The following is a 57,671-nucleotide window of genomic DNA, read 5'->3' on the forward strand; positions in this document are numbered from 1 at the left end:
TACTTCTACCTCTCCTTCTTCATAGTTTTCCTTTAACATATTAACAAAAGAAAAACGATTTTGTCCTTGACAAAATCGTTTTTCAACAGTCTGAAAAGAAGGTGCCCATTTGGACACCTTCTTTTTAACGTAATAATCTCCCGCCTCAAAGAATGTGAAGAGCAGCAACCTAGAGATGATTGTGAGAGAAAAAAGACAGGTTCGTACTTTGGTATAATCAGGATTCTGTCGAATGTGTTCATTGACAGAATATATTTTGTTGAATATAATAAAAATACAGGTGTGGGGTGCTTTAGTTACCCATGATTGGTCTTTTGCCACCATTAAAGATTGCGCGACAAAAGACTGGACAAGTGATTTGAAAACTTGTCGCCCATCCGCAGGCGACTCATAAGTGGCGGACTCGAAAACTTGTCGCCCATCCGCAGGCGACTCATAAGTGGCGGACTCGAAAACTTGTCAAAAAAGAAGCGGGGTATCCGCTTCTTTTTTTAGATTGGGGTATTACGATATGTCTGAACATTTTAAAATTTATTTTATCAAGGAAGAATTTTTTTCAATCACCGACTGGACACAATATAAAGTACCTATAAAAGAGAGAAGACCTGCGTTAATTTTAGTCATTGAAAAAGAACAATTCCCTAATGGGCTTTTTTGTATCCCCATCACAAAAGATAATGATAAAAATGGAAAGATTAAAGCATTATCGATAAAAAGACCAGATTTTATACACCCCATTAAAATCAACCGTTATGATAGTTATTTATTGATACAAAATATGTATATTATTCATAAACAATTCATTGGACAACCATATACTTTAAATGATGTTCCTTTTGAAATTAAAAATACAAAGATTCAGAGAGAAATAATGAAAAAAGTAAAAAAAGTGGACGCACTTTTGAAACAAGGAGTCATTCATTACGTACCAAGAGAAAAAGTATTTGAAATCCAATTAAAATATCTAGAAGAGAAACAAAAAAACTTCAAAAATTTCACAAATAAATAGCTATGAAAGAAGCCAGCAATATACTCTATCTTTTTTTAAGAAGGTGCCCGTTTGGACACCTTCTTTTCTTATCCCCCAACGACTTCGCTTTCAAAGCGATCGATGTCTTGATCGGCACCGATGACAATTAAAATGTCACCTTCGTAAATCATTTCTGATGCAAGCGGTGAGACGATAATGTCGTTGTTTCGTTTAATCGCGACAATGTTAATGCCGTATTTCGCGCGAATGTCTAACTCAAGAAGCGAATGACCGTGCAGTCGTTCGTTTGCGACAATTTCAACGATGCTATGGCGGTCGGATAGCTCTAAATAGTCGAGCACGTTGTTTGAAATCATATTGTTAGCAATTCGTTCACCCATATCTCGTTCTGGATGAACGATATGATCCGCTCCAATTTTTTTCAGCACTTTTTCGTGATAATCGTTCGTTGCTTTCACTGTAATTTTTTCAACACCAAGCTCTTTTAAAATCAGCGTTGTTAAAATGCTCGCTTGAATGTTATCACCGATGGCGACGATGACGTGGTCGAAGTTACGAATGCCTAAGCTTTTTAAGACGTTTTCGTCTGTTGAGTCAGCAACGACCGCTTGCGAAGCAATGGATGCGTATTCGTTCACTTTATCTTCGTTTATATCAATCGCAAGCACTTCCATGCCTTGTTCGCTTAACGTGCGACATACGCTACCGCCAAAGCGTCCAAGACCAATCACGGCAAACTCCTTCTTTTTCATTCAATATCCCCTCTTGTTCGATTTTCTTCAAGCACACGCAAAATCCGTTTTTCTAGCATATTCACACCGCCACTACCTGCTTGGTAATGACGAAGCTTACCATCTGCATCAAATATATAATACGTTGGCACGCAGCGATTATCAAACGCCTCTTTTAACCGATGGTCGTTGTCAATGAAAATCGGATGGGTCATGCCGTATTGCTCAGCTAGCTGTTTGACGACTTCTACGTTTTCATCGCCATCGCGCCGTGGCATATGAATCGAAATGACGTGTAATTCATCTTTATAGCGATCGCGAAAAGCGTTGACTTGTTTCATTCCGTCTTTACAAAGATGGCAACTCACCGCCCAAAAATGAACGAGCGTCGGTTTACCGACGAGCTGTTCGCGAGTGACGTTTCCGTTTAGTACGACTGTTGCTCCGTCTAATGATGGCATTTGTTCTCGTAATTTCATTGTTCTTCTTCCTTTACATGATGATTTCCTTTCCAAGTGACGTAACGGGTGAGAAGTTGGATGGCGACATCGATGGCTTGTTCGTTCGGATTTAATTGCGCATGATGCAAACCGAACGGCGATTGCACGCCGAGCCAAAACATAAAGCCCGGGATGCGCGCAAGCATGTAGCCGAAATCTTCACCTGTCATTGCCTCTTGACAACGAACGAGGCGGACGTTTGTCTCTTTTTCAACAAATTGCATAAATTCATTCGTTAATGTTTCGTCGTTGTACACTTGATAATACATCGAGCCGTAATCGATATGCGCTTCGCAGTCGTAAGCGACTTCGATGCCGCGCACAATTGCTTCGATGCGCCCTTTCACTTTTTCCATCGCTTCAGGTGAAAGCGTACGAATCGTCCCTTCTAACCGTGCGCGTTCTGCGATGACGTTTTGTACCGTACCGCTTGTCAGTTTGCCAACCGTAATAACGGCGCTATCAAGCGGATTGACGTTGCGCGAGACGATCGTTTGCAGTTGCATAATTAAGGCGCTAGCTGCAACGACCATATCTTTCGTTTCATGTGGAAATGCGGCATGCCCACCTTTGCCGATTAAATCGATAAAAAGCTCAGACGTGTTCGCAAACAACAACCCTTCTTTCGTCGCAATCGTTCCGACCGGATATTGTGGAGCGATATGCAAAGCGAGAATCATATCGGGCATCCATTGTTTCATCTCGTCGCTCTCAAGCATCGGAAGCGCTCCGCCCGGCCCTTCTTCTGCTGGTTGAAAAATAAACAGCATGTCATCACGAATCGGATGATGGACGACGTGAGTGAGCACACCGAGGGCGATTGCCATATGCATATCGTGTCCACATGCATGCATGCGTCCTTCATGTGTTGAACGAAACGGGACGTCTGTTTGTTCGTCAATCGGCAATCCGTCCATATCGGCGCGATAACCGATCGTTTTCGTTGGCGCTGTGCCGAGAACACGAACGAAAATCCCTGTTCTCCACGTTTTGATTTGCATTCGTTCTTGCGGAAGCGTTGCAATATAGTTCAATATGTATTGTTGTGTTTTAAACTCTTGAAAGCCGAGTTCGGGAATTTGATGCAAATCGCGGCGAATATGAATAAAATCGCTCATGTTAACCTCTCCTTTTGAAAAAAGCGTGGAATCGATCCACGCTTTATAGTTGGCGAAGTTCTTGTTTAATTTCTACTTTTGCTTTCGTTTTTTCATCGATTTGTTTAATGACGCGCGCTGGCACGCCTGCGACAACGGTATATGGCGGCACATCTTCTGTGACAATTGCCCCAGCGGCAACGACTGCGCCTTTTCCAACCGTTACACCTTCTAAAATGACCGCGTTTGCTCCGATCATGACGTCGTCTTCGACGATGACCGGTTTCGCCGATGGTGGCTCGATGACACCGGCGAGAACTGCTCCTGCACCGACGTGGCAGTTTTTCCCTACTGTCGCACGTCCACCGAGCACAGCGTTCATATCAATCATCGTACCTTCACCAACAACGGCACCGATGTTAATGACGGCACCCATCATAATGACCGCGTTGTCGCCAATTTGTACTTGATCGCGAATGATCGCTCCCGGCTCGATGCGCGCTTTTATATGTTTTAAATCAAGAAGCGGGATGGCTGAATTGCGACGATCGTTTTCGACGACGTAATCTTCAATTTTATGTTTATTTGCTTCAATAGCTGCTTCAATGTCCGCCCATTCGCCAAATACGACGCCTGTATGACCGGTAATAAACGTTTTCGCGCTCGGACCGAAGTCGATGTCGGCGATATCTCCTTTTATGTATACTTTCACAGGGGTTTTCTTTTTACTGTTTTGAATAAATGAAATAATTTCATTGGCATCCATCATCATCGTGAGTTCCTCCTTATCGCTTTATTTTTTTACTTTAACAAATGAAACAAGCAGTGACAAGCTTATTGTCGCTTTTCGTACATCGAGCGGTTAAACCGTTTTAATATTTCGCGACGGGTAATAATTCCCGCAAAGTAGCCGGCATCGTTTTCAACGCAAACGAACGGATGATCAATGAGCAACTTCAACGCTTTTAAAAATGAATCGTTCACATGTAAGCGCGGAATGTTGCGCTGCATCACTTGTTCAACTTTCATCGTCTCTAGTCGCTCAAATTCGATGCGCTCAATACCTAAAATCGCATCCATAATCATCGTCATACTAATGAGCCCTTGTAGTTTATACGTCATATCTAACACAGGGACAGCCGAATATCCTGTGCGCGTTAGTACTAATAATGCGTGTTCTAAATGATTCCCCACTTGCACGTGCGCCACTTTATCGGACGGAATCATCAAGTCAATGAGCGGTGGTTGTTGCATCGTCATTCCGCCTTTCCCAATATAATCCCCATTTGTCATTGTACCATGTTCATTTCGATAAGGAAAAGCGAGAAGTAAAATAAAAAGCCTTCACACATGTGAAGACTTAATTCAACAAATCAAAAATTTCAATGGCGATCATATCGATGTTGTCAAATTGATACGATTTCGGCTTTTCGCCTTTTTCGTACACTTCTAATACGAACGTATTTGTTTTTTCGTAATATGTGACGCTACATTTTTTTTCACCGTTTACTTCAAAGTTGCGTTGTGGCGCTTCGTTCGTTCCTGTTTTTTGTTCTTGCAAGCTAATTAAACGTTGAATAATGCCTAATAATTGCGACATGACGTTCATTCCTTTCCGATACGTATTTCAACGACTATTCACTACTGTACCAAGAATCGCGAAAAAAGTAAACAAAAACGAAAGCCCACAAAAGCGGGCTTACATTTGAAGCGCGACGTATGCAATATAACCGAGTAAAAGGGCAACAAACACGATGTATGCAATAAAGACTGGATTGCGCACATACGGATGAGCAGCCACTTTTTCGCCAACGCTCGTATCGTATTCGCCTTGCGTTTTTTGCCGCTTACCAACTTGATACGTATATACAAGCCCTCCGACTAATACCCCGCTTGCGATTAACAAAAGCATCCAAGAAAATGTATCCATCATCACTCACCTCATGTTTACTTTTCCACCGCAAGCGACGTTTTATTACAAATGAGCATTATGTTCAAATAAATATTCATACGTTAAATCAATAAATAAATAATGATGCTCGTCAATCGGATACGAGTATGTGCGAATCATTTCTCCTGTTTCAATATCGCTGTATAAATCAGATAAAATGCCGCGTTTGCGTGAACGCATACGAATGATGTTTTCGAGAAAATATGGGCGCCAGCTCCAGTTTTTCATTTCATATTGTGGCTGTAATTCCCACGTATCTCCTTTTTTAAACATGTTCGCAGACTGTTGAAAACCGTCTTCATCGCATACGTAAATGCGAAAACTACAATCGCTTAACTGTTTCGCCAAGGCGGAAATGAGCTCATTGAACGATGATACTTTTTTATGTTTAGCAACAAGATCTGATACGCGCGCTTGAAATTGTTCGGAAATATCGTATAACGTTTGCAGTTTCTTTTTTTCGTGTTGAATAAACGTATGAAATTGATCGCGCAATCGATCTTTTAATAAATCGTTCGGAAGAAATGATGGCGAAGGTTCGTGCAAATAATAACCTTGATAATACCTTCCGCCGTTTCGCCATGCATATTGTAGCTGAAAGGCGTTTTCGATATCTTCATACAAAAGTGTCGCACCAATTTTGCGTGCTAAAAGCGAAATGGAATACAGTACATCATCGTACGATACGGTTGACGTGCGCAACGAATGTAAATCAATTTTTAATAAATCTGGTGCTAACAAACGAATGCGATCTAAATTGCTACTTTCTTTTCCGATGTTATCGACCGCAATTTGAATGCCGTATGTACGCAAATATGTGAGCACGTGTCCGAGCTGTTGAATGTCGCCTTTAAAATGATGTTCCGTAATTTCAAGCACGATTTGATTGAGCGACAACCCTTTTTCCTTGTATTGAAAAAGCAGTTGTAAAAATGACTCACCGCGGTCAATCATTAACACATTGGCGTCGCGGTTAATAAAAATAAGTGACGCGGGCTGTTCATTTACGAACTGTTCGAGCGCTTTCGTCGTCACCGCATAATCGACTTCCATGCGAAATTCTTCTGGAATCGTTTCGTCGTGAAAAAATGGGCCGAGGCTGATGACTTCGTTGCCTTGTTGAAAGCGACCAAGCACTTCATAACCAACAATGCATTGCTCATCGGCGCTAAAAATCGGTTGATAATACGGAACGACTTGATCGATATGTGTTAAAATGTCTAGCGCATCCAAAACGACGCCTCCTCCCCCGTTTTTTCACTCATTATATCATAAGAAATGCGCATCATCGTACCATCAAATAAAAAAAGCGACGTCAAGAAACGTCGCATTAAAACGGATGTTGATTGAGCCATTGCCCGCCGTCAACGGTAATGCATTCGCCGTTAATATAGGCAGCGGCATCGGAAAGTAAAAATGAGGCGACACCAGCGATTTCCTCTGGCGTTCCGAAGCGGCCGAGCGGTACGCTATCTTTTACGCGCTTTTCCATTTCTTCTGATAAAATGAGCTTTTCTGCCCCGCCTGTTCGCTCAATTGGTCCTGGGGCGATAGCGTTTACGCGAAAACCGTATTTTTTTCCCCATTCGACCGCTAACGTGCGCGTCATCGTTAATACGCCCGCTTTGGCGCACGCAGAATGAATGACGCCCGCTCCCGCTCCCCATGCGTATGTAGCGACAATGTTAATGATTGACCCTTTTTGCCCTTTTTCAATCCAATAGTTTCCGACTTCTCGACTACAATAAAACGTGCCGTTTAAGACGATGTCAATGACGCTATTCCATCCGTTAATAGATAGTTTTTCCGCTGGACAAATAAAATTGCCGGCAGCGTTGTTAATTAACGCATCAATTTTCCCGAAACGTTCATCCGTTTCTTTCACCATCGCAGCGACTAATTCTGGCTTGCGCACGTCCATAACGATCGGCAACACGCTCCCGCCAATTTCGTTCGCTGCTTCTTCAAGCGCTTCTTTTCGTCTTCCTGTAATGACGACATGCGCCCCTTGTTCCGCGAATTGTTTCGCCATATATTTCCCCATACCGCTTGAACCGCCTGTCACAATAATGACTTTTCCGTTCATTTTCTCATCCCCTTTATGAATGGTTATTCATTCATTTTTATTGTACTATATATTTAGAAAATTTTTAACATTGTTTTTACTGTTTTTATCAACTTTTTTCTTTTATAATGAGTGAAGAACATTTTACGTATAAGGTTTGAAGCGAATGAAACGACGAGATTTTTTGGAAACGTTTTTTTCTTTGTTCGTCAAAGGAGCATTGCTTTCAACGGCAGGATATATGTATGCGAAATATATTGAACCGCGACGGCTGACGGTACGGCGTTATGAGATCGTGCATCCGCTTATTCCAAAAAGCTTTGATGGCTGTCGGCTGCTTCAATTTAGCGATGTGCATATCGGATATCATTATACGGTTCGTCATTTTCAACAAGTCGTCGAACGAATGAATGACTTGAAGCCACATCTCATTTGTTTTACAGGCGATTTGCTTGATGAGCCGAACAAATATGCACATGTCGATGCGATTACATCGCTGCTCTCCCAACTTCACGCTCCACTAGGCAAATTTTGTATTTATGGCAATCACGATCATGGTGGATACGGCACAGACATATATAAACGAATGATGCACACGAGTGGATTTCGTTTACTTGTAAACGAATGGGTATCTGTCAAACGAGGTAGCGAACAAATTGTCATTGCTGGGTTGGATGATTTTATGCTCGGTAAGCCCAATTTCGCAAAAACGGTGCAACAGTTGCCAAAAGAAACGTATACGATCGCTTTAATTCATGAACCTGATCTTGTGACGCAAGCAAGCGTCTATCCGTTTCATCTTCAGCTGTCTGGTCATAGCCACGGTGGACAAATTCAATTGCCGTGGATCGGTCCGCTCGTTACTCCACCGTTAGCGAAACAATACGTTGAAGGATTTTACGACGTCGAGCAGCTTACATTGTATGTTAATCGTGGGCTTGGTACGACGCGCATGCCATTTCGCTTTTTAACGCCGCCAGAACTCACGTTATTTACGTTAAAAGCCGGGTTATAACATAAACCCGGCTTGGAACAACAATATGCTCCCAACGATTGACGCACCGATATAAATTAGCGCCTCTTTATGTTGTTTATGCAATACAAGTTGAAGTGCTTCCACGCTAAATGTTGAAAACGTCGTAAACGCCCCGAAAAACCCGACTGTCACCCCAATCGATTGAACACCGGACGAAAGAGCGAAACCGAGCCCGAATGAACCGAGCCAGTTGATGAGCAAAATGGATAGCGGAACAGGTGATTGTTTTGTCCAACGTAGTAGCCATATGCCAAGCTTGTACCGACACCACGCACCTAATGCCCCACCAAGTGCTACATACATCATGACACTTCACCTACTTGTTTTCCGACTGCTCGTTCACCGACATATACGCCCGCATAACAACAAAGCAAGCCGCCAATAAAAGATATAAGTACATATCCGTTCGCTAATGTAGCATGTGTATGCCATAACATCACCGTTTCTTTACTAAACGTCGACATCGTCGTCAATCCGCCGCAAAATCCCGTACCGATCGCAAGTCGCAACCATTCAGCTATTTTCCGTTTTCCGACATAAGACGTCAGCGCACCGAGCAAAAATGAACCGATATAATTAACGAGCAACGTTCCCCACGGAAATGTGAGAAACGGAAAGATAAGCGCCACACCGTATCGACATAACGCCCCTAACGCTCCGCCTATGGCGACTGCTCCGCTTTCTTTCATCATATCACCTCATTCTTCATCATCTGCAACATCGTAAGCCATTTGAAACAATATCATTTGGCTGTCGATTTCTTCTTCTCCATCTTTTCGTTTCACATAATGATATTCCCCATGTTCATCTTGTTCACGCGCTTTGACGTTATCAGAAAGCAAAATGTGTAGCACCTCAATGAGTCGCTCTTTTAATTGTTGACGGAAAATCGGGAACAAAATTTCAATGCGCCGATCCATATTGCGCGTCATCCAGTCGGCAGACGATAAAAAGACGCGCGCTTGTCCGTGATGGTGAAAATAATAGACACGACTATGTTCTAAAAAGCGCCCGACGATGCTGCGAACGCGAATGTTTTCACTTACTCCTTCAATTTGTGGACGTAAACAACAAATACCGCGCACAATTAAATCAATTTGTACCCCCGCTTGCGACGCTTCATATAGCTTCATGATGAGCTGTTTATCTGTCAGCGAGTTCATTTTCGCGATGATGCGTCCATCACCGTATTGTTTATGGTAACGAATTTCTTCATCAATGAGTTGTAAAAATTGTTGTCGTAAATCAAACGGAGCGACGGATAAATGATGAAACGGTGGTTTTTCCATATAACCGCTTAAATAATTGAAAAAGTTTGTCGCATCTTCCCCAAATTGCTCGTTTGCTGTAATAAAGCCGAAGTCCGTATACACTTTCGCAGTCGCATCGTTATAGTTGCCTGTTCCTAAATGAACAAAACGTTCAATTTTTCCTTGTTTTTGCCGAACAATTAACGTAATTTTACTATGCGTTTTTAAATGCGTCATGCCATAAATGACGTGGCAACCTGCTTTTTCAAGCTCTTTTGCCCATTGCACGTTATTTTCTTCATCAAATCGCGCCTTCAATTCGACGAGAACGGTCACTTGTTTCCCGTTTTCCGCCGCACGCTTTAACGCTTCAATAATCGGTGAATCACCACTCACACGATATAGCGTCTGTTTAATGGCTAACACATCCGGGTCATCTGCCGCATCAGAAATGAAATCGATGACAGGTTCAAACGACTCATACGGATGATGAAATAATAAATCGTGCTCTTTCGCTTTTTCAAATATGTCTTCGTCATCATCTAAATCCTTTGGCGGTTGTGGAATGAGCGTTTCAAAAATTAAATGTTCTTTGTATCGCGCCACTTCATGATAAAACGAAAATAAAAACGTTAAATCAATTGGTCCATCAATTTTGTACACATCTTTTTCATGAATTTCTAGCTCATCTAATAAATAGTCGAGCACCCATTCGTCAAATCCTTTTTTACTCATTTCAAGTCGAATGGCCGCGCCCCACTTTCGCTTTTTTAACTCTTTTTCAATTTCTTTTAATAAGTCGCGTGCCCCTTCTTCATGAATCGTTAAATCTGCGTTGCGTGTAATGCGAAATTGTGTGACGGATGAGACGGTGTATCCTTTAAATAACGTATAAATAAATGTCGTAATGACATCTTCTAATAGCGCATAAGCGTGCGTGTCGCTATGTGTAGGCAAAGGAATGAAACGACGTAACACAGCAGGCACTTGTACAATCGCTAATTTTTTTCGATCGTCATCATCTTCTTCATCATCTTCAAGGACGATTGCTAAATTTAAGCTTTTGTTTAACAACATCGGAAACGGACGATACGCATCAACAGCCATCGGCGTTAACACAGGAAAAATATTTTTCATAAAATACGTTTGCAAGTATGTTCGTTGCTCATCGTTCCATTCGTGTGGCGCAAGCAAATGTACCCCTTCCTCATGCAACATCGGCAATAACGTCCGATTGTACATGTCGTACTGCAACCGAACGAGCTCATGCGTTTTTTTCGCAATTTTTTTCAACTGTTCTTTCGGCGTTAGTCCTGCTTTATTTTCTGGCTTATTAAAACCGGCCTTCACTTGATCTTTTAAGCCAGCGACGCGCACCATAAAAAACTCATCTAAATTCGAGCTGAAAATCGCTAAAAATTTTAATCGTTCTAATAACGGATTGCGTTCGTCCATCGCCTCTTGCAAGACGCGCTCGTTGAACGCTAGCCAACTTAATTCGCGGTTGTTGTAATACATCGGGTGACTAAAATCCATCCTCATCCCTCCAAATGAAACTGTAATTGAATCGGGCGTTTTAACATTTTTTCCATATGTTTTTTATGTTTTTCCGCTTGATACTCCTCCGCCTTAAACGATTGACTGCAAAAAATGTGTATGACGATCGTTTCTTGTTGAAGTTCGAGTTGCAGGCGGTTGACGATATTTCGCTTCGTGTCGTTTAAGCTATAAGCAAATTTTAACAAGGCACCAAGAAAACGAAGCTTTTTTTGTTCAGCACGTGTAAACCATGTGTGAAACGGCTGGACGTATTGTTTAAACAACGTTTTATTTTTAAATGAAGCAACAAGTGCTAATTGCACACGATCGCGATGGCTTAATCCGTCAATCGTTCGATTAGCTAAAAGGTAAAACGTATGTTGGCTACTCGCTTCTTCATCGACATATTGTCCTAAATAAAACACGTGGGTAGCGCGTTTTAATAAAACGAGATCTTCGCCTGTCAATGGGAAAAGGGAGAGCGAACGCATTTGTTCAAACAGTTGAATAACTAGTTTTAATACGTGCTGCACATGATTTGTATTCACTTCGTAGTCTTGGGCTAATTCAAAAAAACTCTCATCTAATACGCTGGGAAAAATAATCGGTCCAAACTGTTCGTAAAAAATGCCGTCGCGCAATCCTTTTCGACTTAAAATAAACATCGTCGCATCGACCGTTTCGTATAACGTTTGGAACACTTCGACAGCTGGAATAATTAAATCAGCCCGATCTTTCGATAACGCCTCCACTTTTTGAAGTTGTTCAAATGTAAGAGCGCGCAAATATTTTTTTACTTGCACGATATGCTCACGATTCATTTCATATTGATGAATGCCGGCAATCGGGTAGTTTTGCAACATTTGATGTACTTGGACGACGTTGCGGGCGCTTCCGCCAATCGCAATGATCGGCAAGCGACGTTGTTTGAGCCACGGAAGCGATTGAAATTGCTTTTCGACGTATGCCCGTAACGTTTGTAGTTCTTCATCCGTTGGCACGTTTCCAGCGACAAATTCACGCTTTAGCGATAGCGCGCCAAACGGAAAGCTATGATAGTCGACAAGTTCGCGATTGTAAAAATACGTTACTTCCGTACTTCCACCGCCAATATCAATCGTAATTCCTTCATGAAACGATGTCGATTGAATGACCGCTAAAAAACCGTAGTATGCTTCTTCATATTCGGATAAAATACGAATACGAAAATCGGTTCGTTCCGCAACGATACGAACGATGTCGTCGCGATTGCGCGCTTGACGAATCGTTGCCGTTGCGACACATTTCACATCGTGCAACCGATGGAAGCGCGTCACATCTTGAAACGTAAGAAGCCCGTCTAAAAGAACGCGCAATCCTTCCTCCGTGAACCAACCGTCTTCAGTTAAATAGTTGCGCAAGCGAGCGGCAATTTTTACGTTTTCTCTTTCGCGTAAACGCCCGCTTTTACTTTGTTCGTAAATGACAAGACGCATCGTATTTGAGCCAATATCAATAATACCGTACTTCAACGTTCAACCTCCCTAAAAAAATAAATTGAAAATTTTCCAAAAACATAAACGATCGTGTATAATATAAATGTACCAAAATGAAAAGGAGTTGAGTAAATATGGAAACAGTCGAATGCACCGTTGAAAATTTGTCGGTCGCGCTGTTTACTGTCAACCGTCATGCGAAAACAGCTTTAAACCCTTCTTACTTGTATTTATTAAAGAAAAAAACGATTGAAAAAATGCTCGAAGAAGGAAAAGCGAAAAAAGTTGGGCTTCATTTTTCCCGAAATCCGAAGTACAGCCAACAAAAATCGGATGTGCTTGTGGCGATCGGTGCGTATTACTTCCACATACCTCCAACAAAAGAAGACTTCAAGCATTTGCCTCATCTCGGTACGTTGGACGATTCATATCGCAACCCTGTTGTTAAAATGCCGTTGTCTCAAGCGAAGCGATTATTACAAGCGTATACAGGCATTTCACCAGAAGATGCCGAGCCGAAAGCGAAAAGGTACGATTGGGCACGTCCGCATCGGTTCGGGAAAACGTTTCGATAAGGACAAGCCTCCTTCGAAAAGTAACAAGCATATTTATACACTCTATTATATTACACAAAAGGGCGGCCTCTTAATGAGATCGCCCTTTTCTTATTGGACTAATTGTTCAAATTGTTCAGCGGAGAGCGGTTTGCTGAAGTAATAGCCTTGGGCACGGTCACATCCTTCGTTTCGTAAAATAGCGAGCTGTTGTTCCGTTTCAACCCCTTCAGCAACGACTTTCATCTGCAAGCTGTGTGCCACCTGAATGACAGCTCGAACGATCGATAAATCGTATGAATGTTTCACCATATCTTGTACAAATGAACGGTCAATTTTAATAATATCAACCGGCAATTTTTTTAAATAGTTTAACGAAGAATAGCCTGTCCCAAAATCATCGACAGCCAGTTGCAATCCTAAACTTTTTAATGACTGCAACTGGGCGAGCACATAGTCGACGTGATGCATCGCCATACTTTCAGTAATTTCTAATTTCAAGCAAAACGGGTCTAAATCGTACGTGTGCAACACATGTTCAATATGTTTGACTAAATCTGCTTGCAAAAATTGTTTAATCGATACGTTTACGCCAATTTGAACGTGAGGAAGTCCTTTTCTCCTCCATGCTTTACTTTGTTCACATACTTGACGCAATACCCAATCGCCAAGCGGTTGAATTAAATTCGTTTCTTCAGCAATCGGAATAAACGTTGCCGGTGAAATCCAACCGCGCTTCGGATGAAACCAGCGAAGCAGCGCTTCAACTGCCACAATATCGCCTGTTTGAATGTCGACAATTGGTTGATAGTGAAGCGTAAATTCATTTTGTTTTAACGCTTTGCGAATGCTATGTTGAATGTACAGTTTTTCTTCGTTCGTCTTTTTTAATTCGTTCGTATAAAAACAGTACGTATTTCCACCGTTTTCCTTTGCGATTTCAAGCGCTAAATCGGCAGATGAAATGAGCGTCGTCCAATCGGTCGCATCATGAGGAAAGACGCTTACCCCAATGCTTGGCGTCACGGTTAACTCTTGTTCAGTCAGCTGAAATGGAGTCGTAAATAGTTGAATGACGTCGCCAATGATACGACGCAATTCATTTCGATCAGTCGTATAAAAAGCGAGAAAAAATTGGTCGCGCGCTTGTCTTGCGACGATGCCACCTTCATAGCGACGCAGTCGCTCTGCCACTTGCTTCAACAACTCATTTCCGCACTCATATCCAATTAAATCGTTAATAAATTTAAAACGATCTAAATTGAGCGACAATAATGCAAACGGCTCACGTTTATTCATACGCTCGCGAAGCATTTGGCTAAACGAATCGTATGATAACACACCTGTTAATATGTCCGAACCGTCATGATCTAACAAAAAGCATCCTGTCCAAATGAGATGCGAATGAAACGAATATACGTGCATGTATGCCGGGCGATGATCAACGATCGTTTTTCCGCGCCACGTATCATTCGTATGTAATGCGACAACAGCTTCATGGGCACGGTCAACCAATTGTTGGACGGCTCCATAACGGCGTGACAACTGTTTCATAAACGAGTCGTCCATATATACGATCGTTCCATCCTCATTCGTAACAAAAAAAATCGCATACTGTTCAAACTGTTGTCCAACGGCCTCCCATTTCATAAATGGAGGGTGTTGGTACAGAAACTGCTGTTCATTCATGTTGTAATCCTCGCTTTTTGTTTTCTTCCCTCCCCCTTTATTAAAACATATGGTTCGACAATTGAAAATAGCTTTTCATGAAGAAATACAAATTAGTCAATTGTTCCTGTTCGTAAAATCGATACGTTCACATCGACATCGATTTGTGTATCTTGATACAACTTGTCCCATTGCTTTGGCGTCAATTGCAATTTGCGCACCGAATGGTCATATATTTGCCCAAATCCGATCGGATCGGTTTTGTATGCTTTTAATTTCGCTAATAACTGCTCGATTTCTTTTTTCATTTGTTTTTCGATTGCTCGTTCTAAAACATGAATATTGGCTTGCATAATCGGTTTCATTTTTTCAGACATCTCTAAAATTTCTGTTTGCATTTTTACTGTCACACGAAAATGCGGCGTTGGTTTTTGACTGACGAATGTAATTTTTCGTTTCGTGCGAATTTCGTTCATAACGATATTCACTTTTTTCCCCTTTTTCTTGATTAACAATGGGGCTACTTCATCTCGAGACACCGTAATATTTTTTAGTCCTGTGTTATATTCCGACGCAAGCATTTTAATATAAAAACTTTCATCAAGTCGCACCGTTCCAACAAATTTGTCTCCGCGAAATAACGCCACTTTTTCAATAATCGGTTTATCATCACGCAATGATAAACAAGGTAATACAGGGTCTTTGCCGACGTCGTAATAGCTATGAATAAACTCATGTAACGTCGCAGCAAGCAACGACTCGCTCCGCAAGTTTTTTTCGATTAATCGGTATAAGTATGTTCCTATATCTGGCGTATCTTCGTGTTTTTTACTTTTTACTACTTGCTTCGCGCTCGGTTCGGCAACCGCCAAGTAGACGAGCGATCCGATATTCGCATCGCGTTGCAACGTATCGGTTAATGAAAAAATGCCATCTTTCTCCGCTAATTCTTTTCCATATAGGACAACGCGAATTTGTCCCGAGCCTAAATCGTGGCTCGTTTGTGCTTCTAAATCTTGACGAGCGCCTTTACTCGTTTTATTTGTCGCTTCAATCACTTCCGACATCGACGAGCCTGCCGTTTGAAACGAAAGCATAACCGAACCGACTTCGTATAAATTTCCTTTTTTATCAAATCCTGCTGTCGTAATAATACCTTGTCTTTCTAACACGCGTGGCGAGACGCAACCACTTAGTAACAACATACAAGCAATGAGCCATTTCATTTGTTGCTCCCCTTTATCCACATTTTCATGCGCACAAATACATATAAAAAAAACGGATAAATAAAGCTAAATCCGAATCCGTAATACCCCACTTTGTCGATAAATTCATTAATGGTCGCTCGTTTTTCAAAAAATAAAGCGAGCGCATAAGCAACACACGCAAAAATGAATAACAAATATTTTTGTTTGACGTGAAAAAGCGCTTTTCCGCCGCGCGTCATCGCCCACATAAACATAAGTAAATTCGGTAAAATGACGAGCAACCAAAGCGGAATAACGACATATTCAAATCGTTCAATAAACGGAAATTTAATGATTGTAAACATCGATAACGATGCCCAAATGGTGACATCGAGTTGCATTGGGCTAAAAAAAACAATCGCAATGACCGTCACGGAAGCTACGAGAAATGTTGTGAGTAACACGCCAAGTTGGGCGTAACGATGCGCGCGTTGTTTTTCTTTTACGAACGGATAAACGATGTATAATACTTCAAACCCGAGCATCGTATACGCTGTTTTTAATACGCCGTTTGTCATTTGTTTTGGTGTCGCTTCCCAAATAGGAAGTAAATGGATCCATTCCGCGTATTTAAGCGGTTGAAAGACAACGATGACAATCCAAATCGTCATAAAAAATGTTAAAAAACTGACACCTGCTACGAGGCGAAATCCGCCACCGTATAGCGCATATACCGTTAAAACGACTAAAATCAGTGTCCCGCCCCAAAGGGGAAAATCAGGATACATCCACGTTAATGCCATTTCCACATAACCTAATAAAATGGACGTATACGCCATTAAAAAATAAACGACAACCGCTGCGTTAACGACCCAACCGAGCACTCGTCCGTAAACGAACGTATGAAGCGAAAAAATGTTATCATATTCTGTTTGTTTTAACGTTTGATAAATGACGAAAACGACGAGATGAATCCATAGACCGCTTAGCAACACTGCAATCCACGCATCTTGACGCGCTTCGACGAAAATGACGCGCTGCACACCGACAATTCCAAGTCCAATTTGCGCAGTATGAACGAGAAAAAAAACGAGGTATGCGTTAATCGATAGCCGTTCGTGTGGCGTTTTCATCATTCATCCAAATCCTTTCGTTTCATCGCTTCTCGCCATGAAAAGCGGCGAGAGTTTTTTGGACGGTTCGTTTTCGGACGCTCGCTATAAAACTTAATTGGCAAACGCATAAATGCATATTTCATATCTGCCAAACGAAATGGATAAATAGGTGATAAATACGGGCGTCCGAGCGATGTCAGTTTCAATAAATGAATAAGCAAAAGGCTCACGCCAATAAAAATACCAACAAGTCCCCAAAGTGCCGCAAGTAAAATGATCGGAAAGCGTAAAATGCGAATCGTTGCGCCCATTTCATAACTTGGCGCCGTAAATGAACCGAGCGCACTTAATGCGACGATAATAATGAGCACGTTGCTCGTAAATCCCGCATCGACCGCTGCTTGTCCGAGGACGATACCGCCGACGATACCCATCGTTTGACCGACTTTTGTCGGCAAGCGCGCCCCTGCTTCGCGCAACAACTCAATCATAAATTCAAGAAATAACGCTTCAATGACAGGAGGAAATGGCACGCGTGAACGCGATTCGCCAATCGTCAACAGCAACGCAGAAGGAATGACTTCGTAATGATACGTAATGACAGCGACATAAAGCGGCGACAAGAAGATGGAAGCAAAAATACCAAGCATACGAACAGCGCGTAAAATCGTGCTCATCGTCCAACGTAAATAAATGTCTTCCGTCGTTTCAAAAAAGCTAAAAAACGTCGTCGGACAAATAATAACCGTCGGGCTACGATCAACAAAAATGCCGATGCGCCCTTTCATTAAGCTATACGCCAAGCGGTCAGGAAGTTCGGTTAATAAATATTGCGGAAAAATCGTATATGCATGATCGTCTAACAGTTGAGCTAATACCGAGCTATCAATTACCTCATCAATATGTAGCTCCGATAGTCGTTGTTTTACAGTTTGAACGTTCGTTTCGTCCGCAACGTCTTGAATATAGACGACGCGCACTTCAAGTTTGTTGCGTTCCCCGATCGTTATTTTTTCCGTTACTAAATGTTCATCTGTAATGTTTTGACGTAAAATGCGAATGTTCGTATCAATCGACTCGGTAAATGACATTTTCGGACCGAGAACGAGTGATTCCGTCTCTGCCTTTTCAAGCGACCGTTCGACTTTTTCGGCAATATTGACGGCAAGGGCGCGCTTTTCTTTTTCAATGGAGATGACCGCCCAGCCGTCACGTATAACGGATGCCATCTCTTCCTCTGTTTCACATATACGTATTGCTCCAATCGGCAAGCAACGGGCAAGTTGGTCAATGGAGACGTCTTCTTGTTCATGAATAAACGCCAAAACGTTTTGTTGTAAGTGGTCATGATTAATTAAATTACTTAAAAACAGGACGTCAACTATTTTCCCTCGACATCGCATGCGCCGACACATGAAATCTGGCGAATGGGCGAGCCGTTTTGCGACATCATCGACTCGATTTTTTTTCGTAAACCACATCATGTTGTCCCCTTTTTCTTCCGCCTCGTTTTTTACTAGTTTGCAATAACTGCCCGTTTTTATACAAAAAAGAGGAAACCTTATTCGGCTTCCTCTTTCGGCATTGGAATAAAAATTTCTCCTTGTCGTTCTTTGTTTAACAACATTTGTAAAATCATTTTCGACAGTTGGCTCGGTTGATATGGCTTGACTAAATAGCTCGTCGCCCCGAGCGCCATCCCTTTTTCCCGTTCTTCTAAGGCGGAAGAAATAATAATTGGAATATTGGAAAGCTGGTCGTTTTGTTTTAACGCTTTTAACACGTCCCATCCAGATGCGTCGTGTTCTTCTAACATAATATCTAAAACGACCGCATCTGGCTTTTCTTTTTCAATGAGGGCAATCGCTTCTTTTCCTTCTTTCACGTGCTTCACGCGAAAACCGCTATCTTTTAATTCGGCTTCTAGTAACGCCGCTAAATGTTCGTCATCTTCGACAATAATCACGTGCGCATGTGCGTACTTTTCGTTATTGTCGCGCTCCTCTTCTTCCGTACTCGCGAGGGCAACGAGCGGAAGCGATACGGTAAACGTACTTCCTTTTTTCAATTCGGACGTGACGCTTACTTCCCCTTCGTGTGCTTTTACAATTTCTTTCACGATCGCAAGTCCAAGCCCTGTTCCACCAATACGGCGGCGATCCGAGTTATCGACGCGATAAAATTTCGTAAACAAGTTTGGCAACGCTTCTTCTGGGATACCTAATCCTTCATCTTGCACGTCAACACACAAGCGATTGCCTCGTTCGTAAATTCGCACCGTAATGTTGCCACCTTCTGGTGAATATTTGATCGCATTGCTAATTAAATTCGTAAACACTTGGGCAAGCTTATCGCGATCGCCTAACACCGTCGTTTTGTCCGTTTCTTTTTGTAAATGAAACTGATGGATTTTCGTATTTACTTTTTGCGTTTCAATGACACTTTCAATAATGGAGACGATATCTTCGTATTTTTTATCGTACGTTTGTTTTCCTGACTCCATCCGTTGCACATCTAAAAAGTCGTTAATGAGCGCGGTTAATCGCTTCGCTTCTTGGTAAATGGTCGTTAAATATTTTTTCTGCCGTTCAGGTTTTAGTTCTTTCGTCAACATGAGCTCAGTAAAGCCAAGCACGCTTGAAAGTGGCGTGCGCAATTCGTGGCTGACGGTGCTGACAAATTCCGATTTCATTTGGTCGACTTCAAATTGTTTCGTAATATCGCGATGGACAAATACCGTTCCTTGCCGTTCACCGTTACGATATAACGGTTTAGCGTACACTTGCATCACTTTTCGTTTTTGCGGTAAATGATATACAAACGGTTCATGTTCTTCATCGCCGTTAAAAATAATGGCTTGTAAATAGTCGCATAACTTTTTGCCCGCATCGGACTGTTCAACTAAGCCGCGCGCCCATTGTTCGTAACTTGCTCCTTCAAGCTCAGCAATCGTTTCTTTTTGAAGCAAGGCGACCATTTGTTTATTCACCATGACGCTATGACCGTCACGATCAACGAAATGAATACCCTCTTGCACCGTATTTAAAATATGTTGCACCGTCTCTCGCGCTTGCTCGGACTGTTCATATAGCGCAATTTTTTGCAATGAAATCGATATTTGTTTTGTTAAACCGACATATTCTTGAATTTCCTCATCGGAAAACGGTCCACTAAAACGGCTAAACACTAAGATCGCCTGCACGTCGTTTGTATTGGATAACACAGGTAAAAAGACGTCATGTACGAACATCGTTTCTTGATGATATCCTTTTTCAGACGGTGTCAGCTCCCGCTTCAACATAAACGGCTTTTTTTGTTCGAACAATCGCTGATGCAGCCCATTGTATATATACGTCAAAAATTGCTCGACGCCACTTTCTGATAAACCAAATGACGCATGCGTCTGTTCGTCGTTCATGAGTACGATCATGCCTCGATCCGCTTCCATGACACGTGCCATATTGAACACGATACTTTTTAACACTTCCTGTTTATCGAGCGAACTCGATAATCCGTGGATGAAATCGTTATGCCGTTTTAACTCTTTTTCGCGCGCTTGCATCATCTCAAGCGCTTGTTCAAGCTCCGCTTGTTGTACTTCTAGTTCGTCTTGTTGAGCAAGCAATTCTTCGTTGTGCGCCATTAAACTTTCTTCTTTTTCTTGAATGCTCGTTAACATTTTTTTAAACGCGCTAGCCAGTTTCCCAATTTCGTCTTCGCGATTTGTCGCTTCGAGCTCGTCATAAACGACTTGTTGATCGTTTGCAATTTTTTCAGCGACTTTCGCAAGTTCGTTGAGTGGTCTTCCGATTTTTGTCATCATGATGCGCGCGATCGTAATTAAAATAGCTAAAATCACAGCAATGAATAAAATAAACGCCGTTTGAGCAGTTGTTTGCGCATCACGCAACTGTTGAAATTCAAGATCAAGCTGTTCGCTTAATTTATTTTTATACGTTTTCATTTGAAATTGAAATTGTTCAATGGACGCTGTACCACCATTTTCTGATAAGCTCAACACTTTCTGGATATTTCCGTTTTCAAACGCTTCGATTGCTTGTGGAACGAGATCTCCAAAATAGTAACTAGCAAACTGACGCGCCTTTGCTACAAATTGCATATCGTCTTTTGTTGTTGCAACAAGTTCAAGCGCATCAATGGCTGCTTGCGCATTTTCTTGCTGGCGGAAAATGCTTAATTTAAATTCTTTTCGGTTGAACGCCAAATAGCCACGCGCATCGGAAAACGCTTGATTAAACGCCCGTTCCATTTCTTGCGCGTATTTCATTTTCGTTTCGATTTGATTCTTTTTTTGTTCAAACGATGTCGTTAACGACGATTGATAGACGAACAACGACGTTGCCCCAATAACAAAGACAACTAAAAAGCTTGCGACAAGAACGACAAATTGCCTCGCTAAACTTTTCCGAAAATACTTACGCATCTTCTCCATGTAAAATCGCCTCGATTCGTTGCACAAGTTCTAGTGGGCTATACGGCTTCGCCATAAAGTAATCCGCGCCCGCCTCTAGTACGCGCTGCTGGTCGGCTTGTTGGCTTTTTGCCGATAGCATCATAATCTTTACATGTTTTTTATCGGGCATATTTCGTACTTGTTGAATGACTTCTAATCCGGTATATATTGGCATCATATAATCAAGCAAAATTAAGTCATAATCGTTTTGTTTAATCATTTCAAGCGCTTCTTCGCCGTCGCACGCTTCATCAATGTCATGTCCTTCATCTTCTAACGTATCAACGACAAGCATGCGCAATACTTCTTCATCTTCCGCTAATAAAATTTTTGCCATTATTTCCTCTCTCCTTCAAACTTCTTATATGTTTGTTTCACGATTGCGTATGAACGTTTTAACCGTTCGTGATACGTCGGCTCTTCCCAACCGTCCCATGTGTACGTATAAAATTGTTTTGCATCTAAATGGGCCGGGAACGAAAATCCTTTTTCATACACGCCGACGCGAATGCCGTCAATTGTTTCGCTACTTTGTAGTCCCTTCTGCCACATATCCCCCATCGCTTCATGCATGCTCGGGTCTTTCATATTTAACAGCGCCCATGGAATGCGAATTTCATATCCGTCTTTTTGTTTGCTGACGCTCACGTCCGTTAATGAATTGTATGCTTCATCGTGCGGATTGGCTGTGCCGAACGTCATGACGCCTGTTTCATAAAAATCGAATGGATATGTTTTCCCTTTAATTTGCAATTTTTTATTCAGTGTGAGGCGAATCGGATGATACACGCCGTTATTTTTTTTGTTTGCATACGGCAGACGATCGATCATATTTAAAACGTGTCCGTAATGATAATAAAACGAATCGTAATAACTATCAATCCATAATCGTCCTTCTTTTTCACCGCGTAAATGGAGGACGAAGTCAACTCCTTCTGTTTTGACATTTGGCACGTCGAGAATCGTTGATTGTCCTTGATTTTTGATCGTGTCAAATAATATATATACGTCTTTGTCTTGTTTTATCGTTGTGTCGTAGCGAATGTATACGTATCGTTCGTCGCTCGTCATATATAGCGCACGACCGTTTTGTTGAAACGCTGGGGCGATTTGTTGGAATGCCCAATCTTCTTTTCGTCCGTCAACTTTGATCATTTTCGTTTCGTCTGGCGCAGGATCAAAACTTAATAAACCAAATTGTTGTTCGTTCGTTTGCGCGTTTGACCAAAATGGACGACGATCGGGATTGTCGTAATCCATCGTGTTCCACGTTCGTTTAAACCATTCATCTTGCCATGTGAAAATAAATCCGCCTGCCATGTTTTCATGGACGATGTCTTCGAATAGTTTTTTGTTAATCAAACCTTGCTCTTGTTCGGAATGAAATCCTTGATTCATCCCGTATACGTTACGGTGCGTCATGCCGCGCGATGACGGAACGCCAAATTCCGCGACAACGATCGGCATGCGATGTGCTTGCTTCATATCGTGCAAATAACCAGCATAGTTGTTTTTCTTGCCGCGATGGTCAATGTAATTGACATATTTCGGCTCATAGTTTAAAAAGTCTGGGTAATACGGATAAATGTGATATGACGCAAATAAGCCGCTATGCATAGCGTTTGTCGTATAGATGACGTTCGGATTCACCGATACGAAATCTTCTTTTTCTAACGGCTCGCTCGGGTGTGTCAACAAATCAGTCGTCACCCAGTTTGTAAAGCTCACCGGACGTTGCCAACCATACGTTTTCGTTTCATAAGCAATCGCTTCATCGATCATGCGCGCAAGCCAAATTTCAAACGGTGAGGCACCTTTGGTGTACACGTACGCCCCTTTATAATCTGACAAGCCCATATGTTTCGTGTTTGTCGCATGGACAACGGTGGGCTCCCACTCAACCCCAAAAATCCAACCGAGCACATATGGTGAAATGTCATGTTTGTATATGCCGCTTGCATGACCCGGACGAGGTGGGATCGCTGCCCGTCCATGCACAATGTCAATCGTTCGTTTCATTTCCGCAACAAATTCATCTGTATTGTCTTTTGCAAACGCATCGTTTGTACGTAAAAATGTTTCTTCATTGACCCAAACGCCATGAAATAAATATAAAGGCTGTTTTGCGATTTTGTTATATTCATAAAATGCTTCATAAAATGCGGGCGGATGAATCGTATACACCCGAACAGCGTTGGCATGCATCGCGCCAATTTGTTTAAACCATCGGAAATATTCTTCTTTCGTGATCGCTGTTTCACCCGGGAAATGACCCGGTTTCGCGATACCCATATTGACTCCGCTTAACAACACATTTTCCCATTTGCCATTTTTATAAATTTGGATATACTGTTCACCCACACGACCGGCAAGTTGAATGCCGTCGTCTGTTTTCACAATGACGCGCTCGTTTATTTGTTTTCTATCGTCATGCACATGTTTTAAAATCGTTTTCATCATCGGAACATACGCTTTCCAATAAAACGATACAGTGCTGTTTGGATCGTGACGTGTCGTCCATTTCCGCCATATATCGATGCCGACCGTTTGATATATGTTTGGTACATCCGGTTGGTCGGCGTAGTCGCCGCAAAAATAATACGCATCGTATTGCTTGTTACGATGATGGACGATTGCTGGAAACGTCGTCGGAAGCCCAACGGCGCGCAGTTTTTCTTTTCCTCGTTCCGATAACGAAAGCGTATATGTCGCTAACACTTCATCGTCATATAGTGGCTTAACGATGTCGAACCAATACGAATATGGAATCGAACCGCTAATACCAAGCTCTTTTTCTCCTGTTTTCGTCGGTGCAAAAAGAACTCCTTGTTTTCCGATTTCTTTTTTATTTAAAATGACGAGCCGATCATACTCATCAACAAATACATAGCCCGGTCCTGTAAATGTATATCGTTTATCGTATTGTTTTTCATAGTTTTCTTTCACCCAAACAGGCACTTCGTCATCTTCAAGCTTCGGGAAATAGCGACCAATCCAGCCCGTCCATTCGACGTTTAATAACGCGTAAAATTTGTTACGAACAGCTCGATCAGTTGGGCTCGCAAACGAATTAAACTCCGCAATGAGCGTTTTGTTTCCTTCAAACATCGCATCGTGCAAACGATTGACTTCTTGTTCCGTCAACCCGCCATACACTTTTTTCGAGCGCTTCCCCTTCTTTTTTTCTGCCGTAAAATCTTGTTCATATACACCGTACGTATCTGCCACATAAATGACATCGTACGGTTGTAACGATTTTGGCCACGGTCGTTCTTTTTTTGTCGTTGGCATAAAACCGACGTAATCGTTGTTCAGCTCGTAGCGCTCTCCATTTAGTTTGACGTATTTTTGCTGGTTTAATAGCCAAACGAGCCCTTCATGTTCACGATACGTGTCGTCTGGTACCGTTTTATTCACAATAAGCACATTCAACATCGTTTCAGGTTTTATTTTCCACAACCAATACGGTGAAGAAATGGCAAGAAAAATACATACTACATATCCAATGAGCCATCGTTGTCGTTTCATCACTTCGACACACCTTTTCTTTTCATTTCTCCCCATCCTTTTCTTTTTAAAAGCGCATCAACAATTCCTTCACAGCGCCATAATACAGTAAGCGGACGGTACCATAACGTCTCTGTCAATGAATAAAAAAAGAGGCGCGCAACATCGGAAACGGTTGAAAACTTTCGCACCGTCCATTCTTCTAACAACACGGCAGCCATGGAAAACATCGAACCGTATAAAACGGAAACGAGGAATAGTAAAATCGCAAATTCGATATATATGTCGCCTAAGATGAGTGAGATAATAATGAGGATGTAACCAAACAGTTCGACGACAGGTCCAAAAAATTCAATTAATAAAAAATACGGCATGGAAATGAGCCCAATCGACCCATAGCGCGGATTAAACCACATGCGACGATGAAGCCAAAGGCTTTCAAATAATCCGCGATGCCAACGCCGACGTTGTTTGCGTAAGTCAGTCATCGACTCTGGCGCTTCCGTCCAACAAACCGGATCAGGTACGTACACAATTTTTTTATCGGCATCTGTTTCTTTTATAAGGCGGTGAAGACGGACGACAAGTTCCATATCTTCTCCGACGGTATGCGCATATCCGCCCGCCCGAATGACCCATTGTTTTGAAAAAACACCGAAAGCTCCTGAAACAATGAGCAATAAATTGTGGCGACTTAGCCCGATGCGCCCCATTAAAAAGGCGCGCAAATATTCGATCACTTGCATGACAACGAGCGGTTGACGAGAAAGAGCAATGCGAATGACTTCCCCTTTTTCAATGTCACAGCCGTTGGCGATGCGCACACTGCCACCTGAAGCAATCACTTCTTCATCCGAATCAATAATCGGCTTCATTACTTTTAAAAAGGCGCGACGTTCAATGACGGAGTCGCCGTCAATGGAACAAACGTATGGATAAGAGGAAAAATTAATGCCAGCATTTAACGCATCAGCTTTGCCGCCATTTTCTTTGTCGATGACAAACAAGTGGGAAAACTTACGTGAGCGGTATACCGCGCGCACGCGTTTCGTTTTTAACTGCTGACGAATGACGCGCTTCATTTCAACAAGATCGAAATCTCGTTTCAACCGCTCTAACGTATCATCTGTTGAACCGTCGTTAATGACGACAATTTCATATTGCGGATATTCGATGCTCAAAAGAGAGCGCACCGTCGCAAAAATGCCAGCTTCTTCATTGTAAGCAGGCACTAAAATGGAAACTGGTTTTGTATAACTGACATCGAGCATTTCTTCATACGGTTCCCATTCGTCTAACTCGTACATGCGGCGCAATTGCACAAGCGAGACGATAAGCAAAAACGTATAAAAAGCAATGACTGCCATCATAAAGAAAAAAACGAACATCGCTGCGAATTTAATCATCTTCTCGCCCTCTTTCTAACCATTCGAGCGCCATATCGCGCGCATACGGATCGTCTGACGTTTGGGCGATTTGCTCGAGCATCGCCAATCCATTTGGCATGCGCAACAACGCTTCTGCCGCTTGCGACCGCACGGAAAATACCCGATCTTTCATTAACTGTTTAATGGTGTCGAGCAGCGTATGTTGACGCATGCGCGCACATAAACGAAGCGCCATAAGCCGCTCTTGCCAAACTTGTGAATGTAAATGAATGCGAAGTTGATCATCTTCAAGCGGAAACGCCATTTCAGCTAACGCTTTCAGTGCTCGAATGCGATACTCGCTTTGCTCGTGTTGAAGTAATGTACGCAAAAATGAAATGTGGGCAAATTTTTGCATAATGCCAATCATATCAATTAATGCATATTGCATTTTTTCGTTCCAATCGAAAAAATAGTCAACCATTTTCGTAAACGTATGATCGTCCATGCGCGACAAAATGAGGCGATAGTCGAATTGCGTAAACGATTCGTCTACATGTTTCATATATTCATACACGTGAGGATGGCGAAAAAGCGCAAACATTTTTAACAGTTGGCGCTTTTCCATCGTCGTCACATCTTTCTGTTCATACATCTTTTCTAACTCATGCAAAAGAGAACGAGTGCCAAAATCTTCAATGTAAAAAAGAGCGTTCATTCTTCTACCGAGCCGACGATGATGCAATTGCATACGTAAATAATCAACAAAATATGTTTCAGCTAACTTTGTCGTACGTTCTTTTATATCCCCATTTACGAGCACACGTATGAAATGATCTAATAGTTCCATCATCGCTACATATTGTGCGGACGATGATGGAGGGATAATTTGTTCGTCACCGTAAGCTAAATAACGAAATAACATCGGCTCGTACAGTTGTTTGTATGTTTCCACTTCTTTTTTCCATTTATAATCTTTTCTTTTTCTTACAATTAAATAAAGAAAAATCGTAAGCAATATCGTCAGTAAAGTGACCACAATCCAAGCAAACAAAACAAGTGAATCGGACACAACTAATTCATCCTTTTTAACATATGTCGTATTCTTGCTTCAAGCTCAAGCAGTTTAAACGGTTTGGTCATATAGTCGTCTGCCCCAAGCTCGAGGGCGCGGGCAATATCGTTTTCGCTTTTTCGTGCCGTTAACATAATGACTTTATATCGTGATGAATCTTGTTGATTTCTTAGTTGCTGCAACACTTCAAGTCCATCCATTTTCGGCATGACGCCGTCTAAAATGACGAGGCACAATTCTTTCCCACGATGCCACTCTGACGTGATAAACTGTTCACCGTCTTTAAACGCCCGCAAATCAAGCGCCACTTTTTCTTTCGCAAACATTTTTTGAACGACGTCGGTCACAATGGCGCGCACAATCGCATCATCGTCAACAATCGCTACTTTCACTACGCGACGATACGATGTTTCTTGTTTTTTGGCAAGCACGACACAGTTTCTTCCTGTATTTTTCGCTTTATACAATGCAGAGTCTGCGAGCTCAATCCAATGACCGATCGGGTTATTTGGATCGGTCACTTCGACAATACCTGTTGAAAACGTGCACGAAAACGTTGTTTCTCCAGATTGAAACGGAATGCGTTCAAATTGCTCACGCAGGCGGTCAAACACGAGAAACGCTTCACTCGCTTCGGTCGCCGGCAATAAAACGACAAATTCTTCACCGCCAAAACGAATAACGATATCGCGTGCACGAACGTTCGTTTTTAAAAATTGGGCGAATTGCTTTAAGACGACATCACCAATTAAATGTCCGTATTGGTCGTTTACTCGTTTAAAATGGTCAATATCGAGCACCGCTAAGCAAAACGGTTCATGCGTACGATGCCAATCGCTTTTCAATTGTTCATACGCTTGTTTTAAATATTTTCGGTTATACACATGCGTCAACTCATCTAACAAAAGCAACTCATCAATTAATTGTTTTCGCTCGAGTTGCCTGCGAATGCGCACGATAAACTCATCGATCGCAAACGGCTTCGGAATAAAGTCATCCGCGCCCATTTCATAGCTTTTCATACGCGTCTCTTTTCGGTCATCGATGCTAACCATAACCATCGGAACGAATTGTTGTTTTAATTTTTCTTTTAAAAACGTTAATACTTCAAATCCTGTTTTCGTTTGCATATGAATATCGATGACGACGCAATCTGGACGGACGTCGTAAAACGACGCGACTGCTTTTACCGGATCGGCAATCGCTACAACGTACCATCCGTTTTGCTCCAGATGTTCTTTCACATACATTAAAAACGACGGATCATCATCAATAAGCAAAACGGTCGGTTCATCGCCTTGTTTCGCCCCTTGTTCACCTTGTGACACGTCTCCAATTTGTTGTTCGTAACAAAGTTGAAAAAGCGGGGCGAGCCGCTCTTTCACTTCTGTTGTTTTCCATTTTTTCTCTTCATTTTCTCCCCACTGTTCCATTAACTTGCGCGCATAGTTTCCGATGTCGTTCATGCCGATCATCGCAGCTGTGCCCGCAATGGAGTGAAGAAGGCGATAGACGTCTTGATGAGCGATTTCATCAACCGCTTCCCATTCTTCTAGCCGTTTGCGAATATTTTTTAAAAAATGCTGGCGATATTTTTCATAACGATCCATAGCGATCCCCTACTACTTATAAAATGTATTGATCAATCATTTGGACAAGCTCGGCAATTTCAGGCTTACTCACTTGCGCTGTCGCTCCGACGCGCTCCCCTTTATGACGAAGATCGTCTGTAATTAAAGAGGAGAAAATGATGACAGGTAAATGTTTTAATTTTTCATCTTCACGAATGCGTTTCGTCAAATGATGGCCATCCATTTGTGGCATTTCAATATCAGTAATGACTAACTGCACTTCGCTTTCAACGGGTTTTCCTTTTTGAACGATCGCTTGTAAATAGTTGAACGCATCTTCGCCGTTTTCAAAAAACTCGACGTATACATATCCTGCTTCAGCGAGCGTATCGTGAAGCAGTTTACGTAATAGCGGTGAATCTTCGGCAACGATCAATTTTTTATTTGACCGCTCACGCTTACCTAGCTTTTTCACACGTTCAACGTTAATGCCTGATTGTGGGTTAATGTCTACAACGATTTTTTCAAAGTCGAGAAGTAAAATCATATTCCCATTTAACTTAACAACACCGATAATTTGACTTTCTAATCCTTGATACATTTGCGACGGTTTTTCAATTTGTTTCCATGATATGCGATGAATTTGCGTGACGTTATGGACGTGAAACACAACTTTTTGTTGATTGAACTGTGCGACAATGTATTTATCTTGCGCTGGATTGTTCGATGGCCCAAAGCCAAGCGCCTTTGCTAAGTCGATGAGCGGAAGCACTTCGCCGCGCAATTCAATAATCCCTTCAATGTACGGATGAGCGTGTGGCACTTTCGTCGGTGCAATCGGTTGAATAATTTCTTTCACTTTAATGACGTTAATGGCAAATCGGTTGTCCCCAATTAAAAATTCGACAATTTCTAGTTCATTCGTCCCACTTTCTAATAAAATTCCGTTTTTATTTTCCATAAAGCAGCCTCCATTACGACATCATTTACCGTTATTTTATCATACTTCCTTCATATGACGAAAAAAAATTTTAATATAAAAACTCGCTCACTTTTCGATTGGCGACGTTTGTGTCGATTGCGCAACGGTCCGCATCGCGTCCGTACTGCCATATCCATACATTCGCGCGGCAGTTTGGTACGTTCGGGCGAAACGTTGGCGCTTTTGTTGCTGGTGTCGTTCCAGGACGCGGATAAGAGCTCCATATGATCGTTTGTTGCGACACACGCTCGTCGTTTTTTACTGCCTCACAATATGCTTCACCGAATGCACCTTTCGTTGGATTCGCATAAATGCCTGGACGATATCCGCTCGGATAAAACGTATCGACCCAGGCGCGAATCCATGCGGCATCGACTTGAAATTCATCTTCAATGTTCGCGAAAATGACTTTATTTTTCGGAATGCCAAGTCTGCGTGCATGAAAAATCGCATTTCGTGCAGCTGTTCTTCCTTTTTCGTATTGTGTCGCTTCACGAAACGCATTGTAAATCGGTGCAATTTGTATCCCGTTTCTACGAAGGAAAGCCATTTCTTCTTTCGTCAACCCGTCCGATACGTTCGGCACTGTCGTTACATATCTTCCCCAAAATTTCGGAAAACCATATTCCTGTCTCACACATGCAAGCAACGCTTCCGTCACTTTCGCAGCTGAATCAACGCCCCACATGTACCATTCCCCCTTTTTATGTGTCTTTCCATATATATGCGAATGATACATGTCTAAACAAAACTTTCAGCTTATGAAAATAATACTTTATTCCTAGGTAAATTTCACTATAATAAGAGTAGATGATCATCACGGAGGATGTATGATGAAACGAGAGAGACAAAAAAAGCAAACGAGACTATTGCTGCAGCAAACGGCACTTCAATTATTTCAAACACAAGGGTACGATGAAACGACTGTTTTGCAAATTACGAACGAAGCAGGCGTAGCAAAAGGGACATTTTTTAATTATTTCCGTACGAAAGAAGAAGTGCTACAAAGTGTGTTTTTTTCGCATATGGAACGGGTCTATGAAAAAATGAAAAAAAGTGAACATGAGCATTGGCGCGCTCAAATCATACGGCTGTTTCATGAACTGACCGCGATGCACGAGCAATTAGGAAAAGAAGTAACAAAATCGATGGTACATATTTATACGACGAAACAAAAGCAATCGCTTCCGCTCACTTTATTTATTGATATGTTAACGCATTTGTTTGAAGAAGGAAAACGATGCGGAGACATTCGAACGAGGCGACCTTCTACGGCGCTTGCTTTAATAGCTATTCAATTATATTTCGGGGCGTTAAAATTATGGATGTTTTCGCACTTACCTGAATCGCTGTCGACTTTTACGATCGGTACAATCACGATGTTTGTCGACTATATGCAAAAAGAAGGGGACTAATCCCCTTCATACAATGGCAACGTGATGGTGACAGTCGTTCCGACGTTCAGTCGACTTTCGTATGCAATCGTTCCTCCCATTTGGCGAATAAGTCGGGCGGTAATCATACTGCCAAGCCCTGTCCCCTTCGATTTTGTCGTATAGTACGGTAAACCGATGTTTTTTAACTGCTCTTTTGTCATTCCTTTTCCTGTATCATGAATCGTAATGATCACTTGCTTTTCTTTTTCATCGACCGTTTTATGAATCGTTACAAGCCCGCCGTATTCGATCGCTTCCATTCCGTTTTTTATGACGTTTAATAGCGCTTGTTTTAAATAATGTTCATCCCCGTATACGTCGCTTTCTCCTTCTGTATATAGCTGCAACGACACGTTTGTCATCGTACCGAGCGGACTTAACAAATGAACGGATGTATGTAAAACGTCATCGATGTTCACTTTTTGTCGTTGGAATGACGTTGGTTTGGCTAATGTTAAATATTCCGTAATAATTTGATTCGTTCGATCTAATTCTTCTAAAATGATCGGGGCAAATTTTTTCACGTTTTCATCGACTGTGTCTTGACTTAAAAATTGGACAAACCCGCGCACCGTTGTGAGCGGATTGCGAATTTCATGGGCGAAAGATGCCGCCATTTCACTGACCGTTGCGAGTTTATCGATGTAAATCATATCGTCAAACTGTTCGTTAAATCGAATAAGCCGTTCAATCACGTAAATAAGCGCGACAAACATGGCGATAAAAAACGAAAAATATACAACATAAAACCGCCAAGAGAGCGGTGGAACAGCATATACGATCGTTGCAACATACAAAATAAGATAAATAAAAACGATCATCAGCCCATATAATATTTTTCTTTTTACGTTAAAAAAAGACGAACGAAACAATATGCCGACGATATATGAAAAGACAGATACGGTGATGCCAGCGGAAGCAAATGGACCGCCGATGATGAAACGACCGATCACGACCGTGAGCGTACATACTAACCCAGCTGTTTTTCCAATGTATAATGTTGTCACTAAAATGACGAGCATGCGAAAGTCGAAGTTTGTTTTGGCAAGCGGCTGAATCGGATACATCATACATAATATAGCGGTGAATGAGGAAACAACACCGTATATCATCTTTTGTTTCCATGTGAGCATCATTTTTCTTCGAAACGGAAAAAATAAGTTCGCATTAAAAACGAGTGAAAATAAAATGGTGATGTTGACAACGAGTGGTTTAATAATCGCAACAAACATGTAATGCCTCCATGACGGTTGTTCCACATGTATTGTAACACAAGAAGCGTGACGACTACATCCGTTTTTATTTTTCAGAAAAAACAAAAACATTGACATCTTTATGAACACAATAGACGTGGACAAATATGAAGCGTTACAATGATTGTGAAAAAAAACACGAAAGGTAGTGTCAAAATGAAAGGGTTAGCCATTCTTTTTGAAGAAGATCATACAGTAACGATTGTAGAAGATGTAGAAAAAGAACAGCTAGAAGAAGTGGCAGATGAACAAACAGAAGCTGTTCTTTGGCATGATGAAGAAATCGACTGGGACTACGGTTATTAATATAAGAAAAGCGAAAAGCGCCTGCCTATCGGCGAAGAGCGCACAAGTCCCACCGAGGAGAGCTCGAACCAAGCGGTCGCTTGGTTCTGCGTGGGTATATCACTGAAGTATCTCAATGTGTCGCCGTCGCAGTGTGGGACGGAGCGCATCACACCGATGGCGCTTGAAGCTAGACATGAATCTGAAATTTTATACATCCTTATGTTTAAAAAGCTGGCGTTCGTCAGCTTTTATTTTTTTGTTTTAATTTTTCAAAATTTTATTTACAATTTACAAAAAACTCTTTATAATGTAGAAAAGGGGGAAGAGTATTCTTCTCGCTAAGGGGGAATGAAACATGTTTGAAAAGTACAATGACATGGCACTCGTATCGCAACCACACGATCTCGCTAACGGTTATAAGGAAATCGCACAATTAGTAATCGAACAGGCGTTATTCCGGTTTGAAAGAGAGCGTCTCATGCGCGATATTGACAAGGCGCTTGAAGAACGGAATGAACCGTTGTTTCTAACCCTCGCGCAACAATATAATGAGCTTCTCGCTCGCTATCGTCATTTGGAGGATGTACACGCATGATCGACTGTGACATGACAGAACAGCACATAAGGTGAACGTTTTCAGCAAAACACATTGCGAAACGTTCACCTTTTATTGTTTAATAGAAAAAAACGAAGAAAGGTGAAAAAAGATGACGCTTCCGATGAATGAACGTGTGCAACATATTCAACTCTCTGGCATTCGTCAGTTTTTTAATCTCGTTGCCCAAGAAAAAGATATGATTTCATTAACAATTGGACAACCGGATTTTCCGACACCCAATCATATTAAAGAAGCGACAAAACGGGCGCTCGATGAACAGTTCACTTCTTATACGCATAACGCGGGATTGTTGTCGTTACGTGAAGCGGCTTGTCGCTTTGTTGAAACGAAATACGGTTTACGTTATACCGCTGATGAGGTCATCGTTACCGTTGGGGCGAGCCAAGCGCTTGATATTGCCTTTCGTACGATTTTAACAGAAGGGTCCGAAGTCATTCTCCCCGCCCCTGTGTATCCGGGATATGAGCCGCTCATTCGGTTATGCGGGGCAACGCCTATATATGTCGATACGCGGCATACAGGCTTTAAACTATTAGCCGAGCAAATCGAACCACTTATTACTGAGCGAACGCGGTGCATCGTGTTGCCGTATCCGTCTAATCCGACAGGAATGACGCTATCGCGCGATGAACTGCAACAAATTGCTACACTTGTAAAAGACAAACCGATTTGGGTCATTTCTGATGAAATTTATAGCGAACTTGTGTTTACAGGGAAACATGAGTCGATTGCAACATGGCTTCCTGACCAAACGATCGTCATTAACGGCGTCAGTAAATCGCATGCGATGACTGGGTTTCGTATCGGGTTTTTATTTGCGCGAAAATGGATTATTGAGCATATGTTGAAAGTGCATCAATATAACGTCTCATGCGCGACATCCATTTCGCAAAAAGCTGCACTTGAAGCGCTCACGGCCGGAATAAACGATGCGCACGACATGAAAAAGCAATATGCTGAGCGAATGGTATATGTGTACGATCGCCTTCGCGCCATGGGCTTTGACGTTCAAAAGCCGAACGGGGCGTTTTACATTTTTCCTTCCATTGCAACGTTTCATCATTCGTCATTTGATTTTGCGTTACAGTTAGCGAAAGAAGCAAAAGTCGCTGTCGTGCCCGGAAGTGCGTTTTCGACATACGGCGAAGGATATATTCGCATCTCATACGCTTGTGCGATGGAGGAGCTAGAAAAAGGGCTCGACCGCATCGAATCGTACATAAGAAAAGGTGCTCGCTAAAAGCACCTTTTTTACCATTCTTTATACCATTTATATAACGCTTGCGTCCCGCTTTGTTCTTCTCCACGCTCGGCAAGCGCTTCATACAATTGTTTCGCAAGCGTTAAGCCGGGAAGCGATAAGCCGAGCGTTTCCGCTTCCGCCAGCGCGATGCCCATATCTTTAATAAAATGTTTCACGTAAAAACCCGGGGCGAAATCGCCAGCAAGCATGCGCGGTGCAAGATAAGAAAGCGACCAGCTCGATGCGGCACCTTGCGAAATGCTTTGCAAGACGCGTTCAGGGTCTAACCCTGCTTTTTCAGCATAAACAAGCGCTTCACATACGCCTATCATATTTGTCGCAATCGCGATTTGGTTGCACATTTTCGTATGTTGCCCTGCTCCTGCTTTCCCTTGCCAAACGATATTTTTTCCGATATGCGAAAAAAGTGGCATGCACGCGGAAAACGCTTCTTTATCCCCGCCAACCATAATCGACAACGTGCCTTCGCGCGCGCCAATGTCACCGCCTGATACAGGCGCATCAAGGGCGAATATTCCTTTTTCTTTTGCCGCTTCATAAATGCGTACCGCAAGCGATGGTTTAGACGTCGTAAAGTCAATGACGTACGCACCGCGTTTGACATGTTTTAAAATGCCGCCATCGCCAAAGTACACGTGCTCCACATCTTGCGGCTCACCAACCATCGTCATGACGACGTCAGCTACTTCAGCGACGTCTTTCACCGTCTCTTTCCACACAGCACCTTCCGCTAATAAATCTTCCGCTTTTTCCTTTGTGCGCGTATATACGACGAGCGAATAGCCTGCCCGAAGCAAGTTGCGCGCCATACTTTTTCCCATGACACCAAGTCCAATAAAACCGAGCGTTTTCATGTTTCTCTCCCCATTCTAAATCGCTTTGACCATGCCACCATCGACTAAAAGCGATTGTCCTGTCATATACGTGTTTTCATCGGATAATAAAAAGGCAACGACGTTCGCAAATTCTTCCGGTGTGCCGTAACGACCGAGCGGAATCGTCGCTTTCATGCGCGCTTCTAGTTCTTCTTTGCGAATGCCGAGCTTTTTCGCATTTTGTTCGTCTAAATAGGCGACTCGTTCCGTTGCGATGCGCCCCGGAGCAACCGTATTAATTAAAATGCCGTACGGAGCGAATTCTTGCGCCAGCGTTTTTGTCAACCCGACGATGCCGAGACGAAACGTGTTCGACAAAAGCAAGCCCGGAATCGGTTCTTTGATGGAAGATGATGCAATGTTGACGATTTTTCCTTTCGTCTTTTTCAAATGTGGCAATGTTGCGCGAATGAGACGCACGTAGCTGAGCAAATTTAACTCAAACGCTTGTTTCCAGTCTTCATCTGTTAACGTCGCAAACGTCCCGGTCGACGGACCGCCAGCGTTATTCACTAGCACATGGATGTCGCCAAATGTGGCTACTGTTTTTTCTACTAAATGTTCAATCATTGCGTTGTTCGTCACGTCTGTGACAACATAGGCCGCTTTTCCTTTTCCGAGCGCATTGAGCTGTTCGGCGACAGCATGCAATTTTTGTTCATCGCGACTAGCAAGCATGACGTTCATGCCTTGTGAAACGAGTTTTGCTGCAATCGCTTTGCCGAGCCCTTGGCTTGATGCGGCTACAATCGCTGTTTTCATTTCCCATCCTCCCCTCAACATATACATTCGCTAACGACGACGCGATTCCTTCCTGTTCGCTTCGCTTCATATAACGCTTCATCCGCTCGTTTAACCATTTGCTCTTTCGTCATTCCTTGTTCGTATTCGCAAACGCCAAAGCTACACGTAATATGTCCAACTTTCGGAAAATGAACAGTTGCTATTAAATGACGAAGCGCCTCCGCTAAACGATACGCTCCCGCCTGCGATGTCGCAGGGGCTAAAATAATAAATTCTTCCCCGCCCCAGCGCGCCAATATGTCGCAGTCGCGCAATCGATTCGAAATCGTTTCACACATGCGCACTAATACGGCATCACCGACGTCGTGTCCGTACGTATCATTGACTTTTTTAAAATGGTCGATATCAAATAAAATAATGGAAAACGTATGTTTATATCGTTTCGCACGATGAATTTCACGCGTAAAAAACTCGTCAAATTTTAAGCGATTAAACGTTTTTGTAAGCGGATCTTTTGTCGCTAAAAATTCGTTTCGCTTACTTTCTTCTTCAAGCGCGGTAATGTCGGTGAATACGACTAAATACGACTCGGGCTCATCAGGAAACGATGTCGCCTTCACTAAAAATACGTGCTCTTTTGCTTGTTTGCACATCATTTTTACTTTTAAAAATGGAATCGTGCGGTCAATGAGCGGGCGAAGCCATCGCCTTTCTCCTTTTATATAAAAATAGCCCGGTTCGTGAACAAAATAATCGCATACGTGCGTTTGACCAGCGCGTAGGTTTTCCATTTGTTCTCGTCCGAAAAACCGTTGAAACGATAAATTACAATCGAGCAATCGTTCATCATTTAAAATGCATATTAAGTTTTCTTGAAAATCAATAATCGTGCGTGTATATTGTTTTTGTTTTTCTAGTTCCCGCTCGAGCTGACGTTGGTAAATGGAATGTTGCAACGATTGCAAAAATTTTTCATGGTCAATCGGCTTTAAAATAAAATGGTTCACCCCATATTCAATCGCCCGAATGAAAAAGTCGTTATCGTCATAGGCGGTCGTAATAATAATTTGCACATGTTTATCCATCTCACGAATACGGCGAATAAGCTCTAATCCATTTAATATAGGCATTTTTATATCTGTAATGACGATGTCCGGGTGAAACGTCGTAAATAGTTCGAGCGCTTCTTGACCGTTTTTTGCTATTTTCACATCACGAATGCGCCGTTTTAATAAGCGCGTCAACATCTCCCTTGCCCCCGGCTCATCTTCGACATATAATACTTTGACATCTGTTTGCACCGCAATCATAAACCCCTTCCCCCTTTATTTATTCGCGGCATGCGAATCGTAAACGTCGCTCCTTTTTTTGATGATGAAACGAGCAAATCTCCACCCATTTTTGTGACAATCATTTTAGACATATATAGTCCGAGACCTGTGCCGTCTTTTTTCGTCGTCACGTACGGCTCGAACATGCGCGGAACAATGGCTTCATCAATGCCCCCTGCGTTGTCTTTTACTTGAATGTAAATGAATGTGTCATCCGCATACGTACGAAGGCAAATGATTCGTCGCTCCACATCCCGTTCAACAAATTGTTCACACGCATTCGTCAACAAGTTAATGAGCACTTGGCTCATTTCATTCGGGAAGCCATACATGTGCGCACGCGTCCGATTTTGAACGTGCAAATGAACTTCATAATGGTCTAAACTTGCTGAAATAATTTTTAACGCTTGGCGAATGGCTTGAATGGGACGAAAAAATGATGCTTCTTTATGCGGTTTAAAAAAGTTGCGAAAATCGTTAATCGTTCGGGACATATGTTGAATTTGAGCAAGACATTTTTGAATGGATGTGCGCAAATATGGTTCGTTTAGTTCTCCGTACGTATATGCTTCTTGTATATCTTGTAAAAGCAAGCCGAGGACGTTTAACGGCTGCCGCCATTGATGCGCGATGTTTCTTAACATTTCTCCCATCGTTGCATAGCGTGATTGCTCGATCAGCATAAAATCTTTTTCGCGATTTTTTCGCACTTCTTCTTCAATTTTTTGCTGGAGTGTTGCATTCATTTGTTCCATTTCTTGTTTGAGTTGTTGAAGTTCCTTTAACGTTTGTTCCCGTCTGATCGACTCGCCTATTGTACGGGCGAGCGCAAAAAAAATGGCGCGTTCATGAGCAGAAAATACCCGCTTTTGTTCGCAATCGACGACGCTTAAAAACCCCCATCGTTCTTCATGAATAAAAATAGGAGCGATCATAAACGATTGAATGGCCTGTTCCTCAAAAATAGTGCGTACATTCCCATCTAATTCATTTGTATGCCCAACAAATACATTTCCGTCATATAAATGAGCGAAACAATGGGCATCTTCTGTTGGAAGCACAATATCATCGTGCGACGGAACACGTGCAGATGGTGTTTGTATATCATAAATGCGTCGCAATATATATGTTCGGTCAGTTGTATGTAAGCGAAAAATGGCAACGCGCGTCACATGAAGAGCAATACGTAAGCTTTCTAACGCCGCCATAAGCGAGCGATCCATAACTTTCTCCTCCAAAAACGAACAAATATAGGTCTTTTATACTAAATTTATCGTAATTCTCATGTAAAAAAAAATCAAGGAAAAAAATTGTTACAAACATGTAAAAAAGCTAGGCATCATGCCTAGCTTTATACATGGAAGCGATGGATCAATTGTTGCAATGAGCGGCTCATATCGTTTAGTCGTTCTGCCGCTTCTGTTACGGTGCTTAACGCTTTTAATTGTTCTTCTGATGATGCGGATACTTCTTCTGCCGATGCAGCCGATTGTTCTGAAATGGCTGCTAAGTTTTGTAATGCCGCGACGATTTGTTCTTTGTTTTCGTTCACGTCATGAATTTGTGTAAAAATATGTTCAATCGCTGACGTTAGTTGTTCCATCATCGTCGCAATGTGCATAAACGATTCTGCCGTTTCGTTTACCGCTTGTTGTTGCTGGTCGTTCATTTGTTTCGTATGATCAACCGCGTCAGTCGCAAGGGCAGCTTGTTGTTGAATCGACGTAATCGTTTGACGAATTTGTTCTGTCGCTTGTGCCGATTGTTCGGCAAGTTTACGTACTTCTTCGGCAACGACCGCAAATCCTTTGCCATGCTCTCCTGCACGTGCTGCTTCAATCGAAGCGTTAAGTGCTAAAAGGTTCGTTTGCGCTGAAATGTCGGTAATCGTTTGAATAATCGCACCGATTTGCTTCATCTTCTCGCCTAAATCCGTAATAACCCTTTCCACTGAGCGCAATTCGTTTTGCGCTTCCGTCGATTTTGTTTGAAGCACATTTAATTTTTCAATGCCCATATAGCTTGCATCTTTCGTTTCATCGGAAAGTTGTTTCACACGCTCGGCTGATTGCGTCACCGTACCCATTTTTTCAGACAAGTCGTTCATGCGGTCGTTCATCGCATCTAAATTGCTCGCTTGTTCTGATACCCCTTTGGCAATATCGGTGACCGCTGTCGTCACTTGTTCGCTTGTCGCCATCGTTTCTTCAGACACTGCGCTTAAATGGTCAGCAGCGCTACCGAGTTCAGCGACAGAACGATCGACTTCGCCAATAAGTGAGCGCATATGTGACACCATCTCGTTAAAGTGGCTAGTCAGCTGCGCAATTTCGTCTTTTCCTTTCGGTTCGACATGCACCGTTAAATCGCCTGTCGCCACTTGTTGCACGCGCTCATTCAGTTGAACGATCGGTTTGACAATCGAACGCGACACTGCATAAATGAGAAGCGAAGCAAGCACTGTCGCCATAACGACAATCGTCCATGACGTTTTTCCAATCGCTGTTAACGTCGCTAATAAATCTTTTTCTTTGTACACTGCACCGACTTTCCAATTTAACTTTGGAATGGTCGCGAAATATAATAACCGTTTTTCGCCATCTTGTTCGTATTCATAAGCGCCTTTGTCTTCAGAAAACATCGTTTTGACAACCGGATGGTCAGACATATCTTTTCCCTTATATTGTGGGTGAACAATGGCCAATTTGTTTTGGTCAAACAATATCGGATAGCCGTTATAGCCAACGCGGAATTGTTCGACCGTTTCAGCGAGCGTATTTAACGATACGTCTAAACCGATGACGCCGATTACTTGACCGTTTTCGACAATCGCTTTGGCAATCGTAACAATGTAATCGTTTGTGACCGCATCGACGTACGATTCCGTCCAAATGACTTTGTCTGGCGCTGCCACTGCTTCTTTATACCACGGGCGTGTCGTCGGATCAAAATCCGGTGGCAAATCGACGGATGGCGTCGTATACATGTTGCCATTTGCTGTACCGATGTAAGCTAATTGTACTTTTTTGTGAATGTTTAAAAACGTGGCGAACTGCTCATCAATTTGTGGCCAAAGTTGTGCATCTTCCGTTTTTGTAAATGTTTGAAATGATTTTGTTTCACTAAATTGCTTTAGCGCATCTTCTTGACTGTCAAAGCTATGTTCAATATCGTCAACAAGCTCTAGCACAAGTGATTCCGCACGCACTTTTGCATCATCTTTCATAACCGATGCCATTTGAACATAGTTGACCGTTTGTGAAGCAACGAGTGCAATGATTAATAATAATGCCATTAAACTCGTTAATTTCATCGTTAATGAGCGAAACAAAGTGGCTCCCCCCTAGCTGTGTCGAATGTTGTCGAAAAATTAATAAAGTTGTAGTTTCATTATAAAAGGTTTACATCATCATGTCTATGACCGTTTTTTACTGTTTTTTTTCCATAAAAAAAGAACCGGAGGCGTCCGGTTCTTATCGTTGGAACGTTTCTTTTACGAAACGAACAACTTCTTCGGCTGTCGCAAGCGATAAAATGTGATCTTTCACTCGTTCTGCTTCTTGTTTGGACAGTTTCTTCAGTTGCGAGCGAACGCGTAAAATCGAAGTTGCGCTCATGCTAAATTCGTCTAAACCAAACGCTAATAAAATTGGTACAGCTAGCTCTTCGCCTGCCATTTCACCGCACATGCCGACCCATTTTCCTTCTTTATGCGCCGCTTCAATGACGTTATAAATGAGACGTAAAATGGCTGGGTTGTACGGCTGGTATAAATACGATACGCGTTCGTTCATTCGGTCAGACGCCATCGTATATTGAATTAAATCGTTTGTACCGATGCTAAAGAAATCGACTTCTTTCGCAAATTGATCCGCTAATACAGCAGCAGCCGGAATTTCGACCATCATGCCGACTTCGATGTCGTCTGATACTGCCACACCTTCAGCAACAAGCTTTTCTTTTTCTTCTAAAAGAATCGCTTTTGCTTGACGGAATTCGTCTAACGTTGCAATCATCGGGAACATGATTTTTAAGTTGCCGTAAACACTTGCGCGCAACAACGCGCGAAGTTGTGTACGGAACATATCTTGCATATCTAAGCAAAGACGAACAGCACGGAAACCTAAAAACGGGTTCATTTCTTTTGGAAGGTCTAAGTATGGCAATTCTTTATCTCCACCGATGTCAAGCGTGCGAACGACAACCGGCTTTCCTTCCATTTTTTCTAATACCGTCTTATATGCTTCAAACTGTTCTTCTTCTGTCGGCAATTCGTTGCGGCCCATGTATAAAAACTCGGTACGATATAAGCCGATACCTTCTGCACCGTTTGCTAGTACACCTTCGACATCGTTTGGCGTTCCGATGTTTGCGGCAAGTTCTACATGATGTCCGTCGCTTGTTGTTGTTTTTTCATGGACGAGCTTTGCCCATTCTGCTTTTTGTGCAGCAAAAGCGGCACGTTTTTGTTCGTATTCGGCAATCGTTTCTTCCGTTGGGTTAACGATCACTTCTCCGTCAAGTCCGTCAATAATGACGATGTCACCGTTTTGAATCGTCGCTGTTGCTTCTTTCGTTCCAACGACAGCTGGAATTTCCATCGAGCGCGCCATAATAGCGGAATGAGATGTCCGTCCGCCAATGTCAGTTGTAAAACCTTTCACATACTTTCGATTTAGTTGAGCTGTATCAGACGGCGTTAAGTCTTCAGCGATAATGACGACTTCTTCCGTAATCATGCTCGGGTTTGAAATCGTAACCCCTAATAAATGAGCAAGAACACGTTTGGTCACATCGCGAATGTCTGCCGCACGTTCTTTCATATATTCGTTATCCATCGCTTCAAACATCGCAATAAACATCGATGCCACTTCATGAAGCGCAAATTCTGCATTGATGCGTTCTTGTTCAATTTTTTGTTCAACGGCTTGGACGAGTTCTGGATCGCTTAGTACAAGCAAATGGGCGGAGAAAATGGCTGCTTTATCTTCGCCAAGCTCTTTTAATGCGTGCGCTTGAATGACTTCAAGTTCTTCTTTTGATTTGGCGAGCGCTTGTTGAAAGCGGTGAATTTGTTCAGCTGGGTTGTCAATCGTTTGTTTTTCAACTGTTAAATCGGGATGTTCTAAACGGTACGCTTTCGCAATGGCAATGCCATTCGATGCAGCAATCCCTTGTAATCGTTTCATTACTCCGCTAATCCTTCTTTTGATAACGTTTCTGTTAATGCATTAATTGCGTCTGCTGCATCGCTACCTTCAGCTGAAATTGTAATTTGCGCACCTTGTGGAATGCCTAAAGACATGACACCCATAATCGATTTTAAGTTGACTTTTTTGCCGTTATACTCTAATTGAATGTCGCTATCGAATTTGCTCGCTGTTTGTACTAACATCGTTGCTGGACGGGCATGAATACCAGATTCTGCAGTTACTTTAAACGTTTTTTGCATATTGCTCATCTCCTCACTTTTTATTTTGAAAACATAGAGGGCGAAAACCCTCTATGTTTTTTTACCGAAAAATGATGTGTTTTGCAAGTAAATTATTTTTGAACGACGACGACATCTTCGCCTTTTGTTACTGTTCCTTGTTTCGTGATGTTTACTGTTTCTCCTGCTTGTAAGTTTGTAAAAATAATCGGTGTGACGACAGAAGGTGCATGTTGTTTTACATATGCAAGATCTACTTTTAAAATCGGTTGTCCTTTTTTCACTTCTGTTCCTTCTGATACGAGCGCTTCAAATCCTTGACCGTTTAATTTCACTGTATCAATGCCGAAGTGAATAAGCACTTCACGACCTGTTTTTGATTGAATGCCGATCGCATGTTTTGTTGGGAAAACGTTGACGATCGTGCCGTCTACTGGCGATACGACTGTGCCGTCTGTTGGCTCAACCGCAAAACCGTCACCCATCATTTTTGTTGAAAATACTTGATCTGGCACTTCAGAAAGTGGAACGATTTTTCCTGTTAACGGTGATGCCACCCGCTCTGTTTCGCCTGTCGCTTGTACAGTTGGTTTTGCTTTTTCTACTGCTTTTGTCGGTACGCGACCTTCCATAATGTCTTTAATTTGTGTTTTTAAGATGTCTGATTTTGGTCCGAAAATCGCTTGAATGTTGTTGCCAACTTCTAATACCCCTGCTGCGCCGAGCGCTTTTAAACGATCTTTGTCGACATGTTGAATATCGTTGACGGATACACGTAAACGTGTAATGCACGCATCTAAATGAGCGATATTTTCTTTTCCACCAAGTGCCGCTAAAATTTCGTGCGGAAGTTCGCCTGCGTCTGCTGAAGCTGTTGTTTCAACTGTTTCTTTTTCACGTCCTGGTGTTGCTAAATCCCATTTACGAATCGCAAAGCGGAATCCGAAATAGTAAATGACCGCAAACACAAGACCGACCGGAATGACGAGCCACCAAGCTGTACGGTTTGGTAATACACCGAATAGTAAGTAGTCGATGACACCGCCAGAGAACGTCATACCGATTTTGACGTTTAAGATGTGCATAAGCATAAACGATAATCCAGCGAAAATCGTATGAATCGCAAACAATGCTGGTGCAACGAACAAGAATGAAAACTCAATTGGTTCTGTAATTCCTGTTAAAAACGATGTTAACGCGGCAGATGCCATAATACCGGCAACAACTTTTTTGTTTTCTGGGCGCGCTTCGTGATAAATCGCAAGCGCTGCTGCTGGTAACCCGAACATCATGAACGGGAATTTACCTGTCATAAATGTACCTGCTGTTAATTCAGCACCGTCTTTAATTTGCTCGAAGAAAATACGTTGGTCACCGCGTACAATTTCGCCTGCTTTGTTCACGTATTGACCGAACTCAAACCAGAACGGTGAGTAGAAAATGTGGTGTAAGCCGAACGGAATTAACGCGCGTTCGATGACACCGAAAATGAATGCTGCTAACGTACGGTTTGCATCAATCATGTTGTGTGAGAATGCGTTTAAGCCATGTTGAACAGGTGGCCATAACCACGTCATCGCAATACCAAGAATTAATGCCGATGCTGCTGTCACAATCGGAACGAAACGTTTTCCTGCAAAGAACCCTAAATAAGATGGCAATTCGATATTAAAGTATTTGTTGTACATATACGCTGCTAAAATACCGACGATAATCCCGCCGAATACCCCTGTTTGCAACGTCGGAATACCTAATACGTTCGCAAACGATGGGTCTGTTCCGATTTGATCGGATGTTACACCTAAAATAACGCTCATCGTTACGTTCATAACTAAGTAACCGATGATCGCTGCTAAACCAGCAACTCCTTCACCGCCAGCTAATCCGACGGCAACCCCTACCGCAAATAAAAGCGGTAAGTTCGCAAACACAATCCCACCAGATTGCTCCATCACTTTTGCAACCATTTCGACCCAGCCTGTTTCTAACGCCGGAATTTTTTCAATTAATGCTGGGTTTTGCAATGCGTTACCGAACGCGAGCAAAATACCTGCTGCCGGTAAAATCGCAACCGGAAGCATAAGCGCTTTACCGACTTTTTGTAACGTACCAAACGCTTTCTTCATATAAAACCCTCCTTCATCATGTTAACGTTTGCAACAAACGGCATTTTCATGTATGGAAAGTAGATGAAGCAAAACATTAGACGTCTGACAAATGTAAGCATTTGCAAACAAGAGAAAACAAAAAGGCATAAGCAAAGAAAGACATAAAAAGGGTATTATGTAACAACTTCTGTCGTTACACCACTTTTTTGCCTTCTTTACTCATGCCTGATCGAATCAGTAACACGTAAAGATAAGTGCCCATTTATTCATTTTTTCCAGTTAGCCGTTGCAAGTGCAACGTTAAATATACGGCTTCAGCTTCATCTACCGGAAGCTGCAACGTTTGTTGCATAATTTTTATGAGCTTCCACGACAAATTATAACATAGTGGATACGTCTCTTTCAATATGTTCGACAATTTTTTTGGTTCTTCAATTTTTTCTCCTTTTTTCACACGCTCGATCGCATAGCGCAAATGGCGAACAAACCGTAAATAATGAATGCTTTCACGGTCAATACGAATGTCGAGCTGTTCTTCGACGACAGAAACTAAGCGAGAAATAAGTTGCGAATGTTGATTCACTTCCGATAATTGATGGTTCGTTAGCGCACTATGAATGTGTAAAGCAATAAAGCCAATCTCACCTTCAGGAAGTTGAATGTGCAATCGGTCATTTAACATATTCACGACTTCGGTCGCGACGTCATATTCAAGCGGATATAAACTTTTCGTTTCCACTAAAAACGGATTTTTAATGTCCATTCCTTGTTCTAACCGCTTGATCGCAAACAAAATATGATCCGTTAATGCGACGTGAATATGTTCGTTCAACGAGCTGTTCGTTCGTTTTTGAATGTGGTGAATAATGTCGTTCATTAAGCCGATAAATTCTTCGTCGACATGCGGCAACAATTTTTTATATTGTTCTTGTTCTCGTTCATTTTTTAAAATAAACCATTTTTCGACGCCCTTTTGTTCAATGACGTCCCCTTTCTTCTTGCCAAAGCCAATTCCTTTGCCGATCAATACAACTTCATCGTACGTTGGATGCGAGGCAATGAGCACGTTATTGTTTAATACTTTTTCAATGCGAAACGATTGTTCCACGTCTAGTTCGCCCCTTTAAAAACGTTTACATTACTTTCAATGTTACGAAACGAACAAAGCTACGTCAATGGAAATGCGTTGAATTTTGACAAGACAGCTGTGAATGTTTTTTGTCAAAAAGACGTTTCAGTTGCACAAATGCATTTGTTCGATTAAACTTTTGTTCAGTATAAAAATGGAAGGAGTTTGCCATCATGATTCAACTTATTGTTACCGATTTAGACGGAACGTTGCTCGGCTATGATCGGCGCGTAAAAAAAGAAGATCGCGAGGCAGTCATTCGCGCCATTACAAGCGGCATCGATTTTGCTGTTGCCTCTGGGCGCATGGATAACGAAATTTTAGAAGTGTTAAAAGAAATCGGTCATGATGCACATCGCATTAGCCAAAACGGTGCATTTGTGTACACAAAAAATCATCATCTTCTTCATCATAGCGCGTTTGATGAAGCGATTGCCCGTTCCATTTATGAACAAGCGCGAAAACTAGAAGCAATTGTGCTTGTGTGCAACGAACAAACGAGCTTTGTCGAGACAAAAACGGAACAAATCGAACAAATGAAAGCACGATTATTTTTCGATATTGTTGAAAAGGGAGATATGCTCGCAGCGATTGGTCGTGACATATTCCCATCAAAAATTACCGTCATCGGAGAAGAACACGTCGTCGCGCACTTTGAGCGATTCGTCAACGAGACGTGGGCACAACATGTCGATACGTTTATTTCTGAACCGCGTTGTTTAGATATTATGCCAAAACAAATTAGTAAAGGTGAAGCGCTTCGATTGCTAATGAACCATTTACACCTAAGCGGAGAACAAGTCGCTTGTTTTGGTGATTCGTTTAACGACATTCCGATGTTTCGCCTCACTCCGCATAGTTTCGTCATGTCGCATGCGCCTGAACAAGTGAAAAAAGAAGCACGCTACGTCGTATCTTCCGTACATGAAGCGATTGCAACCGTGCTTTCTATAAATGAAAAGATGCCTCAAACATAAGAGGCATCTTCAAACGTTTACATCACTAAAATAAACGGACGGCTTTGACTGCACGCGGTGCCCAATATGGCTTCATGTTCGCAAACGCAACGCCTGTGCTCGTTGCGGCATGCAACAATGTTTCGCTATCTACAACGATAGACACATGGTTAATGACGCCATCTCCTGTCGTATCAAAAAAGATTAAATCGCCTTTTCTTACGCTTGCAAGTGGCACTTCCGTACCGACCATCGCTTGTTCACGCGATGTGCGTGGCAATGTGATCCCGTTTTCGCTATATACGCGATACGTAAACGATGAGCAGTCGAACACATCTGTGCGCGTCGTCGGGGCACCAAACAAGTATTTGGCTCCTATATATTTTTTCCCTGTTTCAATAATGGCATTCGCTCGTTCTTCCCATGAAAGCGGCACATTGATTGTTTGTCCAACGCGAATAAAATCAACATTTGTAATACTTGGATTTAGTGCGAGTAAATCGTTTACTGTCGTGTTAAACGTTTTAGCGATCGTTGATAACGTGTCGCCCGGTTGGACTATATACGATTTACTTGCGCTAGCTGTCGACGTTGGCACCGGTGTTTGTGTCGTTGTTGGCGCTGGCGTCGGTGACGTCAATTGATTTGTCGTTGTATTGGTTGTGCTTGTTGTTGGCACTTTAATTACTTGTCCGACATAAATCCGATTCACATCTGTAATCGTTGGGTTCAATTCAAGGAGACGTGTCACTGTCGTATTCCATCTTCTTGCAATCGTTGATAACGTATCGCCACTTTGAATCGTATATGTCGCTGTCGTCGATGCTACCGTTTGTGTTGTTGGTGCTGACGTTTGTACAGTTGTCGGGGCATCTGGCACTTGTAATACTTGTCCGATAAAAATCGTATCTGTCGTTAGTTGGTTTAACGTTTTTAATTCAGTCACTGACGTGCGGAACGTTTGGGCAATTTTCCATAATGAATCCCCTGATTTGACCGTATATTGTGCGGCGTCTACCGCTTTTTCACCTAAAAATAACGTCGATAATACCGCTCCAGCTACAATCGTTTTTCTCATCGTCCCAAACTCCTTTTTCTTTTTTTGAAGCGCTTCCTTGCTCATATGATAACATGAAACTGAGAATCTATTAACCGTATACTTTTATACTATTCTTCCATTAAATTGAAATAAGCATAAATCATCGGTCTTTTTTCGCATACTATTCGTATGAAAACGAAAGGAAGATGCGATATGCCTTATACATTTGTCGAACATTCCGTTCCTTTGTACTATGAGACGATTGGAAGCGGAACACCGATTGTATTCGTTCATCCACCCGGCATGGGAAGCGTGACATTCCATCGTCAGCGCAAACTTTCTTCTTCATTTCAAATCGTGACATATGATTTAAGAGGAAATGGAAAAAGCGGGAAAGGAAATAAACCGATAACAATGGACGTATTAGCGAGCGATTTACATGAGTTGTTCAACCATCTCGAACTAAAAGAAGCGATCGTTTGTGGCTATTCAAACGGTGGCTCGATCGCCCAACATTTTGCGTTGCAATATCCACATCAAGTGAAAGCGCTTATATTGATTGGCGGTTTTTCGGAAGTATGCACACCGCTATTGTACGGGGAATTTTTCATGGGGATTTATGCGGTGAAATGGCACGGCATTTCCCTTCTTGCAAATGTGCTTGGCAACTCGCATGGCATAACGAAAGAAGAACAACAAATGATCGCTGACCACGTTCGATTATGCGATCGTCAGCGACTGTATGAGATGTATGTGACAGGGCTTCATTATCGGTCGACCGATCGCCTACATGAACTTCGTTGCCCGATTTTACTCATATACGGTAGTCGCGATTATTACGTCCATACATACGGCCGTATATTTCAACAACATGCACACGATGTCCGCATCGTATATGTGGACGGGGCAAGACATCAAATTCCAACGAAACATCACAAAGAGCTTAACCTGATCATTCGCTCATATTTTTCATAAGGAAAGCTGACGGTTATTTTCCGCCAGCTTTTTGTTTTAAATCGTCGCGAACCGTCCCTTCCCACCGATCGACGTTTGTATAATATGCTGCCCGGCTAATGAAATGAGCAGCTACAGGAGATGTCATGAAAATAAAAACGATGCCAAGTAATAAACGGGAGTTGAAATGGTTATTTTCAATAAAAAAATGCAAAAATGCCCCTAGTAAAATGCACATGATGCCAAGCGTCGTACTTTTGCTGATGGCGTGGCTACGCGTATATACATCCGGCAATCGAATCGCACCGACAGCAGATAAAAGTGTAAGCACCGCACCGAGCAAAATAAGTATAGCAACAAGCACGTTAGCGATCGTTACCACGTTCGATAACAACCCCTTTCTCTAAAAACTTCGCAAATGCGACCGTTCCAACAAACGCTAAAATGCCGATGAGCAAAATGACATCTAAAAACGCGCTCGTGTTCAATAGCATGGAAACGATCGCGACCATTCCAGCGAGGGTAATCCCCATCGCATCAAGTGCAATAATGCGATCGGCTGTGCTTGGACCTTTGACGACGCGATATAAAAAACCGATCATCGCTAATGAAAGAATGACGAGAGCGATGTTTAAAATCATTTACTCACCTCCATAATCGTTTTCTCAAACGATTGTTTAATGCTTTCAATCGCCTCATGCACATCTGGGCTGTTTAACGCGTGAATATATAACGTGCTTCCATCATCCGATACGTCTAAAACGAGCGTGCCGGGTGTCAATGTAATGAGCATAGCTAACATCGTAATTTCCCATTCTTTTTTTAATTCCGTTGGCAAAGCAAAAATAGCAGGCTGAATCGTCAACTGACGTTTCATGACGACTTTTGCTACAGCAATGTTTGATAAAATGAGCTCTTTCAAAAAGATGAACAGCAATTTCATCATGACGAACACCGGAACGAGATAAAAGCGGGAATGGAAAAAACGGCGCAACATAAAAATAATAAACAATCCGATCATATAGCCGACGATAAATGATGCTCCGTTAAACGAAACGGTTAAAAACATCCATACGAACGCTAAACAGACATTTAATAAAATTTGAAATGCCATCTTCTCTACTCCTTTAACACCGCTTGAATGTACATACTCGGATCGACTAATACACTTACCGCATCGGCAACAAACGGGCGGACAAATTCAATACTAACGCCATATGCAACAGATAAAACAAGCAAAAACAACACCGAAACGAATCGTCCATCAAGCTTCTTTTGTTCAAATCCTTTTTTCTCGCCCCAAAAGCCGGTCATAAATATTTTCATTATCGAATATAGCACAAGCAAACTCGACAATAAAATGACGACTGCTTCAAAGATGAGCTGTTGATCGAAACTTGCTTTCACAATTAACAGCTTGCCGATAAAGCCACTAAATGGTGGAATGCCTGCGAGCGATAACGCAGCGATAAAAAACGCCCAACCGAGAAGCGGATACGATGTCATCAACCCAGAAAATGAACGAATATCGTTTGAACGAGTAATCGAAAAGACGATACCGACGAATAAAAAGAGCATCGCTTTCATCACCATATCTTGCAACAAATAAAAAATCGTTCCTTCTAAACTGTCTGGCGTCATGATGGAAATGCCGAAAATCATCACGCCGACTGCTGCAATAATGTTATAAATGACGATGTAGCGCATATCGTTGTAGGCGACTGCTCCGATGACGCCAATTACAATCGTGCCGAGCGCAAGCCAAGCGAGCAACGTATGCGTGTAGGCAGCATCATGCGTAAATAAAAGCGTAAACGTACGTAAAATGGAATATACCCCTACTTTCGTCAACAATCCACCAAACAACGCTAACACAGGTGTTGGCGGCGCATAATACGCACCCGGAAGCCAAAAGTATAACGGGAAAATCGCCCCTTTTAATCCGAATACGATCATAAACAACACCGCAATAACCGTTAAAATCGGCGATGAGCCGAGTTCATGAATACGCTCAGCTAAATGAGCCATATTTAACGTCCCTGTCACCGCATATAAATAAGCGACCGCCACGACGAATAGCGCGGACGAAATGACGTTGACAAGCGTATATTTAATCGTTTCACGCAATTGAATTTTCGTGCCTCCAAGTACAAGCAACACGTAAGAAGACATGAGCATCACTTCAAAAAAGACGAACAAGTTAAACAAATCGCCTGTCGTAAATGCCCCGTTGACGCCAACGAGCAAAAATTGAAAAAACGAGTAGTAATAAAATGTTTCCCGTTTGTGCCCGATCGCATAAAACGAATACATTAAACAAGCAAGTGCAATGATGCTCGTCGTCAACACAAGCAAAGCAGATAGCGAATCCGATACGAGCGTAATGCCAAATGGGGCTGACCAATTTCCGACGTTTAACGTCTGAATGCCGTTCGTATACACGCGATGAAGCAAGACGCTGCTTGCGACGATTAAACTCGTCGTTGCAAGCGTCGAAACAGCGCGCTGCCAAAAGACGTGCTTCGGGAAAAAAATAAGAATAATGGCCGTCACAAGCGGAATGAGAATTGGCAAAAGCAGAAGGTTACTCATCTCCCTTCATCCCTTCCATATGATCTGTTCCAATTTCTTGGTATGAGCGATACGCCAATACTAAGAAAAACGCTGTTACCCCAAAGCTAATGACGATCGCTGTTAAAATGAGCGCTTGGGGAAGCGGATCAACGTATCGTGCCGCCTTTTCTCCTAAAAGCGGTGGGGCACCTACTTTTAGCCCGCCCATCGTCAACAGCAACAAATGAGCGCCATGGCTAAGCAACCCTGTGCCGATAATAATGCGGAGTAAACTTTTGCTGAGCAACAAATATGTCGCAGCGGTAAATAAGCAACCGATGACGACGATCATAAGCAGTTCCATTAGTCGCTCTCCCCTATCGTTTCAATAATAATCATCGTCACACCAACGACAACAAAATAAACACCTAAGTCAAACAACACAGCAGTATGAAGCGACGTATAGTCAAGCAACGGCAAATGGACGTATTCATACGCATGCGTTAAAAACGGGCGGTCGAGAAACATGCTGCTCATCCCCGTTCCGACCGCAAACAACAGTCCGATCGCAACAAGCCATTTGTAATTAATAGGAACCATTTTTCGAACGGTTTCAATATCAAACGCTAAAAGCAACAAAACGATCGCTCCAGCCGTCATTAACCCGCCAATAAATCCACCACCAGGATAATAGTGACCAGCAAAAAACAACTGAACGGAAAATAACACGATGATCGGCGTGACAACCGCTGTTGTCGTTCGTAAAATGACATCGTTTCGTCTCATCGCTCCTCCTCCTTCGCGAGCCGCAATTTTACCATCGCATAAATGCCTAAGGCGGCAATCGCTAATACGCATATTTCAAACAACGTATCAAAGCCACGAAAATCGACTAAAATGACATTGACCATATTTTTTCCAGCCGCTTTTTCATACGTATTGTCCACGTAATATTGCGAAATGGCATCGAAATGTTTTCCGGCATACGCTAAAAAGGCAATGACGCTCATCGTCACCCCAACTGCAATCGAAATAACAGCGTTTCCTAAATTAAAACCGACGCTTTCTTGCTTTTGGCTAAACTTCGGCAAATGATAAAAGCAAAGCAAAAAGAGCGCGACGGAAATCGTTTCAATGACAAGTTGCGTTAGCGCTAAATCAGGCGCACGAAATAAAACGAAAAATAACGCAACTGCATAGCCAACTGCCCCTAATGAAACGATTGCTGTTAAACGTGATTTCGCAATAACCGTTGTGGCCGTTGCCGCCACAATCGCTACCGCTAAAACGACTTCATACACACGAATGTTTGCTAAACGGCTTAAATCGATGTTCCATTGCTCGTTCCAACCGATCGTAAACAAAAGCAAGGCAACGAGCGATGTAAAAATATAAATTAAATACGTGCGCATCGAGCCTGTCATGATGCGCGATGTAAACGAACGAGCGCCTCTTTCCATCCAGACGAACGATTGATCGTACAAAAAGTTCAGCGACATCCGCTCAGAAAAGCGATAATATATTTTTTTCCATTTTGGAAACGTACGATATAACAGCAAACCAAACAATAATACGCCGATCGTCATAAACAATTCTAGTGTAAAGCCGTGCCAATGGGAAATATACACATCAAGCGCTTCATTTGGCGTAAACAATCCGTATAGCACCGCATATACGGCTGGGGCTAATACAGAGTCGGACAATACATTCGGTACAAATCCGATGAAAATGACGAGCAACGCTAACACGATTGGCGCGATAAGCATGCCAATTGGTGCTTCATGCGCTTCTTTTTTCAATACATGCGGCTTATATTTCCCGAAAAACGTTCGACTAACGAAAAGCGTGCTGTATAAAAACGTAAATATGCTTGCCACCCATGCGACAACAGGCAACACAACCGCCCAGCTAGCAACATCTTTCGCACGCAACATCGCAGTAAAAAACATTTCTTTACTTAAAAAGCCGTTAAACGGTGGCAAACCCGCCATCGACAGCGAACCAATTAGCGCGATCGTAAACGTTATCGGCATGATCGTCATTAAACCACCAAGACGACGAATGTCGCGCGTTCCTGTTTCATGATCGACAATCCCAACGACCATAAACAAACTTCCTTTAAACGTCGCATGATTAAACAAATGGAAAATAGCAGCTAACACCGCGACCATAAATACATTTTCGTCTATCCAATCATAATGAAACGATAGCCCTCCGATCCCTAACAACGACGTAATTAAACCGAGCTGGCTAACCGTTGAGTACGCTAAAATCGCTTTTAAATCTGTTTGTTTCGAGGCTAAAAACGAAGCCCAACATAACGTCACAAGTCCGACGAGCGCAATCGTCCAAACCCAAACAGATGAAACGGCGAAAATCGGCGTCAAACGAGCAATTAAATAAATACCTGCTTTCACCATCGTAGCAGAATGTAAATATGCACTGACGGGCGTTGGCGCTTCCATCGCATCAGGCAACCAAATGTAAAACGGAAATTGCGCTGATTTCGTAAAAGCACCAAACAAAATAAGGAAAAGTGCGGGGATAAAAAGCGGATGTTCCGTTAATGGTGTATGCATAAGCTCACGAATGTTATACGTTCCACCTGCGATCGCAAGCGCCACAAATCCCCCGAGCATCAGCAGTCCGCCAAACATCGTAATCAGCATTGATTTTTGTGCGCCATAGCGCGATCGATCGCGCGTGTACCAATAGGCGATCAATAAAAACGACGAAATGGACGTCAACTCCCAAAATACATATAGCGAAATTAAGTGGTCAGAAAGTACAACGCCAAGCATCGCTCCCATAAATAAAAGCAAATAGACGTAAAAGTTTCCGAGCTGCTCTTTTCCTTTTTGTAAATAATAAATCGAATAAAGGACAACAAGCGAGCCGATACCTGTAATAAGTAGCGCAAATAATAAACTTAATCCGTCAACGTATACGTCAAATGAAATGTGAAGCGACGGAATCCAATGCAACGTGGCGCTCACTGCTTCGTACTGACGCACGTTCTCCATATAAGATAAAAAGTAGACAAATAGAGCAATCGGCAACGGTAAAACAAACCATCCGACATGAAGCGAACGAATAAATTTGTACAAAAACGGAACGAGTAGCGCCAACAAAAATGGCGCAAACATCGCGATATGTAATGTCGGCATAACAATCAACCCCCTTCTGACATAGCCATCCTCTTTTTTATACGTGCCATATGTATAAAAAGTTTCACTTTTTTTCAAAATACATAGTAAAAATGAAGAAAGGAAGACACGTGATGGTTCTTTTTTTTATCATTGCCATGATGGTCGATCACTATGAAACAACAGTCAAAAAAATAGAGCCTTCCGTTTACGCCACCGTAAACGAAAAGCTCGATCAGCCGTTTCAACCGAGGCAATATATTCGGAAAATAGAAAGGAAAGAGAAGGAGAAAACAAACTAGCTTACAGTTCGCTTGCGAGCCCTTCTAATTCATCCGCCGATGCCGATACGTGTGTCATCGCTTCGTGAATTTCACTAACCGCTTGTACACATGCTTTCATTTCATCATCAATACGCACGTTATATTGGCAAATCCGTTCAAGCGCTGACGCAAATTCATCAAAAAACGTATACACCGTTTCTATTCCGTTTGTACTCTCGGTCACTGAAAGCGATGCTTGTTCGAGCGATTGCGACATGGCTAAAATGTGATGATGAATGTCACTTAATACGCGCGCAACATCTGCAACGGACTGTTTCGTTTGCGTAGCAAGCTTACGCACTTCGTTAGCGACGACCGCAAACCCTTTGCCATGTTCTCCTGCTCGCGCCGCTTCAATGGATGCGTTCAATGAAAGCATATTTGTTTGATCGGCAATCGATGTGACAAGAGATGCGATATGTTCAATTTCTTTCATCGCTTGTTGAAGCTTGTCCATATTCGTCTCAATTTGTTTCATTTTTTCGTTCATTTGTAACATGTTTTCGACTTGCATTTGCAACTGTTGTTTTCCTTGCGTCGATTTTTCTGCGCTCGCTATCGCTACGGTAGACGCTTCTTTTGCCGCTTGTGAAATGCTTGTTGCTTGTTCGTTTAATGACGAAACGGAAGCGCTTACTTCATCAGATGCGTGACTTAACTGTTGCAGCGATAATTTCACTTGTTCTTTCATTTGTTGTTTTAACGTCTCCATTTGCAGACGAAGCAATTCGTTCTCTCGTTCATATTGTTCAAGAACGAGTTGTTGTTCAACGTTTAACATTTTCGAAACCGTTTTCATGACTACAATGACATACGATTGTTGAGGCAATTGCTCTAGCATCACCGCTAAAATTTCCTCAAGTAAATGTTGAAACGAAGCGATATACCATTTCGGCTCTAAGCCGATGCGCACATGCGCTTGGGCAACGCGACGTCTTTTTTCAATAAACGCTTCATCGATGTTTCCACTGAACATTTCTTTTACATGTACCGTTAACGTTTGTTTTAGTCGCTCAATCGTGCTATGTTGTTGAATGATGGAAAGTAGATGGTTTTCTTTTTGAAGCGCTCCGTAAAATGCGTCAACGATACGTGCAATGTTTGTTTCAATATATGGTTGAACATATCGTAAAATTGCGACATCTTTTGTTGTCATACCGATGAGCGCAAGTTGCCGTTCGACCGTTCCTTCATGGAGGCGAATCGGCTCTTCTTTCATTTGTAAAATCGCTTCAAGTTGTAAATCGCGCTCCTCTTGTTTTCGTTTAAACAAAATAAAACCCCCCTTAACTCATATAAACAGCTTGCTTACATGTTTATGTTAACAAAAGGAATGAAAAAAGAAAACACCCATTTAGTTGGGTGCTTTCCATTGTTCGCCTAACATGCGAATCGAGTCGATGACCGCATCTAGTTTGCCTTCGATCCGATGCAGTAAATAAAACGTCACCGCAATCGGAAAACCGACATCGGAAAGAAGCGACAAATAGGCTTCCATCTTTCTCATCCCTTTCTTTTTCGGTTGATATATAACAAGGTGCCCCCGAAACATAGGGCACCCGAACCGTTTACATAAACGTCCATTCTGTGATCGTTGTGTCAATGAGGCGCGCGCCTTTTTTCGCCATTAGATCGCCTCCACTTGATGGAAAGACGTTTGCAGCAATGATCACATCCATCACATTCGCAACTTGTATTTGTGTAACATCGTCACGCGGAGCATCAACGCTCAAACGAACGGTCTTTCCTTCCTCATTTACAAACTGTAATTCAAGTGTTTTCATTTGTTATCCCTCCTTACTCGCCTAATACATGCACATCGTTGCGATACACGTGAACGAGCGGGGCGCTTTGCAAAGATGCAAGCGCTTGAGCGACAGAGACGAGCGAGCTTTCCGTTGCGTTCGGTTTAATCGTATACGTCTTATTTTTATATAGCGGTTTGCCCGCCTCTGTTACGCCCACTTCAAACGTTAAACGAAGTTGTGAACGTTGAAGCATGTTCCTCCCCTCCTTTCACTTATAACTATCGCAACGATGACGGCGAAAGGTTAGGGACTACACCCATTTTTCTGCCCATTTTTGCA

58 protein-coding genes (1 of these 58 running past the window's edge) are annotated in these 57,671 nt (G+C 42.4%); 10 read left to right on the forward strand and 48 right to left on the reverse strand.

Features of this window, described 5'->3' with window-relative positions; translation table 11 throughout:
- Positions 1-511: 511 nt before the first annotated feature.
- A complete protein-coding gene (locus HNR43_RS00005; RefSeq protein WP_183239964.1) occupies positions 512-1,009 on the forward strand; it encodes a hypothetical protein in 498 nt (165 codons plus the stop codon).
- Between the two features lie 68 nt (positions 1,010-1,077).
- On the opposite strand, the gene HNR43_RS00010 is transcribed toward HNR43_RS00005, so the two are convergent.
- From HNR43_RS00010 to fadH, 9 genes are all read right to left on the reverse strand, one after another.
- Complete coding sequence (locus HNR43_RS00010; RefSeq protein WP_006321311.1) at positions 1,078-1,743, reverse strand: potassium channel family protein; 666 nt, start codon at positions 1,741-1,743, stop codon at positions 1,078-1,080.
- Positions 1,740-2,201 (reverse strand): TlpA family protein disulfide reductase, encoded by a 462-nt coding sequence (locus HNR43_RS00015; protein ID WP_183239967.1) that lies wholly within the window; start codon positions 2,199-2,201, stop codon positions 1,740-1,742. The genes HNR43_RS00010 and HNR43_RS00015 overlap by 4 nt, the downstream gene beginning before the upstream one ends.
- Entirely contained in the window at positions 2,198-3,340 is a 1,143-nt protein-coding gene (locus HNR43_RS00020; RefSeq protein WP_183239969.1) for an N-acetyldiaminopimelate deacetylase, read from the reverse strand. Before HNR43_RS00020 ends, HNR43_RS00015 begins: the two co-directional genes overlap by 4 nt.
- Before the next feature lie 43 nt (positions 3,341-3,383).
- On the reverse strand, positions 3,384-4,091 hold the full coding sequence (gene dapD / locus HNR43_RS00025) for a 2,3,4,5-tetrahydropyridine-2,6-dicarboxylate N-acetyltransferase (protein WP_183239972.1): 708 nt from the start codon (positions 4,089-4,091) through the stop codon (positions 3,384-3,386).
- 62 nt (positions 4,092-4,153) lie between these two features.
- Entirely contained in the window at positions 4,154-4,573 is a 420-nt protein-coding gene (gene cbpB / locus HNR43_RS00030; RefSeq protein WP_183239975.1) for a cyclic-di-AMP-binding protein CbpB, read from the reverse strand.
- A 106-nt stretch (positions 4,574-4,679) separates the two neighbouring features.
- A complete protein-coding gene (locus HNR43_RS00035) occupies positions 4,680-4,919 on the reverse strand; it encodes a YkuJ family protein (RefSeq protein WP_003396622.1) in 240 nt (79 codons plus the stop codon).
- Positions 4,920-5,018: 99 nt separating this feature from the next.
- A complete protein-coding gene (locus HNR43_RS00040; protein WP_183239977.1) occupies positions 5,019-5,252 on the reverse strand; it encodes a hypothetical protein in 234 nt (77 codons plus the stop codon).
- A 42-nt stretch (positions 5,253-5,294) separates the two neighbouring features.
- Complete coding sequence (locus tag HNR43_RS00045; protein ID WP_183239979.1) at positions 5,295-6,503, reverse strand: EAL domain-containing protein; 1,209 nt, start codon at positions 6,501-6,503, stop codon at positions 5,295-5,297.
- 97 nt (positions 6,504-6,600) lie between these two features.
- Positions 6,601-7,356, reverse strand: a complete 756-nt coding sequence (gene fadH, locus HNR43_RS00050) for a 2,4-dienoyl-CoA reductase (RefSeq protein ID WP_055440245.1) — start codon at positions 7,354-7,356, stop codon at positions 6,601-6,603.
- 145 nt (positions 7,357-7,501) lie between these two features.
- On the opposite strand from fadH, the gene HNR43_RS00055 reads away from it, so the two are divergent.
- Positions 7,502-8,350 carry a metallophosphoesterase gene (locus tag HNR43_RS00055; protein WP_183239982.1) on the forward strand — a complete coding sequence of 283 codons (849 nt, stop codon included), beginning with the start codon at positions 7,502-7,504 and terminating at the stop codon, positions 8,348-8,350.
- On the opposite strand, the gene HNR43_RS00060 is transcribed toward HNR43_RS00055, so the two are convergent.
- The 4 genes from HNR43_RS00060 to HNR43_RS00075 are packed head-to-tail and all read right to left on the reverse strand — an operon-like array spanning position 8,345 to position 12,671.
- Positions 8,345-8,677, reverse strand: a complete 333-nt coding sequence (locus tag HNR43_RS00060) for a fluoride efflux transporter FluC (RefSeq protein ID WP_183239984.1) — start codon at positions 8,675-8,677, stop codon at positions 8,345-8,347. The genes HNR43_RS00055 and HNR43_RS00060 overlap by 6 nt on opposite strands.
- Complete coding sequence (locus HNR43_RS00065) at positions 8,674-9,060, reverse strand: fluoride efflux transporter FluC (protein WP_183239986.1); 387 nt, start codon at positions 9,058-9,060, stop codon at positions 8,674-8,676. Before HNR43_RS00065 ends, HNR43_RS00060 begins: the two co-directional genes overlap by 4 nt.
- A 9-nt stretch (positions 9,061-9,069) precedes the next feature.
- Complete coding sequence (locus HNR43_RS00070) at positions 9,070-11,157, reverse strand: RNA degradosome polyphosphate kinase (RefSeq protein ID WP_183239989.1); 2,088 nt, start codon at positions 11,155-11,157, stop codon at positions 9,070-9,072.
- A gap of 2 nt (positions 11,158-11,159) precedes the next feature.
- The gene (locus HNR43_RS00075) at positions 11,160-12,671 is read right to left on the reverse strand and encodes a Ppx/GppA family phosphatase (protein WP_183239991.1); all 1,512 of its coding nucleotides are present in this window, start codon (positions 12,669-12,671) and stop codon (positions 11,160-11,162) included.
- A 98-nt stretch (positions 12,672-12,769) separates the two neighbouring features.
- Between HNR43_RS00075 and HNR43_RS00080 the strand changes: the two genes are divergently transcribed.
- Complete coding sequence (locus HNR43_RS00080; protein WP_183239993.1) at positions 12,770-13,210, forward strand: YkyB family protein; 441 nt, start codon at positions 12,770-12,772, stop codon at positions 13,208-13,210.
- Between the two features lie 90 nt (positions 13,211-13,300).
- Here HNR43_RS00080 and HNR43_RS00085 read toward each other — a convergent pair whose 3' ends face one another.
- The 12 genes from HNR43_RS00085 to HNR43_RS00140 all read right to left on the reverse strand — a co-directional run bounded on the left by HNR43_RS00085 (position 13,301) and on the right by HNR43_RS00140 (position 30,823).
- A complete protein-coding gene (locus HNR43_RS00085) occupies positions 13,301-14,878 on the reverse strand; it encodes a putative bifunctional diguanylate cyclase/phosphodiesterase (RefSeq protein WP_183239996.1) in 1,578 nt (525 codons plus the stop codon).
- A gap of 92 nt (positions 14,879-14,970) precedes the next feature.
- Positions 14,971-16,083 (reverse strand): Ger(x)C family spore germination protein, encoded by a 1,113-nt coding sequence (locus HNR43_RS00090; protein WP_183239998.1) that lies wholly within the window; start codon positions 16,081-16,083, stop codon positions 14,971-14,973.
- Complete coding sequence (locus HNR43_RS00095) at positions 16,080-17,180, reverse strand: GerAB/ArcD/ProY family transporter (RefSeq protein ID WP_183240001.1); 1,101 nt, start codon at positions 17,178-17,180, stop codon at positions 16,080-16,082. Before HNR43_RS00095 ends, HNR43_RS00090 begins: the two co-directional genes overlap by 4 nt.
- Entirely contained in the window at positions 17,177-18,643 is a 1,467-nt protein-coding gene (locus HNR43_RS00100) for a spore germination protein (RefSeq protein ID WP_183240003.1), read from the reverse strand. Before HNR43_RS00100 ends, HNR43_RS00095 begins: the two co-directional genes overlap by 4 nt.
- 77 nt (positions 18,644-18,720) lie before the next feature.
- Positions 18,721-21,603, reverse strand: a complete 2,883-nt coding sequence (locus HNR43_RS00105) for an ATP-binding protein (protein WP_246346194.1) — start codon at positions 21,601-21,603, stop codon at positions 18,721-18,723.
- A complete protein-coding gene (locus HNR43_RS00110) occupies positions 21,596-21,970 on the reverse strand; it encodes a response regulator transcription factor (protein ID WP_183240008.1) in 375 nt (124 codons plus the stop codon). Before HNR43_RS00110 ends, HNR43_RS00105 begins: the two co-directional genes overlap by 8 nt.
- Positions 21,970-25,161: a hypothetical protein gene (locus tag HNR43_RS00115; RefSeq protein WP_246346195.1), complete on the reverse strand. Its 3,192-nt coding sequence runs from the start codon at positions 25,159-25,161 to the stop codon at positions 21,970-21,972. The genes HNR43_RS00110 and HNR43_RS00115 overlap by 1 nt, the downstream gene beginning before the upstream one ends.
- A complete protein-coding gene (locus tag HNR43_RS00120; protein WP_183240013.1) occupies positions 25,161-26,546 on the reverse strand; it encodes a glycosyltransferase family 2 protein in 1,386 nt (461 codons plus the stop codon). The genes HNR43_RS00115 and HNR43_RS00120 overlap by 1 nt, the downstream gene beginning before the upstream one ends.
- Positions 26,539-27,579, reverse strand: a complete 1,041-nt coding sequence (locus HNR43_RS00125; RefSeq protein ID WP_183240015.1) for a HEAT repeat domain-containing protein — start codon at positions 27,577-27,579, stop codon at positions 26,539-26,541. Before HNR43_RS00125 ends, HNR43_RS00120 begins: the two co-directional genes overlap by 8 nt.
- 2 nt (positions 27,580-27,581) lie before the next feature.
- Entirely contained in the window at positions 27,582-29,192 is a 1,611-nt protein-coding gene (locus HNR43_RS00130; RefSeq protein WP_183240024.1) for a diguanylate cyclase, read from the reverse strand.
- A gap of 16 nt (positions 29,193-29,208) precedes the next feature.
- On the reverse strand, positions 29,209-30,114 hold the full coding sequence (locus HNR43_RS00135; RefSeq protein ID WP_183240026.1) for a chemotaxis protein: 906 nt from the start codon (positions 30,112-30,114) through the stop codon (positions 29,209-29,211).
- A gap of 70 nt (positions 30,115-30,184) precedes the next feature.
- Positions 30,185-30,823, reverse strand: coding sequence for a glycoside hydrolase domain-containing protein (locus tag HNR43_RS00140; RefSeq protein WP_183240028.1), 639 nt, complete (start codon positions 30,821-30,823; stop codon positions 30,185-30,187).
- A gap of 145 nt (positions 30,824-30,968) precedes the next feature.
- Here HNR43_RS00140 and HNR43_RS00145 point away from each other — a divergent pair, with 145 nt between their 5' ends.
- Entirely contained in the window at positions 30,969-31,550 is a 582-nt protein-coding gene (locus HNR43_RS00145; protein WP_246346196.1) for a TetR/AcrR family transcriptional regulator, read from the forward strand.
- On the opposite strand, the gene HNR43_RS00150 is transcribed toward HNR43_RS00145, so the two are convergent.
- On the reverse strand, positions 31,547-32,803 hold the full coding sequence (locus HNR43_RS00150; protein WP_183240033.1) for an ATP-binding protein: 1,257 nt from the start codon (positions 32,801-32,803) through the stop codon (positions 31,547-31,549). The two genes, HNR43_RS00145 and HNR43_RS00150, sit on opposite strands and share 4 nt — an antisense overlap.
- 141 nt (positions 32,804-32,944) lie before the next feature.
- Between HNR43_RS00150 and HNR43_RS00155 the strand changes: the two genes are divergently transcribed.
- The 3 genes from HNR43_RS00155 (at position 32,945) to HNR43_RS00165 (ending at position 34,971) form a co-directional block, all read left to right on the forward strand.
- On the forward strand, positions 32,945-33,130 hold the full coding sequence (locus tag HNR43_RS00155; protein ID WP_183240036.1) for a hypothetical protein: 186 nt from the start codon (positions 32,945-32,947) through the stop codon (positions 33,128-33,130).
- A gap of 337 nt (positions 33,131-33,467) precedes the next feature.
- Entirely contained in the window at positions 33,468-33,707 is a 240-nt protein-coding gene (locus tag HNR43_RS00160) for an IDEAL domain-containing protein (RefSeq protein WP_183240038.1), read from the forward strand.
- A gap of 112 nt (positions 33,708-33,819) precedes the next feature.
- Positions 33,820-34,971, forward strand: a complete 1,152-nt coding sequence (locus HNR43_RS00165; RefSeq protein ID WP_183240041.1) for an aminotransferase A — start codon at positions 33,820-33,822, stop codon at positions 34,969-34,971.
- Positions 34,972-34,982: 11 nt separating this feature from the next.
- Here HNR43_RS00165 and HNR43_RS00170 read toward each other — a convergent pair whose 3' ends face one another.
- The 9 genes from HNR43_RS00170 to glcT form a co-directional block, all read right to left on the reverse strand.
- Positions 34,983-35,849 carry an NAD(P)-dependent oxidoreductase gene (locus HNR43_RS00170; protein ID WP_183240043.1) on the reverse strand — a complete coding sequence of 289 codons (867 nt, stop codon included), beginning with the start codon at positions 35,847-35,849 and terminating at the stop codon, positions 34,983-34,985.
- A gap of 15 nt (positions 35,850-35,864) precedes the next feature.
- Complete coding sequence (locus HNR43_RS00175; RefSeq protein WP_183240046.1) at positions 35,865-36,632, reverse strand: SDR family oxidoreductase; 768 nt, start codon at positions 36,630-36,632, stop codon at positions 35,865-35,867.
- Between the two features lie 14 nt (positions 36,633-36,646).
- Positions 36,647-37,924: a GGDEF domain-containing response regulator gene (locus tag HNR43_RS00180; protein ID WP_183240057.1), complete on the reverse strand. Its 1,278-nt coding sequence runs from the start codon at positions 37,922-37,924 to the stop codon at positions 36,647-36,649.
- Positions 37,921-39,168, reverse strand: coding sequence for a GAF domain-containing sensor histidine kinase (locus HNR43_RS00185; protein WP_183240060.1), 1,248 nt, complete (start codon positions 39,166-39,168; stop codon positions 37,921-37,923). The genes HNR43_RS00180 and HNR43_RS00185 overlap by 4 nt, the downstream gene beginning before the upstream one ends.
- Positions 39,169-39,296: 128 nt before the next feature.
- A complete protein-coding gene (locus HNR43_RS00190; RefSeq protein WP_183240062.1) occupies positions 39,297-41,276 on the reverse strand; it encodes a methyl-accepting chemotaxis protein in 1,980 nt (659 codons plus the stop codon).
- 142 nt (positions 41,277-41,418) lie between these two features.
- Positions 41,419-43,134 (reverse strand): phosphoenolpyruvate--protein phosphotransferase, encoded by a 1,716-nt coding sequence (ptsP, locus tag HNR43_RS00195; RefSeq protein ID WP_183240063.1) that lies wholly within the window; start codon positions 43,132-43,134, stop codon positions 41,419-41,421.
- Positions 43,134-43,406: a phosphocarrier protein HPr gene (locus HNR43_RS00200; RefSeq protein WP_281380288.1), complete on the reverse strand. Its 273-nt coding sequence runs from the start codon at positions 43,404-43,406 to the stop codon at positions 43,134-43,136. The genes ptsP and HNR43_RS00200 overlap by 1 nt, the downstream gene beginning before the upstream one ends.
- 83 nt (positions 43,407-43,489) lie before the next feature.
- Complete coding sequence (gene ptsG / locus HNR43_RS00205) at positions 43,490-45,502, reverse strand: glucose-specific PTS transporter subunit IIBC (RefSeq protein ID WP_183240068.1); 2,013 nt, start codon at positions 45,500-45,502, stop codon at positions 43,490-43,492.
- A 244-nt stretch (positions 45,503-45,746) separates the two neighbouring features.
- Positions 45,747-46,592, reverse strand: a complete 846-nt coding sequence (gene glcT / locus HNR43_RS00210) for a glucose PTS transporter transcription antiterminator GlcT (RefSeq protein ID WP_183240070.1) — start codon at positions 46,590-46,592, stop codon at positions 45,747-45,749.
- Positions 46,593-46,786: 194 nt separating this feature from the next.
- Here glcT and HNR43_RS00215 point away from each other — a divergent pair, with 194 nt between their 5' ends.
- Positions 46,787-47,590 (forward strand): HAD family hydrolase, encoded by an 804-nt coding sequence (locus tag HNR43_RS00215; RefSeq protein ID WP_183240073.1) that lies wholly within the window; start codon positions 46,787-46,789, stop codon positions 47,588-47,590.
- A gap of 25 nt (positions 47,591-47,615) precedes the next feature.
- Here HNR43_RS00215 and HNR43_RS00220 read toward each other — a convergent pair whose 3' ends face one another.
- Positions 47,616-48,647: a C40 family peptidase gene (locus HNR43_RS00220; RefSeq protein ID WP_246346197.1), complete on the reverse strand. Its 1,032-nt coding sequence runs from the start codon at positions 48,645-48,647 to the stop codon at positions 47,616-47,618.
- Positions 48,648-48,821: 174 nt separating this feature from the next.
- Between HNR43_RS00220 and HNR43_RS00225 the strand changes: the two genes are divergently transcribed.
- On the forward strand, positions 48,822-49,583 hold the full coding sequence (locus HNR43_RS00225; RefSeq protein ID WP_183240078.1) for an alpha/beta fold hydrolase: 762 nt from the start codon (positions 48,822-48,824) through the stop codon (positions 49,581-49,583).
- Between the two features lie 13 nt (positions 49,584-49,596).
- On the opposite strand, the gene mnhG is transcribed toward HNR43_RS00225, so the two are convergent.
- The 7 genes from mnhG to HNR43_RS00260 are packed head-to-tail and all read right to left on the reverse strand — an operon-like array spanning position 49,597 to position 55,282.
- Positions 49,597-49,944 carry a monovalent cation/H(+) antiporter subunit G gene (mnhG, locus tag HNR43_RS00230; RefSeq protein ID WP_343053511.1) on the reverse strand — a complete coding sequence of 116 codons (348 nt, stop codon included), beginning with the start codon at positions 49,942-49,944 and terminating at the stop codon, positions 49,597-49,599.
- Positions 49,928-50,203 carry a Na(+)/H(+) antiporter subunit F1 gene (locus HNR43_RS00235; protein ID WP_032100598.1) on the reverse strand — a complete coding sequence of 92 codons (276 nt, stop codon included), beginning with the start codon at positions 50,201-50,203 and terminating at the stop codon, positions 49,928-49,930. The genes mnhG and HNR43_RS00235 overlap by 17 nt, the downstream gene beginning before the upstream one ends.
- Positions 50,200-50,676 (reverse strand): Na+/H+ antiporter subunit E, encoded by a 477-nt coding sequence (locus HNR43_RS00240; RefSeq protein ID WP_032100599.1) that lies wholly within the window; start codon positions 50,674-50,676, stop codon positions 50,200-50,202. Before HNR43_RS00240 ends, HNR43_RS00235 begins: the two co-directional genes overlap by 4 nt.
- Positions 50,677-50,681: 5 nt before the next feature.
- On the reverse strand, positions 50,682-52,154 hold the full coding sequence (locus HNR43_RS00245; RefSeq protein ID WP_183240082.1) for a Na+/H+ antiporter subunit D: 1,473 nt from the start codon (positions 52,152-52,154) through the stop codon (positions 50,682-50,684).
- On the reverse strand, positions 52,147-52,479 hold the full coding sequence (locus tag HNR43_RS00250) for a Na(+)/H(+) antiporter subunit C (RefSeq protein ID WP_183240084.1): 333 nt from the start codon (positions 52,477-52,479) through the stop codon (positions 52,147-52,149). Before HNR43_RS00250 ends, HNR43_RS00245 begins: the two co-directional genes overlap by 8 nt.
- On the reverse strand, positions 52,479-52,901 hold the full coding sequence (locus tag HNR43_RS00255) for a Na(+)/H(+) antiporter subunit B (RefSeq protein WP_183240086.1): 423 nt from the start codon (positions 52,899-52,901) through the stop codon (positions 52,479-52,481). The genes HNR43_RS00250 and HNR43_RS00255 overlap by 1 nt, the downstream gene beginning before the upstream one ends.
- Entirely contained in the window at positions 52,898-55,282 is a 2,385-nt protein-coding gene (locus HNR43_RS00260; protein WP_183240089.1) for a Na+/H+ antiporter subunit A, read from the reverse strand. The genes HNR43_RS00255 and HNR43_RS00260 overlap by 4 nt, the downstream gene beginning before the upstream one ends.
- A 113-nt stretch (positions 55,283-55,395) precedes the next feature.
- Here HNR43_RS00260 and HNR43_RS00265 point away from each other — a divergent pair, with 113 nt between their 5' ends.
- Positions 55,396-55,563 (forward strand): hypothetical protein, encoded by a 168-nt coding sequence (locus tag HNR43_RS00265; RefSeq protein WP_183240091.1) that lies wholly within the window; start codon positions 55,396-55,398, stop codon positions 55,561-55,563.
- Between the two features lies 1 nt (position 55,564).
- On the opposite strand, the gene HNR43_RS00270 is transcribed toward HNR43_RS00265, so the two are convergent.
- From HNR43_RS00270 to HNR43_RS00290, 5 genes are all read right to left on the reverse strand, one after another.
- A complete protein-coding gene (locus HNR43_RS00270) occupies positions 55,565-56,857 on the reverse strand; it encodes a globin-coupled sensor protein (protein WP_183240094.1) in 1,293 nt (430 codons plus the stop codon).
- A gap of 81 nt (positions 56,858-56,938) precedes the next feature.
- Positions 56,939-57,082, reverse strand: a complete 144-nt coding sequence (locus HNR43_RS00275; RefSeq protein ID WP_021095644.1) for a YvrJ family protein — start codon at positions 57,080-57,082, stop codon at positions 56,939-56,941.
- 70 nt (positions 57,083-57,152) lie between these two features.
- Positions 57,153-57,368 carry a DUF2922 domain-containing protein gene (locus tag HNR43_RS00280; protein ID WP_183240096.1) on the reverse strand — a complete coding sequence of 72 codons (216 nt, stop codon included), beginning with the start codon at positions 57,366-57,368 and terminating at the stop codon, positions 57,153-57,155.
- Positions 57,369-57,381: 13 nt separating this feature from the next.
- Complete coding sequence (locus HNR43_RS00285; protein WP_183240099.1) at positions 57,382-57,585, reverse strand: DUF1659 domain-containing protein; 204 nt, start codon at positions 57,583-57,585, stop codon at positions 57,382-57,384.
- Between the two features lie 57 nt (positions 57,586-57,642).
- On the reverse strand, positions 57,643-57,671 hold the final stretch of the coding sequence (locus HNR43_RS00290) for a winged helix-turn-helix transcriptional regulator (RefSeq protein WP_183240101.1). The gene runs 280 nt beyond the window's last position; 29 of the gene's 309 nt are visible here — the last part of the coding sequence; its start codon lies off the right edge, out of view; it ends in the stop codon at positions 57,643-57,645.

It is taken from the genome of Anoxybacillus mongoliensis, from assembly GCF_014201515.1.
GTDB lineage: Bacteria > Bacillota > Bacilli > Bacillales > Anoxybacillaceae > Anoxybacillus > Anoxybacillus mongoliensis.

Coding starts and splice junctions, on each gene's coding strand:
- HNR43_RS00005 (WP_183239964.1), top strand. CDS start 512: ATGTCTGAACATTTTAAAATTTATTTTATCAAGGAAGAATTTTTTTCA.
- HNR43_RS00010 (WP_006321311.1), bottom strand. CDS start 1,743: ATGAAAAAGAAGGAGTTTGCCGTGATTGGTCTTGGACGCTTTGGCGGT.
- HNR43_RS00015 (WP_183239967.1), bottom strand. CDS start 2,201: ATGAAATTACGAGAACAAATGCCATCATTAGACGGAGCAACAGTCGTA.
- HNR43_RS00020 (WP_183239969.1), bottom strand. CDS start 3,340: ATGAGCGATTTTATTCATATTCGCCGCGATTTGCATCAAATTCCCGAA.
- dapD (WP_183239972.1), bottom strand. CDS start 4,091: ATGATGATGGATGCCAATGAAATTATTTCATTTATTCAAAACAGTAAA.
- cbpB (WP_183239975.1), bottom strand. CDS start 4,573: ATGCAACAACCACCGCTCATTGACTTGATGATTCCGTCCGATAAAGTG.
- HNR43_RS00035 (WP_003396622.1), bottom strand. CDS start 4,919: ATGTCGCAATTATTAGGCATTATTCAACGTTTAATTAGCTTGCAAGAA.
- HNR43_RS00040 (WP_183239977.1), bottom strand. CDS start 5,252: ATGATGGATACATTTTCTTGGATGCTTTTGTTAATCGCAAGCGGGGTA.
- fadH (WP_055440245.1), bottom strand. CDS start 7,356: ATGAACGGAAAAGTCATTATTGTGACAGGCGGTTCAAGCGGTATGGGG.
- HNR43_RS00055 (WP_183239982.1), top strand. CDS start 7,502: ATGAAACGACGAGATTTTTTGGAAACGTTTTTTTCTTTGTTCGTCAAA.
- HNR43_RS00060 (WP_183239984.1), bottom strand. CDS start 8,677: ATGATGTATGTAGCACTTGGTGGGGCATTAGGTGCGTGGTGTCGGTAC.
- HNR43_RS00065 (WP_183239986.1), bottom strand. CDS start 9,060: ATGAAAGAAAGCGGAGCAGTCGCCATAGGCGGAGCGTTAGGGGCGTTA.
- HNR43_RS00070 (WP_183239989.1), bottom strand. CDS start 11,157: ATGGATTTTAGTCACCCGATGTATTACAACAACCGCGAATTAAGTTGG.
- HNR43_RS00080 (WP_183239993.1), top strand. CDS start 12,770: ATGGAAACAGTCGAATGCACCGTTGAAAATTTGTCGGTCGCGCTGTTT.
- HNR43_RS00085 (WP_183239996.1), bottom strand. CDS start 14,878: ATGAATGAACAGCAGTTTCTGTACCAACACCCTCCATTTATGAAATGG.
- HNR43_RS00090 (WP_183239998.1), bottom strand. CDS start 16,083: ATGAAATGGCTCATTGCTTGTATGTTGTTACTAAGTGGTTGCGTCTCG.
- HNR43_RS00095 (WP_183240001.1), bottom strand. CDS start 17,180: ATGATGAAAACGCCACACGAACGGCTATCGATTAACGCATACCTCGTT.
- HNR43_RS00100 (WP_183240003.1), bottom strand. CDS start 18,643: ATGATGTGGTTTACGAAAAAAAATCGAGTCGATGATGTCGCAAAACGG.
- HNR43_RS00105 (WP_246346194.1), bottom strand. CDS start 21,603: ATGCGTAAGTATTTTCGGAAAAGTTTAGCGAGGCAATTTGTCGTTCTT.
- HNR43_RS00110 (WP_183240008.1), bottom strand. CDS start 21,970: ATGGCAAAAATTTTATTAGCGGAAGATGAAGAAGTATTGCGCATGCTT.
- HNR43_RS00115 (WP_246346195.1), bottom strand. CDS start 25,161: ATGAAACGACAACGATGGCTCATTGGATATGTAGTATGTATTTTTCTT.
- HNR43_RS00120 (WP_183240013.1), bottom strand. CDS start 26,546: ATGATTAAATTCGCAGCGATGTTCGTTTTTTTCTTTATGATGGCAGTC.
- HNR43_RS00130 (WP_183240024.1), bottom strand. CDS start 29,192: ATGGATCGTTATGAAAAATATCGCCAGCATTTTTTAAAAAATATTCGC.
- HNR43_RS00135 (WP_183240026.1), bottom strand. CDS start 30,114: ATGGAAAATAAAAACGGAATTTTATTAGAAAGTGGGACGAATGAACTA.
- HNR43_RS00140 (WP_183240028.1), bottom strand. CDS start 30,823: ATGTGGGGCGTTGATTCAGCTGCGAAAGTGACGGAAGCGTTGCTTGCA.
- HNR43_RS00145 (WP_246346196.1), top strand. CDS start 30,969: ATGAAACGAGAGAGACAAAAAAAGCAAACGAGACTATTGCTGCAGCAA.
- HNR43_RS00150 (WP_183240033.1), bottom strand. CDS start 32,803: ATGTTTGTTGCGATTATTAAACCACTCGTTGTCAACATCACCATTTTA.
- HNR43_RS00155 (WP_183240036.1), top strand. CDS start 32,945: ATGATTGTGAAAAAAAACACGAAAGGTAGTGTCAAAATGAAAGGGTTA.
- HNR43_RS00160 (WP_183240038.1), top strand. CDS start 33,468: ATGTTTGAAAAGTACAATGACATGGCACTCGTATCGCAACCACACGAT.
- HNR43_RS00165 (WP_183240041.1), top strand. CDS start 33,820: ATGACGCTTCCGATGAATGAACGTGTGCAACATATTCAACTCTCTGGC.
- HNR43_RS00170 (WP_183240043.1), bottom strand. CDS start 35,849: ATGAAAACGCTCGGTTTTATTGGACTTGGTGTCATGGGAAAAAGTATG.
- HNR43_RS00175 (WP_183240046.1), bottom strand. CDS start 36,632: ATGAAAACAGCGATTGTAGCCGCATCAAGCCAAGGGCTCGGCAAAGCG.
- HNR43_RS00180 (WP_183240057.1), bottom strand. CDS start 37,924: ATGATTGCGGTGCAAACAGATGTCAAAGTATTATATGTCGAAGATGAG.
- HNR43_RS00185 (WP_183240060.1), bottom strand. CDS start 39,168: ATGGATCGCTCGCTTATGGCGGCGTTAGAAAGCTTACGTATTGCTCTT.
- ptsP (WP_183240063.1), bottom strand. CDS start 43,134: ATGAAACGATTACAAGGGATTGCTGCATCGAATGGCATTGCCATTGCG.
- HNR43_RS00200 (WP_281380288.1), bottom strand. CDS start 43,406: ATGAGCAATATGCAAAAAACGTTTAAAGTAACTGCAGAATCTGGTATT.
- ptsG (WP_183240068.1), bottom strand. CDS start 45,502: ATGAAGAAAGCGTTTGGTACGTTACAAAAAGTCGGTAAAGCGCTTATG.
- HNR43_RS00215 (WP_183240073.1), top strand. CDS start 46,787: ATGATTCAACTTATTGTTACCGATTTAGACGGAACGTTGCTCGGCTAT.
- HNR43_RS00220 (WP_246346197.1), bottom strand. CDS start 48,647: ATGAGAAAAACGATTGTAGCTGGAGCGGTATTATCGACGTTATTTTTA.
- HNR43_RS00225 (WP_183240078.1), top strand. CDS start 48,822: ATGCCTTATACATTTGTCGAACATTCCGTTCCTTTGTACTATGAGACG.
- HNR43_RS00235 (WP_032100598.1), bottom strand. CDS start 50,203: ATGATTTTAAACATCGCTCTCGTCATTCTTTCATTAGCGATGATCGGT.
- HNR43_RS00240 (WP_032100599.1), bottom strand. CDS start 50,676: ATGGCATTTCAAATTTTATTAAATGTCTGTTTAGCGTTCGTATGGATG.
- HNR43_RS00245 (WP_183240082.1), bottom strand. CDS start 52,154: ATGAGTAACCTTCTGCTTTTGCCAATTCTCATTCCGCTTGTGACGGCC.
- HNR43_RS00250 (WP_183240084.1), bottom strand. CDS start 52,479: ATGGAACTGCTTATGATCGTCGTCATCGGTTGCTTATTTACCGCTGCG.
- HNR43_RS00255 (WP_183240086.1), bottom strand. CDS start 52,901: ATGAGACGAAACGATGTCATTTTACGAACGACAACAGCGGTTGTCACG.
- HNR43_RS00260 (WP_183240089.1), bottom strand. CDS start 55,282: ATGCCGACATTACATATCGCGATGTTTGCGCCATTTTTGTTGGCGCTA.
- HNR43_RS00265 (WP_183240091.1), top strand. CDS start 55,396: ATGGTTCTTTTTTTTATCATTGCCATGATGGTCGATCACTATGAAACA.
- HNR43_RS00275 (WP_021095644.1), bottom strand. CDS start 57,082: ATGGAAGCCTATTTGTCGCTTCTTTCCGATGTCGGTTTTCCGATTGCG.
- HNR43_RS00280 (WP_183240096.1), bottom strand. CDS start 57,368: ATGAAAACACTTGAATTACAGTTTGTAAATGAGGAAGGAAAGACCGTT.
- HNR43_RS00285 (WP_183240099.1), bottom strand. CDS start 57,585: ATGCTTCAACGTTCACAACTTCGTTTAACGTTTGAAGTGGGCGTAACA.